Annotated in this window: 58 protein-coding genes and 1 tRNA gene (2 of these 59 running past the window's edge); 39 read left to right on the forward strand and 20 right to left on the reverse strand. The window is 67.3% G+C overall.

All coding sequences use genetic code 11. The features are described 5' to 3' along the window. Together AAHS21_RS08820 and AAHS21_RS08825 are read right to left on the reverse strand one after the other, a co-directional pair. Positions 1-335, reverse strand: the 5' end (the start) of a protein-coding gene (locus AAHS21_RS08820) for a PAS domain-containing protein (protein WP_342927299.1). It extends 703 nt beyond the left edge of the window; the window shows 335 of its 1,038 coding nt (coding positions 1-335); it begins with the start codon at positions 333-335; its stop codon lies beyond the left edge, outside the window. Between the two features lie 312 nt (positions 336-647). Then, positions 648-2,975, reverse strand: coding sequence for a DEAD/DEAH box helicase (locus AAHS21_RS08825; RefSeq protein ID WP_342927300.1), 2,328 nt, complete (start codon positions 2,973-2,975; stop codon positions 648-650). A 248-nt stretch (positions 2,976-3,223) separates the two neighbouring features. Here AAHS21_RS08825 and cspA point away from each other — a divergent pair, with 248 nt between their 5' ends. The 3 genes from cspA to topA all read left to right on the forward strand — a co-directional run bounded on the left by cspA (position 3,224) and on the right by topA (position 7,234). Beyond that, positions 3,224-3,427, forward strand: coding sequence for a cold shock protein CspA (gene cspA / locus AAHS21_RS08830; RefSeq protein WP_007166602.1), 204 nt, complete (start codon positions 3,224-3,226; stop codon positions 3,425-3,427). A gap of 178 nt (positions 3,428-3,605) precedes the next feature. Next, positions 3,606-4,205: a hypothetical protein gene (locus AAHS21_RS08835; RefSeq protein WP_342927301.1), complete on the forward strand. Its 600-nt coding sequence runs from the start codon at positions 3,606-3,608 to the stop codon at positions 4,203-4,205. A gap of 215 nt (positions 4,206-4,420) precedes the next feature. Beyond that, on the forward strand, positions 4,421-7,234 hold the full coding sequence (gene topA / locus AAHS21_RS08840) for a type I DNA topoisomerase (RefSeq protein WP_342927302.1): 2,814 nt from the start codon (positions 4,421-4,423) through the stop codon (positions 7,232-7,234). A gap of 7 nt (positions 7,235-7,241) precedes the next feature. Here the strand turns inward: topA and AAHS21_RS08845 are convergent, their stop codons facing one another. Then, positions 7,242-8,924: an adenylate/guanylate cyclase domain-containing protein gene (locus AAHS21_RS08845; RefSeq protein ID WP_342927506.1), complete on the reverse strand. Its 1,683-nt coding sequence runs from the start codon at positions 8,922-8,924 to the stop codon at positions 7,242-7,244. An 89-nt stretch (positions 8,925-9,013) separates the two neighbouring features. On the opposite strand from AAHS21_RS08845, the gene AAHS21_RS08850 reads away from it, so the two are divergent. The 4 genes from AAHS21_RS08850 (at position 9,014) to AAHS21_RS08865 (ending at position 11,188) form a co-directional block, all read left to right on the forward strand. After that, a complete protein-coding gene (locus AAHS21_RS08850) occupies positions 9,014-10,231 on the forward strand; it encodes a DNA polymerase III subunit delta' (RefSeq protein WP_342927303.1) in 1,218 nt (405 codons plus the stop codon). A gap of 55 nt (positions 10,232-10,286) precedes the next feature. Then, positions 10,287-10,362, forward strand: a tRNA-Thr gene (locus AAHS21_RS08855). 117 nt (positions 10,363-10,479) lie between these two features. After that, on the forward strand, positions 10,480-10,743 hold the full coding sequence (locus AAHS21_RS08860; protein ID WP_342927304.1) for a hypothetical protein: 264 nt from the start codon (positions 10,480-10,482) through the stop codon (positions 10,741-10,743). Between the two features lie 79 nt (positions 10,744-10,822). Next, positions 10,823-11,188, forward strand: coding sequence for a DUF3060 domain-containing protein (locus tag AAHS21_RS08865; protein WP_342927305.1), 366 nt, complete (start codon positions 10,823-10,825; stop codon positions 11,186-11,188). Between the two features lies 1 nt (position 11,189). Here the strand turns inward: AAHS21_RS08865 and AAHS21_RS08870 are convergent, their stop codons facing one another. Then, complete coding sequence (locus AAHS21_RS08870; RefSeq protein ID WP_342927306.1) at positions 11,190-12,980, reverse strand: hypothetical protein; 1,791 nt, start codon at positions 12,978-12,980, stop codon at positions 11,190-11,192. A gap of 32 nt (positions 12,981-13,012) precedes the next feature. Here AAHS21_RS08870 and AAHS21_RS08875 point away from each other — a divergent pair, with 32 nt between their 5' ends. Then, positions 13,013-13,957, forward strand: coding sequence for a GDP-mannose 4,6-dehydratase (locus AAHS21_RS08875; protein WP_342927307.1), 945 nt, complete (start codon positions 13,013-13,015; stop codon positions 13,955-13,957). On the opposite strand, the gene AAHS21_RS08880 is transcribed toward AAHS21_RS08875, so the two are convergent. From AAHS21_RS08880 to AAHS21_RS08890, 3 genes are read right to left on the reverse strand one after another with little or no spacing between them, the layout of a single operon-like run. Next, positions 13,954-14,295 (reverse strand): DUF2304 domain-containing protein, encoded by a 342-nt coding sequence (locus AAHS21_RS08880; protein ID WP_096290368.1) that lies wholly within the window; start codon positions 14,293-14,295, stop codon positions 13,954-13,956. The genes AAHS21_RS08875 and AAHS21_RS08880 overlap by 4 nt on opposite strands. Continuing rightward, on the reverse strand, positions 14,292-14,993 hold the full coding sequence (locus AAHS21_RS08885; protein WP_342927308.1) for a glycosyltransferase family 2 protein: 702 nt from the start codon (positions 14,991-14,993) through the stop codon (positions 14,292-14,294). Before AAHS21_RS08885 ends, AAHS21_RS08880 begins: the two co-directional genes overlap by 4 nt. A gap of 13 nt (positions 14,994-15,006) precedes the next feature. Further along, positions 15,007-16,302, reverse strand: coding sequence for a hypothetical protein (locus tag AAHS21_RS08890; RefSeq protein WP_342927309.1), 1,296 nt, complete (start codon positions 16,300-16,302; stop codon positions 15,007-15,009). A 137-nt stretch (positions 16,303-16,439) separates the two neighbouring features. Here AAHS21_RS08890 and AAHS21_RS08895 point away from each other — a divergent pair, with 137 nt between their 5' ends. Further along, on the forward strand, positions 16,440-17,510 hold the full coding sequence (locus tag AAHS21_RS08895; protein ID WP_342927310.1) for a DUF475 domain-containing protein: 1,071 nt from the start codon (positions 16,440-16,442) through the stop codon (positions 17,508-17,510). Positions 17,511-17,515: 5 nt separating this feature from the next. Here AAHS21_RS08895 and AAHS21_RS08900 read toward each other — a convergent pair whose 3' ends face one another. Together AAHS21_RS08900 and AAHS21_RS08905 are read right to left on the reverse strand one after the other, a co-directional pair. Continuing rightward, positions 17,516-18,208 carry a hypothetical protein gene (locus AAHS21_RS08900; RefSeq protein ID WP_342927311.1) on the reverse strand — a complete coding sequence of 231 codons (693 nt, stop codon included), beginning with the start codon at positions 18,206-18,208 and terminating at the stop codon, positions 17,516-17,518. Between the two features lie 58 nt (positions 18,209-18,266). Further along, the gene (locus tag AAHS21_RS08905; protein ID WP_342927312.1) at positions 18,267-18,755 is read right to left on the reverse strand and encodes an inorganic diphosphatase; all 489 of its coding nucleotides are present in this window, start codon (positions 18,753-18,755) and stop codon (positions 18,267-18,269) included. A 126-nt stretch (positions 18,756-18,881) separates the two neighbouring features. On the opposite strand from AAHS21_RS08905, the gene dacB reads away from it, so the two are divergent. From dacB to hpt, 4 genes are read left to right on the forward strand one after another with little or no spacing between them, the layout of a single operon-like run. After that, positions 18,882-20,267 (forward strand): D-alanyl-D-alanine carboxypeptidase/D-alanyl-D-alanine-endopeptidase, encoded by a 1,386-nt coding sequence (dacB, locus tag AAHS21_RS08910; protein ID WP_342927313.1) that lies wholly within the window; start codon positions 18,882-18,884, stop codon positions 20,265-20,267. Further along, positions 20,264-21,310, forward strand: a complete 1,047-nt coding sequence (locus AAHS21_RS08915) for a zinc-dependent metalloprotease (protein WP_342927314.1) — start codon at positions 20,264-20,266, stop codon at positions 21,308-21,310. The genes dacB and AAHS21_RS08915 overlap by 4 nt, the downstream gene beginning before the upstream one ends. Then, positions 21,289-22,248 (forward strand): tRNA lysidine(34) synthetase TilS, encoded by a 960-nt coding sequence (gene tilS, locus AAHS21_RS08920; protein ID WP_342927315.1) that lies wholly within the window; start codon positions 21,289-21,291, stop codon positions 22,246-22,248. The genes AAHS21_RS08915 and tilS overlap by 22 nt, the downstream gene beginning before the upstream one ends. An 11-nt stretch (positions 22,249-22,259) precedes the next feature. After that, the gene (hpt, locus tag AAHS21_RS08925; protein WP_342927316.1) at positions 22,260-22,913 is read left to right on the forward strand and encodes a hypoxanthine phosphoribosyltransferase; all 654 of its coding nucleotides are present in this window, start codon (positions 22,260-22,262) and stop codon (positions 22,911-22,913) included. On the opposite strand, the gene AAHS21_RS08930 is transcribed toward hpt, so the two are convergent. After that, positions 22,914-23,654 carry an SIMPL domain-containing protein gene (locus AAHS21_RS08930; RefSeq protein ID WP_342927317.1) on the reverse strand — a complete coding sequence of 247 codons (741 nt, stop codon included), beginning with the start codon at positions 23,652-23,654 and terminating at the stop codon, positions 22,914-22,916. A gap of 363 nt (positions 23,655-24,017) precedes the next feature. Between AAHS21_RS08930 and AAHS21_RS08935 the strand changes: the two genes are divergently transcribed. Both AAHS21_RS08935 and AAHS21_RS08940 read left to right on the forward strand, forming a co-directional pair. Next, positions 24,018-24,317, forward strand: a complete 300-nt coding sequence (locus AAHS21_RS08935) for a PE family protein (RefSeq protein WP_342927318.1) — start codon at positions 24,018-24,020, stop codon at positions 24,315-24,317. Between the two features lie 8 nt (positions 24,318-24,325). After that, positions 24,326-25,573, forward strand: coding sequence for a PPE family protein (locus AAHS21_RS08940; protein ID WP_342927319.1), 1,248 nt, complete (start codon positions 24,326-24,328; stop codon positions 25,571-25,573). Between the two features lie 13 nt (positions 25,574-25,586). Here AAHS21_RS08940 and AAHS21_RS08945 read toward each other — a convergent pair whose 3' ends face one another. From AAHS21_RS08945 to AAHS21_RS08960, 4 genes are read right to left on the reverse strand one after another with little or no spacing between them, the layout of a single operon-like run. After that, complete coding sequence (locus AAHS21_RS08945) at positions 25,587-27,176, reverse strand: DUF222 domain-containing protein (protein ID WP_342927320.1); 1,590 nt, start codon at positions 27,174-27,176, stop codon at positions 25,587-25,589. A 60-nt stretch (positions 27,177-27,236) separates the two neighbouring features. After that, a complete protein-coding gene (locus AAHS21_RS08950) occupies positions 27,237-28,250 on the reverse strand; it encodes a zinc-binding dehydrogenase (RefSeq protein WP_342927321.1) in 1,014 nt (337 codons plus the stop codon). Then, entirely contained in the window at positions 28,250-29,437 is a 1,188-nt protein-coding gene (locus AAHS21_RS08955; RefSeq protein WP_342927322.1) for an LLM class flavin-dependent oxidoreductase, read from the reverse strand. Before AAHS21_RS08955 ends, AAHS21_RS08950 begins: the two co-directional genes overlap by 1 nt. Beyond that, a complete protein-coding gene (locus AAHS21_RS08960) occupies positions 29,434-30,402 on the reverse strand; it encodes an alpha/beta hydrolase (RefSeq protein WP_342927323.1) in 969 nt (322 codons plus the stop codon). Before AAHS21_RS08960 ends, AAHS21_RS08955 begins: the two co-directional genes overlap by 4 nt. 54 nt (positions 30,403-30,456) lie before the next feature. Here AAHS21_RS08960 and AAHS21_RS08965 point away from each other — a divergent pair, with 54 nt between their 5' ends. From AAHS21_RS08965 to AAHS21_RS09055, 19 genes are all read left to right on the forward strand, one after another. Further along, a complete protein-coding gene (locus AAHS21_RS08965) occupies positions 30,457-30,915 on the forward strand; it encodes a VOC family protein (RefSeq protein ID WP_342927507.1) in 459 nt (152 codons plus the stop codon). Positions 30,916-31,099: 184 nt separating this feature from the next. Further along, positions 31,100-33,460, forward strand: a complete 2,361-nt coding sequence (gene ftsH, locus AAHS21_RS08970) for an ATP-dependent zinc metalloprotease FtsH (protein ID WP_342927324.1) — start codon at positions 31,100-31,102, stop codon at positions 33,458-33,460. Between the two features lie 15 nt (positions 33,461-33,475). Continuing rightward, positions 33,476-34,084, forward strand: coding sequence for a GTP cyclohydrolase I FolE (gene folE / locus AAHS21_RS08975; RefSeq protein WP_342927325.1), 609 nt, complete (start codon positions 33,476-33,478; stop codon positions 34,082-34,084). Continuing rightward, a complete protein-coding gene (gene folP, locus AAHS21_RS08980) occupies positions 34,081-34,923 on the forward strand; it encodes a dihydropteroate synthase (protein ID WP_342927326.1) in 843 nt (280 codons plus the stop codon). The genes folE and folP overlap by 4 nt, the downstream gene beginning before the upstream one ends. Next, positions 34,916-35,314: a dihydroneopterin aldolase gene (folB, locus tag AAHS21_RS08985; protein ID WP_342927327.1), complete on the forward strand. Its 399-nt coding sequence runs from the start codon at positions 34,916-34,918 to the stop codon at positions 35,312-35,314. Before folP ends, folB begins: the two co-directional genes overlap by 8 nt. Further along, positions 35,314-35,859 carry a 2-amino-4-hydroxy-6-hydroxymethyldihydropteridine diphosphokinase gene (folK, locus tag AAHS21_RS08990; protein ID WP_342927328.1) on the forward strand — a complete coding sequence of 182 codons (546 nt, stop codon included), beginning with the start codon at positions 35,314-35,316 and terminating at the stop codon, positions 35,857-35,859. The genes folB and folK overlap by 1 nt, the downstream gene beginning before the upstream one ends. Beyond that, positions 35,859-36,338 carry a DUF3180 domain-containing protein gene (locus AAHS21_RS08995; protein WP_342927329.1) on the forward strand — a complete coding sequence of 160 codons (480 nt, stop codon included), beginning with the start codon at positions 35,859-35,861 and terminating at the stop codon, positions 36,336-36,338. Before folK ends, AAHS21_RS08995 begins: the two co-directional genes overlap by 1 nt. 141 nt (positions 36,339-36,479) lie before the next feature. Beyond that, positions 36,480-37,877 (forward strand): DUF6779 domain-containing protein, encoded by a 1,398-nt coding sequence (locus tag AAHS21_RS09000; protein ID WP_342927330.1) that lies wholly within the window; start codon positions 36,480-36,482, stop codon positions 37,875-37,877. 116 nt (positions 37,878-37,993) lie between these two features. Beyond that, positions 37,994-38,905, forward strand: a complete 912-nt coding sequence (locus AAHS21_RS09005; protein ID WP_342927331.1) for a DUF2520 domain-containing protein — start codon at positions 37,994-37,996, stop codon at positions 38,903-38,905. Positions 38,906-38,910: 5 nt separating this feature from the next. Beyond that, complete coding sequence (panC, locus tag AAHS21_RS09010) at positions 38,911-39,840, forward strand: pantoate--beta-alanine ligase (RefSeq protein ID WP_342927508.1); 930 nt, start codon at positions 38,911-38,913, stop codon at positions 39,838-39,840. Next, complete coding sequence (gene panD / locus AAHS21_RS09015) at positions 39,840-40,259, forward strand: aspartate 1-decarboxylase (RefSeq protein WP_342927332.1); 420 nt, start codon at positions 39,840-39,842, stop codon at positions 40,257-40,259. Before panC ends, panD begins: the two co-directional genes overlap by 1 nt. Before the next feature lie 2 nt (positions 40,260-40,261). Then, positions 40,262-41,077, forward strand: coding sequence for a type III pantothenate kinase (locus AAHS21_RS09020; protein WP_342927333.1), 816 nt, complete (start codon positions 40,262-40,264; stop codon positions 41,075-41,077). Positions 41,078-41,206: 129 nt separating this feature from the next. Continuing rightward, the gene (lysS, locus tag AAHS21_RS09025; RefSeq protein WP_342927334.1) at positions 41,207-42,706 is read left to right on the forward strand and encodes a lysine--tRNA ligase; all 1,500 of its coding nucleotides are present in this window, start codon (positions 41,207-41,209) and stop codon (positions 42,704-42,706) included. Positions 42,707-42,824: 118 nt separating this feature from the next. After that, positions 42,825-43,163: a histone-like nucleoid-structuring protein Lsr2 gene (gene lsr2, locus AAHS21_RS09030; protein WP_085223269.1), complete on the forward strand. Its 339-nt coding sequence runs from the start codon at positions 42,825-42,827 to the stop codon at positions 43,161-43,163. Between the two features lie 296 nt (positions 43,164-43,459). Beyond that, a complete protein-coding gene (clpC1, locus tag AAHS21_RS09035) occupies positions 43,460-45,994 on the forward strand; it encodes an ATP-dependent protease ATP-binding subunit ClpC (RefSeq protein ID WP_096290341.1) in 2,535 nt (844 codons plus the stop codon). Between the two features lie 153 nt (positions 45,995-46,147). Beyond that, the gene (locus AAHS21_RS09040) at positions 46,148-46,528 is read left to right on the forward strand and encodes a YbjQ family protein (protein WP_342927335.1); all 381 of its coding nucleotides are present in this window, start codon (positions 46,148-46,150) and stop codon (positions 46,526-46,528) included. A 163-nt stretch (positions 46,529-46,691) separates the two neighbouring features. Then, complete coding sequence (locus tag AAHS21_RS09045) at positions 46,692-46,901, forward strand: CbtB-domain containing protein (protein ID WP_096290340.1); 210 nt, start codon at positions 46,692-46,694, stop codon at positions 46,899-46,901. Positions 46,902-46,906: 5 nt separating this feature from the next. Next, positions 46,907-47,710 (forward strand): CbtA family protein, encoded by an 804-nt coding sequence (locus tag AAHS21_RS09050; RefSeq protein WP_342927336.1) that lies wholly within the window; start codon positions 46,907-46,909, stop codon positions 47,708-47,710. Next, positions 47,707-48,258, forward strand: a complete 552-nt coding sequence (locus tag AAHS21_RS09055; RefSeq protein WP_342927337.1) for a histidine phosphatase family protein — start codon at positions 47,707-47,709, stop codon at positions 48,256-48,258. The genes AAHS21_RS09050 and AAHS21_RS09055 overlap by 4 nt, the downstream gene beginning before the upstream one ends. On the opposite strand, the gene AAHS21_RS09060 is transcribed toward AAHS21_RS09055, so the two are convergent. Together AAHS21_RS09060 and mhuD are read right to left on the reverse strand one after the other, a co-directional pair. Beyond that, positions 48,259-49,635: a serine hydrolase gene (locus AAHS21_RS09060; protein ID WP_342927338.1), complete on the reverse strand. Its 1,377-nt coding sequence runs from the start codon at positions 49,633-49,635 to the stop codon at positions 48,259-48,261. Continuing rightward, entirely contained in the window at positions 49,598-49,918 is a 321-nt protein-coding gene (gene mhuD, locus AAHS21_RS09065; RefSeq protein WP_342927339.1) for a mycobilin-forming heme oxygenase MhuD, read from the reverse strand. Before mhuD ends, AAHS21_RS09060 begins: the two co-directional genes overlap by 38 nt. A 64-nt stretch (positions 49,919-49,982) precedes the next feature. On the opposite strand from mhuD, the gene AAHS21_RS09070 reads away from it, so the two are divergent. Next, positions 49,983-50,738, forward strand: a complete 756-nt coding sequence (locus AAHS21_RS09070) for an alpha/beta hydrolase (RefSeq protein ID WP_342927340.1) — start codon at positions 49,983-49,985, stop codon at positions 50,736-50,738. Here the strand turns inward: AAHS21_RS09070 and AAHS21_RS09075 are convergent. Then, positions 50,721-51,605 carry an A/G-specific adenine glycosylase gene (locus AAHS21_RS09075; RefSeq protein ID WP_342927341.1) on the reverse strand — a complete coding sequence of 295 codons (885 nt, stop codon included), beginning with the start codon at positions 51,603-51,605 and terminating at the stop codon, positions 50,721-50,723. The genes AAHS21_RS09070 and AAHS21_RS09075 overlap by 18 nt on opposite strands. 30 nt (positions 51,606-51,635) lie before the next feature. Here AAHS21_RS09075 and AAHS21_RS09080 point away from each other — a divergent pair, with 30 nt between their 5' ends. Both AAHS21_RS09080 and AAHS21_RS09085 read left to right on the forward strand, forming a co-directional pair. Continuing rightward, the gene (locus AAHS21_RS09080; protein WP_342927342.1) at positions 51,636-52,253 is read left to right on the forward strand and encodes a carbonic anhydrase; all 618 of its coding nucleotides are present in this window, start codon (positions 51,636-51,638) and stop codon (positions 52,251-52,253) included. A 105-nt stretch (positions 52,254-52,358) separates the two neighbouring features. Next, positions 52,359-53,165 (forward strand): hypothetical protein, encoded by an 807-nt coding sequence (locus tag AAHS21_RS09085; RefSeq protein ID WP_342927343.1) that lies wholly within the window; start codon positions 52,359-52,361, stop codon positions 53,163-53,165. Here AAHS21_RS09085 and disA read toward each other — a convergent pair whose 3' ends face one another. From disA to AAHS21_RS09100, 3 genes are read right to left on the reverse strand one after another with little or no spacing between them, the layout of a single operon-like run. Next, on the reverse strand, positions 53,166-54,239 hold the full coding sequence (gene disA, locus AAHS21_RS09090; RefSeq protein ID WP_342927344.1) for a DNA integrity scanning diadenylate cyclase DisA: 1,074 nt from the start codon (positions 54,237-54,239) through the stop codon (positions 53,166-53,168). Between the two features lie 26 nt (positions 54,240-54,265). Next, the gene (radA, locus tag AAHS21_RS09095; protein ID WP_342927345.1) at positions 54,266-55,675 is read right to left on the reverse strand and encodes a DNA repair protein RadA; all 1,410 of its coding nucleotides are present in this window, start codon (positions 55,673-55,675) and stop codon (positions 54,266-54,268) included. Positions 55,676-55,725: 50 nt separating this feature from the next. Beyond that, entirely contained in the window at positions 55,726-56,220 is a 495-nt protein-coding gene (locus AAHS21_RS09100) for a hypothetical protein (RefSeq protein ID WP_342927509.1), read from the reverse strand. Between the two features lie 362 nt (positions 56,221-56,582). Between AAHS21_RS09100 and carD the strand changes: the two genes are divergently transcribed. Continuing rightward, entirely contained in the window at positions 56,583-57,071 is a 489-nt protein-coding gene (gene carD, locus AAHS21_RS09105; protein WP_007166539.1) for an RNA polymerase-binding transcription factor CarD, read from the forward strand. 15 nt (positions 57,072-57,086) lie between these two features. Then, positions 57,087-57,105: the 5' portion of a 2-C-methyl-D-erythritol 4-phosphate cytidylyltransferase gene (gene ispD / locus AAHS21_RS09110; RefSeq protein WP_342927346.1), read on the forward strand. The gene runs 653 nt beyond the window's last position; 19 of the gene's 672 nt are visible here — the first part of the coding sequence; the start codon lies at positions 57,087-57,089; its stop codon lies beyond the right edge, outside the window.

Here is a 57,105-nt window from a genome sequence, read left to right on the forward strand (position 1 = left end):
GCCACGCCGAGGGTCAGGTCCCACTTCAGCGGGCCCGCGGTGGGCCGCTCGGGTGGTTCGATGTCAGCAGGGCCGGTCCACACATGCACGCCGTGGATGCAGCCGTCGGACATCACCACCGGTTCGGTGCGAATCACGCGGTCATGCTTGGGCGTGATGCTGGTCAGGTTCTGGCCGGTGCGCATCGACTCGGCGATCGCGGTCCGGACGGCGGCGAGATGGGGACTGCGGCGGAGGAAGGTCGTGATAGGGACAAGGTTCTTGAGCTGCCGCCCCTGTGCAACCACGGCAGGCTCTTCCCCCAGTGTCTCCACGAGCAACCAGTCGTGGGCCATGCGCTCGATTTTAGGGCGCGCGGGCGCATCTGAGGATCCCCGGGCGCGCCGTCATCGCCTCAGCAAATCCCTCGCGGCACCAGTCCGGCGATCCTTCGAATCGACTTCGCCGTCGCTAAGTTACTGGTAAGTTTGCAAACGCCATCACAGCCTTGGTAGGTTTTCTGCTCCGGCCGTTGGTCGCGCTTTGAGACAACATGTCGGCGTTTCTTTAGCAAAGAGGAAACGCATTCGGCGGTTGTTATATGCAGATTCCGTGGAGGTCGACCGTCGAGGGGTCGGTCGCCGTCCGTGGATTGCTCAGCGCGATCGCTACGGCAGCTGCGCAAGTACCAGTCTGAGCACTTGCACAGCTCCCGCCTTATCGAGCGGATCATTCCCATTTCCGCACTTGGGCGACTGGACGCACGACGGGCAACCCAGCGGGCATTCACACGCTTCGATGGCCGCGACGGTGGCACCCAACCAGGTTCGCGCCTGCCGAAATCCACGTTCGGCGAAGCCCGCCCCGCCCGGATACCCGTCGTAGACGAACACGCTGGGCTCGCCCAGCGGACCAAGGGCGGTGGACATTCCGCCGATATCCCCGCGATCGCAGCTGGCGACCAGTGGCAGCAACCCAATTGCGGCGTGTTCGGCGGCGTGCAGCGAGCCGGGGATCCGCGCTGCGTCAATTCCCTTGCTTGCCAATGCTTCCGGCGTAACGGTGTACATGACCGCGGTGGTGGCCAGGACGTGTTCGGGCATGTCCAGCTCGATGAAATCGATGACCTCACCGGACAGGCGCCGACGTAGGTACCCCACGACCTGGTGGGTGACCCGAACCGGCACCACGCCCAGGGTCACTGGGCCGAACGTCGACTGCTCGCCGCTGCCGGTGACCTTGATGTCGGTGATTTCGCGTGCGAACGTCGCATACCCGGGATCCTCGGCGTGCACGAACGCGATTGCCTCCTCGAGATCCAGCGAATCGACGACGTACGTGTCGCCCTGGTGGAGGTACACCGCGCCCGGGTGCACCGACGCGGGAGCCTGACCGAGTCCGGTGCTGCCCAGCAGTCGCCCGGTGTCGGCCTCCACGATGACGATCTGGCCACCCGCCGAGCCCCGGATGTCCACCGCGCCATGCGGTTCTAGGCCGGGCGCTGGAAAGTACTTGCCGCCGCGCCGGCGCAACAACCCGTCGTCGACCAGCCCCTCGGCAACCTGCACGGCACCGAATTCTCGAACTTCGGCGTCCTCGAGCGGCAATTCTGTTGCGGCGCAGAGCAGTTGGGGCCCAAGCAGATAGGGGTTGGCCGGGTCGATCACCACCCGTTCGACCGGTTTGTCCAGCAGCGCTGCGGGATTGTGCACCAGATAGGTGTCCAGCGGATCGTCGCGGGCGATCAACACCACCAGGGCACCCTGTCCGCGGCGCCCCGAACGGCCGGCCTGCTGCCAGAACGAGGCAACCGTCCCGGGAAAACCGGCCAGCACCACTGCGTCCAGCCCGGCGATGTCTACCCCCAATTCCAGCGCGTTGGTGGTGGCTAAACCCCGCAATCGGCCCTCCGCCAGCGCGCGCTCCAGCGCGTTGCGGTCCTCGGCGAGATAGCCGGCCCGGTACGACGCCACCTGCTGCGACAGGTCCGCGGCAATGTCGTCCAGCCGCGCCCGGGCGCCCAGGGCGGTCAGTTCGGCGGCCCGCCGGGAACGCACGAACGTCAGGGTCTGCGCGCCCTCGGCGATCAGGTCGGCCATCACCCGTGCCGCCTCGACACCGGCCGACCGTCGCACCGGGGCGCCGTGCTCGCCGGTGACGTCGGTGCGCAGTGCGGGCTCCCACAGCGCGACAGTGCGCTCGCCCTGCGGTGAGCCATCTTCGGTGACCTCCTCGACGGGCAGACCGATGAGTTCGGCGGCCGTCGCGCCGGGCGAATCCGTCGTCGCGCTGGCGAAAATGAAGGTCGGCTGAAAACCGGGTCGCGCCGAGTAGCGCGCACACAGCCGCAGCAGGCGGCGCAACACCATCGCCACGTTCGAGCCGAAAACACCGCGATAGTAATGACATTCGTCGACGATTACGAAGCGCAGCCCGCGTAGCAAGACGGCCCAGCGCGGATGGTTTCGCAAGATGGACAAATGGATCATGTCCGGGTTGGAGAACAGCCAGCGGGAACGCTCGCGGGCGAACCGGCGAACCTCGGCGGGGCTGTCGCCGTCGTACGCGGTGGGTGCGACTGCGAAATCTGGGGAGGTTAAACGCGGCACCGCGGCGGTCAGTGCGTGCGCGGCGCGCAACTGGTCGTGACCGAGCGCTTTCGTCGGCGACAGGTACAGCACCCGGGCCAACGGATCGGTCGCCAGCGCATTGAGTACCGGCAGTTGATAGGCCAGCGACTTGCCCGATGCGGTACCGGTGCTGACCACGACATGGCGACCGTCGTGGGCCAATTCGGCGGCCTGCGCCTGGTGTGACCACGGGGCTGTGATGCCGCGGTCGGTAAAGGCCGCGACGACGTCGGATTCGGCCCATTGCGGCCAAAGATGGGGCCGGCCGCTGCGGGCGGGCAGCTCCGCGACGTGGCGCAGCGGGTGCTCGTCCGGCGCGGTTCCGGCCAGCGCGACGGCCAGCAGGTCGCTGCCGAAACTCGCCACGTCACACCCTCCAAGGATCAGTCAGGGACACAAGTCTGTCGCCGAGACCATGAACATGGTTGACTGTTTGCGGTCGTAGCTTCTGTGTTCGTGTCAAAACTTCGCAGGATCGACGTTGCGACCCGCGGTTCCTGCGAGGTTAGCGGTCGGGTGAAGTTCCGACGACTCCGCGAGGTATGGCGGTGACAACGGGCCCGGGGCACCGAAAAGCGGTGCTCCGAACCTTGAAGAAAAGGAAAGATCGAGAAATGCCACAGGGAACTGTGAAGTGGTTCAACGCGGAGAAGGGGTTCGGTTTCATCGCCCCCGAGGATGGTTCCGCGGATGTTTTTGTCCACTACACGGAGATCCAGGGTTCGGGCTTCCGCACCCTCGAAGAAAATCAGAAGGTCGAGTTTGAGATCGGCCACAGCCCTAAGGGCCCCCAGGCCACCGGAGTCCGCTCCGTCTAAATCGAGCAGATTCTGACGAAAACCCCCCGTGCAACCCGCTTTGCGGGTGTCGCCGGGGGGTTTTCACTATCTATTCACTCCTGCGCAACCTTGGGCTGGAAGCGGGCGACACGCCGGGTGTCCCGCCGCGCCGAATGCCTCAAAGCGGGGACGGGCGGCCTGGCTTACTGTCGGTGTGGTGAGCCAGCTGTCCTTCTTCACAGCGGAGGCGGTACCGCCCGCCGTCGCCGATCTGTGCGGGGTGCTGGCCGCCTCTGGCCAAATCGTGACGGTGGGCGCCCCAGACGGCTCCGAGGGCCGTGGCGCCCGGTTGTCGGTCGTCGTGGATCAGCTCTGGCGCGCGACGGCGCTGGCCGAGATGATCTCCGAGGCCGGCCTGGTCCCCGAGATCGGCCGCACGGACGAAGACACCCCTCTGGTGCGGACCGCGATCGACCCGTCGCTGAGTGCGATCGCGGCGGAATGGACCCGCGGCGCGGTCAAGACGGTGCCGCCCCGGTGGCTGCCCGGTCCGCGCGAATTGCGGGCGTGGACCATCGCCGCGGGCACGCCCGAGGGCGAGCACTACCAGCTCGGTCTGGATCCCCACGCCCCCGACACCCATTCGCCGCTCGCATCGGCGCTGATGCGGGTCGGGATCGCGCCCACCCTGATCGGTACCCGCGGCGGGCGCCCGGCATTGCGGATCAGCGGCCGACGCAGGCTATCGCGGCTGGTAGAGAACGTAGGGGAACATCCTGACGGCGCCGAGGCGTTGGCGCTGTGGCCGCGGGTCTAGCCGCGCGGCCCGGGATATCCGGCGGTCGCTGAAACCTGCGGTTTCGGGGAGTCGGTTTGCGTCGGCCTACCTCAGGGTGCGAAATTGTCAGGTGCCCGAAGGGAAGGAACGTCGGCGTATCTGAATTTCAGCGGAATTTCAGACGTCTGCCTGTCATTCTTCCTGCAGGGCGGCCTCGAATGGAGGCCGGGAGAAGAGATGGAGCGTAAGCGCAGGTGGCTGACCCCAAAACAGGCCGCGACAGCAGCGGCAATGGCAGCCGGAGGCGACTTGTCATCGTCGAGTCGCCGACTAAAGCGCGCAAACTCGCGGGGTACCTGGGCTCCACTTACATCGTCGAGTCGTCCCGAGGACACATCCGCGACCTGCCACGAGCCGCCGCCGACGTGCCCGCCAAATTCAAGTCGGAACCCTGGGCCCGGCTCGGGGTCAACGTCGACGCCGACTTCGAACCGCTCTACATCATCAGCCCGGAAAAGAAAAGCACGGTCACCGAGCTCAAGGGCCTTTTGAAAGATGTCGACGAGCTCTACCTGGCCACTGATGGTGACCGCGAGGGTGAGGCCATCGCCTGGCACCTGATGGAAACGCTGAAGCCGCGCATCCCGGTCAAGCGGATGGTGTTCCACGAGATCACCGAACCGGCCATCCTCGAGGCCGCGCAAAACCCACGCGACCTCGACATCGACCTGGTCGACGCGCAGGAAACCCGTCGCATCCTGGACCGGTTGTACGGCTACGAAGTCAGTCCGGTGCTGTGGAAGAAGGTCGCGCCCAGGCTGTCGGCCGGCCGGGTGCAGTCCGTGGCCACCCGCATCATCGTGCAGCGCGAACGCGACCGCATGGCGTTTCGCAGCGCGGCGTATTGGGACATCGTCGCCCAGCTGGATGCCAGCGTGTCCGACGCCAACGCGCAGCCGCCCACCTTCACCGCCCGGCTGACCTCTGTAAACGGACTGCGAGTCGCCACCGGACGTGACTTCGACTCGCTGGGAACGCTACGCAAGGCCGACGAGGTCGTCGTGCTCAACGAGGCGCGGGCCACGGAGCTGGCCACGGGTTTGCGGGGAGCGCAACTGTCGGTCGCCTCGGTCGAGGAGAAGCCCTACACCCGCCGCCCCTACGCGCCGTTCATGACGTCGACACTGCAGCAGGAGGCCGGCCGCAAGCTGCGGTTCTCGTCCGAGCGGACGATGAGCATCGCCCAGCGGCTCTACGAAAACGGCTACATCACCTATATGCGTACCGACTCGACGACGCTGTCGCAGTCGGCGATCAACGCGGCGCGCACCCAGGCCAGCCAGCTCTACGGCGACGAATACGTGTCCGCGTCGCCGCGGCAGTACACCCGCAAGGTCAAGAACGCCCAGGAAGCCCACGAGGCGATCCGTCCGGCGGGCGAGACGTTCGCCACCCCGGATGCGGTGCGCCGTGAGCTCGACGGCGACGAGTTCCGTCTCTACGAGCTGATCTGGCAGCGCACGGTGGCCTCGCAGATGGCCGACGCACGCGGGACCACGCTGAGTTTGCGGATCGCCGGCACTTCGCGAAACCAGGGGGCGGGCCCGGAAGGCGACCAGTCCGTCGTGTTCTCGGCCAGCGGTCGCACCATCACGTTCGCCGGCTTCCTGAAGGCCTACGTGGAAACCGTGGACGAATTGGCCGGCGGCGAGGCCGACGACGCCGAGCGCCGGCTGCCCCAGCTCACCGAGGGTCAGCGGCTGGCGGCGCTCGAACTCACCCCCGACGGCCACGCCACCAGCCCGCCGGCGCGCTACACGGAGGCGTCGCTGATCAAAACCCTCGAGGAGCTGGGCATCGGTCGGCCGTCGACGTACACGTCGATCATCAAGACCATCCAGGACCGCGGCTATGTGCACAAGAAGGGCAGCGCGCTGGTGCCCTCGTGGGTCGCGTTCGCCGTCACCGGTTTGCTGGAACAGCATTTCGGCCGTCTCGTCGACTACGACTTCACCGCGGCGATGGAAGACGAGCTGGACGCGATCGCCTCGGGCAGCGAGCAACGCACCAACTGGCTCAACAACTTCTACTTCGGCGGCGACCACGGCGTGCAGGATTCGGTGGCACGCGCCGGTGGGCTCAAGAAGCTCGTCGGCGTCAACCTGGAGGGCATCGACGCCCGAGAAGTCAACTCCATCAAGCTGTTTGACGATTCTGAAGGCCGTCCGGTCTACGTCCGGGTCGGCAAGAACGGGCCGTACCTGGAGCGCACGGTCACCGGTGACGACGGCGAGACGAAGCCGCAGCGCGCCAACCTCAACGACTCGCTGACTCCCGACGAGCTGACGCTGGAGGTGGCCGAAGAGCTGTTCGCCACCCCGCAAGAGGGTCGTTCGCTGGGTGTGGACCCGGAGACCGGACACGAAATTCTGGCCAAGGACGGCCGTTACGGGCCTTACGTCACCGAGGTCCTGCCCGAGCCGCCGCCGGAGGACGGTGACGCGGCCCCGGCGAAGAAGGGCAAGAAGCCCACGGGCCCCAAGCCCCGCACCGGCTCGCTGCTGCGCACCATGGATCTGCAGACCGTCACGCTCGAGGACGCGCTGAAACTGCTGTCGCTGCCCCGAGTGGTCGGTGTCGACCCCGCGTCGGGCGAGGAGATCACCGCGCAGAACGGGCGTTATGGCCCATACCTGAAGCGCGGTACGGATTCTCGTTCGCTGGCGACCGAAGAGCAACTGTTCACGATCACCCTGGACGAGGCGCTGAAGATCTACGCCGAGCCGAAACGCCGTGGCCGGCAGGCCGCCTCGGCGCCGCCGCTGCGTGAGTTGGGCAACGACCCGGCATCGGGAAAGCCAATGGTGGTGAAGGACGGGCGATTTGGGCCGTATGTCACCGATGGCGAGACCAACGCCAGCCTGCGCAAGGGCGACGACGTGTTGTCGATCACCGACGAGCGCGCCGCCGAGTTGCTGGCCGACCGGCGGGCCAGGGGCCCCGCGAAACGTCCCGCGAAGAAGAGCACGCGCAAGGCCCCGGCGAAAAAGGCCGCCAAGCGCAGTTAGCGCGCAGTCACATAATTTCGGTGGTGACTTCTTCGATAGTAGGCCGCGGGGCCGAAACATTCCGCGGGACAGCAAGATTCAGTGGCCGGGCTAGCTGAGTGGGCGCCGCGCGCCCGCGTAATTCGACCACCTCGCCGACATCCCAACACAATGCTTCGGCGTCCAGCGCGCCGCTGACGGCGATCGCCGACGCCAGCACATGCCCGGGTTCGAGCTTGGCCAGCTCGGTCAGCCGGGCCGCCTCGTTCACCGGGTCGCCGATCACGGTGTACTCGAAGCGGGCCTGCGCGCCGATATGGCCCGCGATGGCCCGCCCGGAGGACACCCCGACCCCGAACTCGGCCACGCCGATCACCGGCAGGAGTTCGTCGTGCAGCTCCCGGGCGGCCGCCAGCGCGCCACCGGAGGCGTCCGGGTGCTCGATGGGTGCGCCGAAGATGGCCAGCGCGGCGTCACCCTGGAACTTGTTGACGAAGCCGCCGTGGCGCCCGACGGTGTCGACCACCACCCGGAAGAACTCGTTGAGCAGGTGGACCACCTCGGCCGGCGGCCGGGTCGCGGCGAGCTGCGTCGAGCCGACCAGGTCGACGAACAGCACCGCGACGTCGCGTTCCTGGCCGCCCAACTCGGTGCCGCGTTCCAGCGCCCGGCGGGCCACGTCCTCACCGACGTAACGGCCGAACAGGTCCCGCAGCCGCTGCCGCTCGGACAGGTCGCGGACCATGTCGTTGAAGCCGGCCTGCAGCAGGCCCAGCTCACTGGCGTCGTAAATCTGCATGTGCGCGTTGTAGTTTCCGCGCTGCACCTCCGAGAGCGCCCAGCGCAGCTGGCGCAGCGGGTCGGCGATCGACATGGCCACCAGCATGGTGCTGACGAAGCCCACGCCCAACGCGGTCAGGGCCAGCAACAAGATGGGATTGAACAGGCTCTCCGGCGCCGCGCGCAGCAGCGAAACCTTGTCGGCCACCACGGCCAGCACGATCGCCAGCAGCGGCACCGCGGTGGACAGCATCCAGGTCAGGATCTGGCGCAGGATGACACCCGGTGCCTTGACGTTCTCCGGCACGCCGCTGCGCAGGGCGGCCACGGCCACCGGACGTAATACTCGTTCGGATTGCAGGTAGCCGATGATCGCGGTGGCCGCCGCCCCCAGGGCGGTCGCGACGGTGACGACGGGCGCGGCGAACCGGGCCACCGACCAGCTGGCGACGACGAACACCACACCGCCGATGCACCACGACGCCATGCTGGTCAGCGTGCGGTAGTAGGGCATTCGCAGGGCGCGGCTGCGGGCCAGCTCGGTGGCGGCCGGATCGACTTCGGCGAGCATGTTGTCGCGGCGCTGCCAGCGGAAGACCGGCATCAGCAGCCGCAGGTCCACCACCAACCTGACGAGGAACACGACGACCAACGAGCTGGCGAAGATCGCCAGGTTGAGCGTCGGCAGATCCTGTAGTTGAATGCGGTCCTGGGGCGGCAGGCCGTAGCGCAGGAAGCCCAGCACGAACAGCGCGCCGATGATGTCGGCCTGCAGCATGCTCAGCGAGAACAGTGGCCATGGAGTGCGCACCACCCACCGGGCGAACGCGCTGATTCGCCCGGGCAGTGCACCCGGTGTTGCCACCAACCCACCGTATCGGTCAGCAGGGACTAGCCGGTAACCCTTAATCGCTTCGGCAAGTCGCCGGATCCTGGCGAAACGTCGGAAAAGATCACGGAATTGTCGCGACACGGTAGCCGGCGGGTGGACGTCGGTCTGTCTCACTAGTGTTGCCGGTGATGTCCGGAGTGTTTACGCGGCTGGTAGGCCAAGATGCCGTGGAAGCGGCGCTGCTGGCCGCCGCGCGGGCCGCCCGACGTGATCCCGATCACAGCAATGGGGACCACGGGACTATGACACATGCCTGGCTGATCACCGGCCCGCCGGGTTCGGGGCGTTCGGTAGCCGCGTTGTGCTTCGCGGCGGCGCTGCAATGCACGACCCCTTCGGACGACGGGGGCCCAGGCTGCGGGCGGTGCCGGGCTTGCACGACGACGCTGGCCGGCACCCACGCCGACGTTCGCCGGGTGATCCCCGAGGGCCTGTCCATCGGCGTCGACGAGATGCGCGCGATCGTGCAGACCGCGTCGCGACGGCCGACGACCGGGCACTGGCAGATCGTGGTCGTCGAGGACGCCGATCGGCTGACCGAGGGCGCTGCCAACGCGCTGCTGAAGGTGGTCGAGGAACCGCCACCGTCGACGGTGTTCCTGCTGTGCGCGCCGTCGGTCGATCCCGAAGACATCGCGGTCACGCTGCGGTCGCGATGCCGGCACGTCGCGCTGGTGACGCCCTCGACCGAGTCGATCGCGCAGGTGCTGATGGACAGCGACGGCCTGAGCGCAGACACCGCGAACTGGGCGGCGTCGGTCAGCGGCGGCCACGTGGGCCGGGCGCGCCGGCTGGCGACCGACTCGCAGGCTCGGGAGCGGCGGGAGCGGGCATTGGGACTGGTGCGCGATGCGGCGACCCCGGCGCGCGCCTACGCCGCCGCCGAAGAGCTGGTGGCCGCGGCCGAAACCGAGGCCGTCGTATTGACCGCTGACCGCGCCGAGGCCGAGACCGAGGAGCTGCGCACAGCGCTGGGGGCCGGGGGCACCGGTAAGGGCACCGCCGGGGCGATGCGAGGCGCCGCGGGTGCGATCAAGGATCTCGAGCGGCGGCAGAAGTCCCGTCAGACCCGGGCCTCCCGCGATGCGCTGGACCGGGCGCTGATCGACCTGGCCACCTACTTCCGTGACGCGCTGGTGGTCTCGGCCCGCGCGGGCGGGGTGCGGGCCAACCATCCGGACATGGCCGAGCGGGTGGCGGCGCTGGCCGCGCACGCCGCGCCCGAGCGGCTGTTGCGTTGCATCGAGGCCGTGCTCGCGTGCCGCGAAGCGCTGGCGGTCAACGTCAAGCCCAAGTTCGCCGTCGACGCGATGGTCGCCACCATCGGGCAGGAACTGCGGGATTGATTTTGGGCGTGGGTACCCGGCTGCCGTAGACTCGTGCCGCCCAGCTTGAGGGTGCGCCGCCTTAGCTCAGTCGGTAGAGCGATTCACTCGTAATGAATAGGTCGGGGGTTCGATTCCCCCAGGCGGCTCCATCAGCCCACCGTGAATTCGGTCACCTTCAGCTCTCATTGGGCAGCCTCCTGGTCGCTGCGGCGTTGCGTAATGCAGTCGCTCGATCAGAGAGCGGCATTATTTCGAGCGAGGCCGCGATGCACAACGGATTCCATCACCCCTTCGGTGAGGCGGTGTGGGGCGTGGCGGGAATCATCCTGCTGCTGGCCTTCGGCGATGTTCTGGTTGTACTCGCTCTCGCTTTGGTGATCGCGGGCATGATCGCCGCGGTCTGGAGCTATCGCCAAGTGCGTCGCGAGCAGCACGACGGCGACTTGGCTCCGGTGACTCAGCTACGCCCGGCGCCCGCACTTCACGGTCGCCCGGTAGCCACGTCGATCCAGGGGCCCAGCGCCGCGTAGTCGCCGCGGTCGTTAAAACCCAGGCGCTTTAAACCCTCGTCCGCGCCGATGGCCGGTGCCAGTGTTGACCATGCTTCGTGTGCTGATCGTGGGTGTGGTGTTATCCGCAATTGCTTCGGCGCCAACCGATATCGCCCTGACGAGTGGGTCACCGGCCAAGATCGACATCAGCTTTTCGGCCGCGACCTACGACTGCGGGAATCAATCGCCGATCAGGATCGTGGGCGAAGATTCGACGGTCACATTGACCGGGTCGTGCGGCGAGGTCGACGTCAGCGGCGCCGCCAACACCGTGAATCTGCAAACCGTGGCCGCCATCGTGGCCACCGGCACCGGAAACCACATCACCTGGGAGAAAGGGCCGGGAGGTGGCGTCCCGCGAATCAGCAACCCGGGCCGCAGCAACGACATTCGGGGACCCGGCGGCTTTGTGGCCGGCGCGTGACTCAGGCCGGCGCGAGAAAACCCACCGGTCCCGACGCAATGCACAGCGCCAGCGCGGTGGTATTGGCGCGAACCATGATCGCGTCGCCGGCGCCCGGTACCCGGGCGTAGACCCGGTTGAGGCCGGGGTGCACCGGAACCTTGACGCCGGGCCCCTCCGGCAGCGACACGGTCATCGAGCCGTCGCTGTTGGCCAGGTAGTTGAATTCGACGGTCCAGTCGGCGGGCAGCAACGGCCCGTCGAGCATCATGCGCGCCGGGGTGTCCGGCTGGGCGAAATAGCCGCACTGCGGCATCGGCCCGGGTTTGATGGTCCGAATCCAGCTGACCCGTGCCGGGACCAGCCGGCCCGAACTATCGAACATTCTCAATTGCGTTGTCGCCGTGGCGAATTCCGGTCTATTCCGAAGTAGGGCGAACATGTGGCTGGCCAGGTTCTCCGGATAGGCGACCCGTTGCAGGATCAACGGATCAACCTCTTGATCCAGCAGTGGAGCGGTCGAATCCGCATGGGCCGCAGCTAAACTGGCTTGTGCGTTGCGCAGATAGCTCTGGGTTGGGTTGTCGCGCCAACTGGCCAGGAACGTCGCCGTCGAGTACAGGCTGCTGGCCACGAACAGCGCGGCCAGGCCCGTCGTCACCACCGCCCGTCGCGCCGACGCGTCCAGCCACCGCGCACCCAGCGACCGGTTCGGCGCGCACAGCCCGACGGCTGCCAGTAGTGCCAGCACGACGACGAGATCCGGCAGATAGCGCAGGGTTTGGGCGAGTTCCAGCGCGGTCAGCCTCGACGAGCGCATCAAATAGATCGGCACCTGGCAGGCCACCGCGTAACCGACCGCGGTCAGCCACACCGGGCCGAGGCGTTGCTTGCGGACCAGCGACAGCGCCAGCACCGCGATCAGCACCAGCCAGCCCAGCGCCATCGCCAGCGCCGGGGGAGTCGCCCACGGAGAGGCCGGCGCCCAACGGTCCCAGTGCCAGGGCCCGCCGGCCAGCCCCGGCACGATGCCGTGGGTGATGGATCGCATCAGCAGGTCTCCGGTCATCGCGAGGTCGGAACTCCAGCGCTGCTGATTGACCACCGCGAGGTAGAGCGCCACCCAGGCGACCGTCAGGATCAGCGACGCGATCCACAGCCTTGCGGCCTCACGCCAGGCCGTCAGCAGCGCCGACCGGTCGCCGCGCACATGGCACAACAGCGCCGTCACAGCGAAGGCGACGAACGGAATCACCGCGGCCTTCTCGAAGAACAGCAACCCGCCCAGATAGACGAGCACACCGCTCAGCGCGTAGCGCTGGTTGCCGGTGCGCACCAGCAGCACCGCGTCGGCGCACACCCAGGCCAGCGCCGCCAGCATCGGCAGCGAATTCAGCGCCGCCGCCCACCATGCGAAGCCCGGCACTCCCAGCGGGGTGAACAGCGCGAACGTCAGCGGAATCAGCAGCACCCGGCGCCAGCCGAGGATCACCTGCAGCGCGCGCAACAATGCCAGCGAAGCCAGCAGCTGCAGCACCACCAGGCTGATCGCCGGCCCGGTCCAATCCAGCGGGGCCAGCCGGATCAGCGTGCCCGCGGCCAGAAACGCCGCGGGCATCACGTGGCCGTCGTGGTCGTCGAACAGGTACGACGGCGACAGCAGGCCCTCGGTTCCGGCCTTCCCGATCAGGATCAGATCGTCCCAGTAGAAGTAGCCGCCGAACGCCAGCACCGCGCGTATCGCCAGGGCGACCACGATCAGCGCGGCCGCCGCGAGGGCGACGCGCGGCATCCGGGTGATGGCGGCGGGCATGGTTATTTCTTACCGGTCGGTATGGTGGGCCGGTGCGCGCACTGGTTACCGGGGCAGCCGGATTCATCGGGTCCACGCTGGTCGACCGCTTGCTGACGGACGGCCATTCGGTCGTGAGCCTGGACAATTTCGCGTCGGGCAAGGCGCGCAACCTCGAGCATCTGGCCGACAATCCCGATCACTTCTTCATCGAGGCGGACATCGTGACCGCCGACCTCGAGGCGATTCTCGACGAGCACCGGCCTGAGGTGGTGTTCCACCTGGCCGCCCAGATCGACGTGCGCCACTCGGTGGCCGAGCCGCAGTTCGACGCCTCGGTCAATGTGATCGGCACCGTGCGGCTGGCCGAGGCCGCGCGTCGCACCGGCGTCCGCAAAGTCGTGCACACCTCGTCGGGGGGATCCATCTACGGCACCCCGTCGCAGTACCCGACGCCCGAGACCACGCCCACCGACCCGGCGTCGCCGTACGCGGCGGGCAAGGTGGCCGGCGAGATCTACCTGAACACCTTCCGGCACCTGTACGGTCTGGACTGCTCGCACATCGCACCGGCCAACGTCTACGGCCCGCGCCAGGACCCGCACGGGGAGGCGGGCGTGGTGGCGATCTTCGCACAGGCGCTGCTGTCCGGTAAGCCCACCAAGGTGTTCGGGGACGGCAGCAAGACCCGCGACTACGTGTTCGTCGACGACGTGGTGGACGCCTTCGTCAAGGCTTCCGGTGCGGCCGGCAGCGGGCAGCGGTTCAACATCGGCACCGGAATCGAGACCTCCGACCGCCGGCTGCACACGGCGGTCGCCAAAGCCGTTGGCGGACCGGATGATCCGGATTTCCATCCGGATCGCCTCGGCGATCTGCGGCGATCCTGTCTTGATATCAGTTCAGCGGCAAAGGTTTTGGGCTGGCGTCCGCAGGTCGAACTCGAAGAAGGCGTGCGTCGCACGGTTGAGTTCTTTCGGCAGGCTCACGTCGGCTAGCGCGGCTCCGGCGCCTGGGCGCCCTCCAGCGCGACGGCCCGGGCCAGGCGCGCATACCGCAGCTCCAGGTCCTTGAACCGCATATACGTGCTCAGCGTGGTGAAACTGAACGCCATGATCAGCGCGTAGAGCATCAGGTCGGTGCCGCGGCGCACCCCGAACCAGTGCGCGACCACGGTGGTGTCGTCGGGCCGCAACACGGCGTAGATGCCGCCCAGCACAAACAAGATGTAGCCGACCTTGACCCAGGCCTTCGACCGCGAGCTGCGCCGCGACCACAGCAGGTAGATCAACAGCGCGATGATCGACCCGATCAGCAGCACCTGGATCCAGTTCATCTCGGAATCCTTCCTCGCAGGAACCCATCGAAAATGATGTTGACGCCGTTGAGCAGCGGCTGGCCCTTCGACTTCGAGTAGTCGGTGTAGAGCACCTCAACCGGCTGTTCGACCACCCTCCAATGGTTTTCGGCGATCAGCATGATGAATTCGTTGGCGTGGCTCATCCCGCTCATCGTGATGTCCAGCCCGTCGGCCACCGTCTTGTTGAACACCCGCAGCCCGTTGTTGGTGTCGGTCAGGCCGAGCCGGCGACCGCGCGGGCTCAGCCGGGCGGCCGTCTGCAGCACGATCCGTTTCAGTAACGGCGGCCGGCTGCTCTCCAGCCCGCCGAACCGCGTCCCGATGACGATGTCGACGTCTTCGGCGACGAGCCGGTCGACCATCGCGCACACATCTTTGACGCGATGCTGCCCGTCGGCGTCGAACGTCGCGAAGATCCGCGCACCGGGCTGGCGGCGCGCGTACTCGACGCCGGTCTGGATGGCCGCGCCCTGCCCCAGGTTCACCGGATGGCGCACCAGATGAGCCCCGGCCTTGCGGGCGATTTCGCCGGTGCCGTCGGCGCTGCCGTCGTCGACGCAGACGACGTGTTCGAAAACGGAGCGGACATCGGCGACCACCTCGCCGATGACCGTGGCTTCGTTGAAGGCGGGAATCACGATCCAGACGCCCTGGTAATCCTTTTCGATGTTCACAGGGTAGCCAGGATCAGCCGGTTAGGCGCCCGGCGCGCGCCAGGGCCACCAGGTGGACGCCGATTCCCACCAGCGGGCCGCACAACAGCGCGACCACGGTCCGGGTCTCCAGCGGCAGCGGCAACAGCAACAAAAGGCCCGACGCCGCGGTGGCTCCGACCCACCCCAGCGCGTAGGCCCGGTGCAGCGCGGCGGCCACGGCCGCGGCGCCGGTCAGCGTCAGCACCGCGATCGACAACGCCGCACCCGTCAGCCACGCCAACAACGCGCTGCCGGCGTCGTAGGAGGCACCGAACGCGGCGCGCAGCAACCACGGACCCACCAGGCCGGCCGCTAGCACCCCGATGACGCCGATCCCGCCGATGATCGCCGCCGGTGCGAGCAGCGCCCGCAAGCGGTCGCTGCGCGCGTCCACGAAGTGCGCGATCAGGTTGCCCTGCATGGCCGTCAACGGCACCAGCAGCGGCGCGCGGGTCAACGTGACAGCCAGGATGATCACACCGCCTTGTGCCCCAAGGTGATTCGAGGTCAGCTTGAGCAGCACCGGGAATCCCATCACCAGGATCGCGCTGGCGCCGGCGGCGGTGATCGAGTGCGCGGTGCCCCGCAGGAACGTCGCGGTGTTGCCGGGTGTCAGGAGCCGGGCCGCCGCGCGGGCCGTGGGTGAGGCCACCAGGATGACCAGCCAGGCCACCGCGCCGGCCACCGTGGCCCACAGAAAGCCGGTCAACCCCCACCCCAGCACCACCGTGGCCACCGCGATCGCCACCCGCATGACCGCGTCGGTCACCATCAGTGCCCCGTACTGGGTCCACTGATCGATGCCGGCCAGCATGCCGAGCAGGGTGGCGTGCAGGCAGAACCCGGCCAGGCCGACGGACAACAGTGCCACCGACAACCCGCGCTCTTCGACGAACACCCGGCCGCCCCACAGCGGCGAGCTGCCCGCGATCAGGACGGCCGCCGCGACGCCGACCATCGCGGCGACGCGCAGCGGGTGGTTGCGGAATTCGGGCCCCGGCAATGCCTCGACGTAGCGGGTGGCGCGGACTTCGCGGGTGGTTTCTTGCAGCAGCCCGAAGGCGGCGCCGGTGACCAGGCCGAACGCCCCCCAGAAGACGCCGAAGACCGAGAAGCCGCTGGGCGCCAGGTCACGAGCCGCCAGATAGATCACCGCGTAGCCGCACACCGCGGTCAGGGCCGTCGCGGCGCCGACCCGGGCCATGCTGCTGCGCGTCACCGGTCCCGCGGATGCGCCCCCGGGTCCGGCGGCGCCCAGTGGGGACGCCGCGCCCCCGACTTCGGTCATCGGGGCGGCGCTTTCGGCCGGCCGCCCCCAGCTACCGCCAGTTTCGCCACAATTTGAAAATAGTAAGTGCGCCGTTGCCATGGCTGGCGGTGGCGACCACCTTCGCCCTAATGTGAGCGGCTGTCTAGGAAGGACCCATGGCCGCCGCTCGCATCTTCGGGATTTCGCTGTTAGTCACGTTGGCGGCCCTGGCGCTCGGATATGCCCACGGCGGCCTCAATGCGTTGTTTCTTCTGGTAGCCCTGGGCGTCCTCGAGGTCTCGCTGTCCTTCGACAACGCGATCATCAACGCCGCGGTGCTCAAGCGAATGAGCCCGTTCTGGCGGCAGATGTTCCTGACGATCGGGATCTTGATCGCCGTGTTCGGTATGCGGCTGGTGTTCCCGTTGCTCATCGTGTGGGCGACCGCGGGCCTCGACCCGGTTCGCGCGCTGCACCTGGCGCTCAACCCGCCGCCGCACGGCGCACTGGAATTCCCGGACGGCTCGCCCGGCTACGAGAAGCTGGTGCTGTCGGCTCACCCGCAGATCGCGGCTTTCGGTGGAATATTTCTGCTGATGCTGTTCCTGGATTTCGTCGTTTACGACCGAGATATCAAGTGGCTCAAGTGGATTGAAGTCCCCTTCGCCCGGATTGGTCGGCTTGGCCAGGTCTCGGTGATCGCCACCGCCGCTGCGCTGGTGTTGGTCGGCACGCAGCTGACACACTCTGCCCACGAGTGCGCGACGGTGCTGACGGCCGGGCTGCTGGGGCTGGTGACGTATCTGATCGTCAACGGTTTGAGCACGGCGTTCCGGCCGCCCGACGTCGAGGGCGCCGAGGCCACCGCGCCGGCGGCGGTGGGCAAGGCCGGCCTGGCGCTGTTCGTGTACCTCGAGGTGCTCGACGCCGCCTTTTCGTTCGACGGCGTCACCGGCGCCTTTGCCATCACATCGAACCCCATCGTCATCGCCCTGGGTCTGGGGTTGATCGGCTCGATGTTCGTCCGGTCGATCACGGTCTACCTGGTCCAGCAGCAGACGCTGGACCGCTACGTGTACCTGGAACACGGCGCGCACTGGGCGATCGGCGCACTGTCGGTGATCATGCTGGTGTCGATCGAGCCGCGCTACGAAATCCCCGAGGTCGCCACCGCCTCGGTCGGCGTGGTCTTCATCGGGGCGGCGTTCGGATGGAGCGTGCTGCGCAACAGGCGCGACGCCGCCTAGGTCGGTTACGCCTCGATCTGTCCGGCGATGCGGCGTTCGATGCTGGCCCGCGCGGGCGCCGGCAGCACGATCAGCCCGTCGAGTTCCTTGCCGGCTCGCGCGTAGGCGATCTGGCGCTCCTCACGCGTGGCACCCTCGTCCTGCGCCAGGTGCAGCAGGTTCGCCGCGCGGGCCAGTCGCTGTTGTTCGTCTTCGGAGAAATCGCTGCGGCGGCGTCGAATCGCCTCGGTTTCGGCGATCTCGAATGCGCTGATGTACTCGTGGACCCCATCGCGGTAGTCCAGGTACGCCGACCGGTCGCCGGCGAAGTCCTCCGGCCGCTCCGGCCGCAGCAGGTCAGCATGCCGCTTGGCCTTGTGGAACGCGATGGTCAGCGGATCGCGCATGTTCGTCATCAGCGGGAAATCCAGCAGCTTGGCGACGTCGACCTCGTACTCCAGCCACCGTGCATCCGTACGGTCATGTGCGGCAAGCAGTTTCGTGAGGTCCCGGCGAAAGTTCTCCTCGTCGCCGCGCACCCGGCCGGAAGCCTGGGCGACGGCGATCTTGGCCTGCTGCTTGAGCCGGTACCGTTCCTGCCTTCGCTCCGCCCGGCGCTCGTTGGCGGCCACCACCGCCCGTACGCCAGTCCCGATCGCACCCGCGAACGGGAAGATCAGCCACCAGAAGTTCGCGGCGAAATGCAGCACCGGAGTCACCTCGCCAGGATGCCACCGAGAATCGGCGCGCGGGGTGGGCGCGATTACGCCGGCAGCGTTAGTGCCCGCCTTCTTTGAACCGGGCGATGGAGCGCTCGACCTCTGCCTCGGCTTCGGCGCGACCGACCCAGTCCGCCGCCTTGACGTACTTGCCCGGCTCCAGGGCCTTGTACTGCGAGAAGAAGTGCTTGATGACGTCCAGCTCGTAGGACGGCACATCGCCGATGTCCTGGATGTGATCCCAGCGGTGGTCGCCGGCCGGAACACACAGCACCTTGTCGTCACCGCCGGCCTCGTCGACCATCTTGAACATCCCCACCGGCCGCGCCTCGACCAGCACGCCGGGGAACACCGACTCGGGAAGCAACAGCAGGACGTCCAGCGGGTCGCCGTCCTCGCCGAGGGTGTTCTCGATGAAGCCGTAGTCGGTCGGGTAGGCCATCGACGTGTAGAGGTAGCGGTCCAGCTTCACCCGCCCCGTCTCGTGATCGACTTCGTACTTGTTCCGCTGGCCTTTCGGGATCTCGATGACCACGTCGAATTGCACTGTCGGACGCTCCTTTGAAGAGAAGTAAATCTGGGTGGACCCGAGTAGATCGGTTCGTCGCGGATCACCCTAGTCGAGCGAGTTTTCCCAGATTCGGCAGAATAGGACCAAACAGTCAGGAGAGTGATGGGTCGTACTCGCTGGCGGAAATCCACCCAGGTGTTCATCGGATTGGCCGTGCTGGCGTTCGTCGCCGCCGTGGTGGCCGCGGCAACCTTCTTCACCTCGGGTGGACACGGCAGCAGCGGCGCACATGTTGCGGTACCGCCGCCGCGGGCACCGATCGTGAAGCCGGGAATGGTCCCGGTCGCCGACACCGCCGAGACGCCCTCGGCCGGTGCGCTGGCCGCCGTGCTGGCCCCGGTGGCCGCCGATCCCAACCTCGGCCGGCTCGGCGGCCGGATCACCGATGCCCTCACCGGCAAGGAGCTGTGGCAGGTCGCCGACGACGTGCCCCTGGTGCCGGCGTCGACCAACAAGGTCCTGACGGCGGCCGCGGCGTTGCTGACGCTGGATCGTCAGGCCCGCATCAGCACCCGGGTGGTGGCCGGCAGTCAGAACGCCCAGGGGCCGATCGTGCTGGTGGGTGCCGGGGATCCGACGCTGTCGGCGGCACCGCCCGACGTGCCGACCTGGTACCGCGGTGCGCCACGCCTCAGCGACCTGGTGGAGCAGATTCATCGCAGCGGCATGACGCCGACGACCGTGCAGGTGGACACCTCGGCGTTCACCGGCCCGACGATGGCGCAGGGCTGGGATCCCGCCGATATCGACAACGGCGACATCGCGCCGATCGAGTCGGTGATGATCGACGCCGGACGCATCCAGCCCAGCACCGTCAACTCCCGGCGATCCAAGACCCCGGCGCTGGACGCCGGGCGTGAACTGGCCAAGGCCCTGGGCCTGGATCCCGCCGCGGTGACGATCGCGTCGGCCCCCTCCGGGGCGCGGCAGCTGGCGGTGGTGCAATCGGCGCCGCTGGTCCAGCGGCTCGGCGAGATGATGGATCACTCCGACAACGTGCTGGCCGAATGCATCGCCCGTGAGGTGGCCGCGGCGATCAACCGGCCGCGCAGCTTCGCCGGCGCGGTCGACGCGGTGACCAACCGATTGAGCACCGCGCACGTCGACACCACCGGCGCCATGCTGGTGGACTCGAGCGGGTTGTCGGTCGACGACCGGCTGACCGCCAAGACCCTCGACGGCACGGTGCAGGCCGCGGCGGGGCCGGACCAGCCGTCGCTGCGCGCGCTGCTGGATCTGCTGCCGATCGCCGGCGGCAGCGGGACCCTGGCCGATCGCTTTCTCGACCAGGCCACGAATCAGGGACCGGCCGGCTGGTTGCGCGCCAAGACCGGCTCGCTGACAGCGATCAACTCGCTGGTCGGAGTCGTCACAGACCGCACCGGGCGCGTGCTGACATTCGCGTTCATCTCCAACGCCGCCGGCCCCAACGGACGCAATGCGATGGACGCCCTGGCCACCCGGCTGTGGACCTGCGGGTGCACATGACCGCCCAACCCGACCTGACTCTCGGTACCGCCGTGGACTGGCGGTTCGCGGCGACGGTCGGCGCCCGGCTGGCCCGGCCCGGTCCGCCCGCCAGCGAGTACACCCGTCGTCAGGCGATCGACGAGCTGGCGAGTTCGGCGACGAAAGCCGAACCACTGGTGCGCGACGTGACCGGCCTGGCGACCGACGGCGCGGTGCCGGCGGCCCGCATCGTCGACCGCGGCGAGTGGGTCCGCGCCGCGGCGGACTCGATGCGGGTGATGACGAACGGAACCGACAAGCCGCGTGGGCTCCTCACCGGCCGGCTCACCGGCGCGCAGACCGGTGCCGTGCTGGCGTTTGTGGCGTCCGGGATTCTCGGCCAGTACGACCCGTTCTTTGCCGACAAAGAGGGCTGCCTGCTGCTGGTGTATCCCAACGTGATCGCCGTCGAGCGCCAGCTGCGGGTCGATCCGGCCGATTTCCGGCTGTGGGTGTGCCTGCACGAAGTGACGCACCGGGTGCAGTTCACCGCCAACCGCTGGCTGCCCCATTACATGTCGGACGCGCTGGCGTTGTTGACCCGCGACGCCGGTGACGACTTCGGCCAGGTGGCGGGCCGCCTGGCCGACTACGTGCGCAACCGCGGTCTGGGCGGGCCCGACGCTTCCGCGTCGGGGATCGTCGGCCTGGTGCGCGCCGTCCAGTCCGAGCCCCAGCGCCAGGCGCTGGATCAGCTGCTGGTGCTGGGCACCTTGCTGGAGGGCCACGCCGACCATGTGATGGACGCGGTCGGCCCCAAGGCGGTGCCGTCGGTGGCGACCATCCGCGGCCGATTCGACGATCGCCGTCATCGCAAGCCGCCGCCGCTGCAGCGCCTGATGCGCGCCCTGCTGGGCTTGGACGCCAAGCTCAGCCAGTACACCCGCGGCAAGGCGTTCGTCGACCACGTGGTGGACCGGGTCGGGATGGAGCGGTTCAACACCGTGTGGTCCGGACCCGAAACGTTGCCGCTGCCCGCCGAGATCGAAAACCCTCAGCGATGGATCGACAGGGTCCTGTAGGGCAGCTGCGCGCGGCTGTCGAGGCGTTCGCGAAAACCTATCTGGCCACCGATGACCAATGGGGTGTGGCGCTATCGGGCGGGCCGGATTCGCTGGCCCTCACCGCGGTCGCGGCCCAGCTGCGGCCCACCACGGCACTGATCGTCGATCACGGTCTGCAGCCCGAGTCGGCCGCCGTCGCCGCAACCGCGCGCGAGCAGGCGATCGCGTTGGGATGTGTTGAGGCACAAGTCATCCGGGTACGGGTAGGCAATGACGGAGGTCCCGAGGCCGCGGCCCGCGCGGCCCGCTACGCCGCGCTGAGCGCTTACCAGCTGGGGCCGGTGCTGCTGGCGCACACCCTCGACGATCAGGCCGAGACGGTGTTGCTCGGGCTGGGCCGCGGCTCCGGAGCGCGCTCGATCGCCGGGATGCGACCGTATGACCCGCCGTGGTGCCGGCCGCTGCTGGGCGTCCGGCGTGCCACCACGCATGCCGCATGCGTCGAGCTGGGCCTGACCGCGTGGCAGGACCCGCACAACCGCGACCGCCGCTTCACTCGGTCCCGGCTGCGGCATGAGGTGATGCCGCTGCTCGAGGACGTGCTGGGCGGCGGGGTGGCCGAGGCGCTGGCCCGTACCGCGACCGCGCTGCGGGAGGACACCGAATTCATCGACACGCTGGCGGCCCAGGCGCTGCCCGGCGTGCAGGCGGATCCCGGCCTGCGGGCCGAGGCGCTGGCCACGCTGGCCGACCCGGTACGGCGCCGGGTGATCCGGGGCTGGTTGCTGGCCGGCGGGGCGTCCGGGCTGACCGACAAGCAGATCCGCGGGGTGGACGCGCTGGTTACCGCGTGGCGTGGGCAGGGTGGGGTGGCGGTCGGCTCGGATCTGCGCGGCGAGCGGTTGATCGCTGGACGCCGCAACGGCGTGCTCACGTTGCGGCGTGAGCCTGTGTAAATGACCGCAAATTGTCGTCGCCGTTGGTTGTTCGGCCGCTGGCATGGCACGCTGTGGGCGTGGCCCAGACCTCCTCGGCGATAACGCCCGAGCAGCCCGTGGACCTGTACCCGGGGGATATCAAGTCTGTGCTGCTCACGACCGAGCAGATCCAGGCCCGCATCGGCGAACTCGGCGGGCAGATCGGCACCGACTATCGCCAGTCCGTCGCCGAGACCGGGGAGGACCTGCTGTTGATCACGGTCCTCAAGGGCGCCGTGATCTTTGTCACCGACCTGGCTCGCGCGATCCCGGTGCCTACGCAATTCGAGTTCATGGCCGTCAGCTCCTACGGGTCCTCGACGTCGTCGTCGGGCGTGGTGCGCATCCTCAAGGACCTGGACCGCGATATCAACGATCGCGACGTGCTGATCGTCGAGGACGTCGTCGACTCCGGCCTGACCCTGTCCTGGTTGCTGCGCAACCTCAAGACCCGCCACCCCCGCTCGCTGCGGGTATGCACGCTGCTGCGCAAGCCCGACGCGGTCCGGGCCAACGCCGAGATCGCCTACGTGGGCTTCGACATTCCCAACGACTTCGTCGTCGGCTACGGCCTGGACTACGACGAGCGCTACCGCGACCTGTCGTATATCGGCACCCTGGACCCCAGGGTCTACGAGCAGTAGCTAATCCAGCTCCCACGCCGCGGTCACCGAGAAGCTCACCGTCTGCTGACCCGGCTCCAGCGGCACCGCGGTGGCCATGGCTTTGGGCGGCGCCGGTGGTGATCCGGCCACCGGCGAACCCCCCGTCGACTCCGAGATGGACAGCACCTTGCCCAGCCGCAGCCCGGACAACTGGGCGTACTGGTCGGCCCGGTTCTTGGCGTCGTTGAAGGCCCGCGCCCGGGCGTCCTTGACCAGCTGTGAGTCGTCGGCGATCGAGTAACTGACCGAACTGATCCGGGTGGCGTCACCGCCGGTGCTGACGACCAGCGCCAGCATTCGTGACGCGGCATCGGTGGGGTGGATCTTGACCTGGATGGCGTTGGTGGCGCGGTAGCCGGTGATCGTGGATTCGGGACTGCCGTATTGCGGCTGCAGCGTCACCTGGGTGGTGCTGATGTCCTTACGGTCGAGGCCGGCACCGACGAGCGCGTTGATGACGGCTTGCTGGCGGTCGTTGGTCTGGTTCATCGCCGTGGTGACGTCGGGTGCACTGAATTCGATGCCGACGTCGGCGGTCAGCGTGTCCGGGACGCCCTGCACTTGCCCGGATCCCACCACCGTGACCTGACGAGGGTTCGCTCCCGGTGCGGGTGTCGCATTATGGGAATCACACGCCGACACCGTGACAACGGCCAACGCGGCGGTGGCCACGGCAATCGCGTAGCGGACGAAACTTTCAGCGCGGTGTTCGGTCGCCATGCCTGGCACCCTAGCTGCTTGTCGGCTTGCCGCGGGTGATTATCCGGCTCGCGATATTTCGGCCGGCTGGCGATTGCGGGCCTCGAATCGTTTTCGCGCAAGGATAACCCCGGCCCGGGCGGGCATGGAAAAATTCATACAGCTCTCCAATCATATTGTTTTGCAAACTCTTTCATGTGCAAAACAAAGAGTTGCAGCGTATGAGACTGGCCCTGTGAACAATCTTCGACTCGGTAATGAATTAGCCGGTCCAGGGCTGTCATTGGCGGAGGTGCCGCGTCTAGCGTTTCCAGGCGTCCGATTCAGGGGCCGGCCTCCGGCTGCTGAATGTTACTGCTAATCAACAGGTTTTGAGGGGGAGATGTGTTTTATCTGAGGGCACAGCCGGACGTGCTGAATGCGGTTGCCGGTGAGCTGCACGGCGTCAATGCGGCGGTGCGAGAAGGAAGTTCGGCGGCGGCGACAACGACGACGGGCGTGGTCCCGGCGGCCGCCGATGTGGTGTCGATATTGACTGCGGCCCAGTTTGTTTCGCATGCGCAGGCCTTCCAGGCCGTCAGCGTGCAAGCTGCGGTGGTCCGGGAGCAGTTGGCGGCGACGCTGCGCGTCAGTGCCGGTTCGTATGCCGCCACCGAAATCGCCAACGCCACCGCGATCGGTTAGGCGAGGCGATGTTGGATTTCGCGCAGCTACCGCCGGAGATCAACTCCACGCTGATGTATGCGGGGCCCGGTTCGGGCCCCCTGCTGGCGGCGGCGGCGGCCTGGGAGGGGTTGGCCGCCGAGCTGTATGCCGCGGCGGCCGGCTACGGGTCGCTGATCACCAGCCTCACCGATGGACCTTGGGAGGGGCCGTCCGCCGCGTCGATGCTGACCGCGGCTGTGCCGCAAGTGGAGTGGCTGCAGAACACGGCCGGACAGGCCGAACTGGCCGGCAGCCAGGCCGTGGCGGCCGCCGGGGCCTTCGAGGCGGCCTTCGCCGAAACGGTGCCGCCGCCGGTGGTCGAGGCGAACCGTACGTTGCTGATGGAGTTGCTGGCGACGAACTTTCTGGGCCAGAACACCGCGGCGATTGCGGCCACCGAGACGCAGTACGGCGAGATGTGGGCGCAGGACGCGGCCGCGATGTACGGCTATGCGGGTGCGTCAGCCGCGGCGTCGACCCTGCCGCCGCCCCGCCCGGCAACGCCCGCGAACAACCCCGTCGGCCAAGCCGGCCAGTCCGCGGCGGTGGCCCAAGCGGCGGGCAACAGCGCCGGCAGTAGTACGCAGGGGCTCAACGTGGTGCCCCAAACCTTGTCGTCGCTGGCCGGGTCGCCGAGTAATGCCCAGGCGGTTCCGGGATTCAATTTCGGAGGGATCGGCATGAACTCCGAAGGGGATGGCCTTCAGTTAAGCGGTCCGCTGGGTGATCTTTTCGAGGGCCTGACCGGATCGCAGGTTCTGGATGCCAGCTCGCCGTTCGACGCGTTCATCCGGTTGATCTCGCCGACGCGGCTCTTCACCACCTCGTTCAAGGACATCCAGGGTCTCGCTCAGGGCTTTGCACCCCAGGCCGCCAAGGCTGCCAGCGAGGGGGCCGCCCACGCGGCCGAAGGCGCGGCGAGGGCTGTTGAGACTGTGCCGCAAGCGCTTTCGGGCGCCTTGGGTAATGCCGCGGGATCGGTGGGTCGGGCGGCATCGGTGGGGGGCATGTCGGTTCCAGCCTCTTGGGCGGGAGCCACGCCGGTGGCAAACCCCGCCGTCGTGACGCTGAATGGCGCTGGTGCTGCCGCGTCGGCCGTGCAACCCGGGACCAATGCAGTCGGGGGGATGCCGCTGATGGGGACCGGGGCCGGGCGGGCCGCAGCAGCCCACTTTGCGCCTCCCCGATACGGTTTCAAGCCCATGGTCATCGCTCACCCTCCGGCGGGAGGGTGATGCGATGGGGTTGCTAGAAGGGTGGGTCGTCGGGCAGAGGCGGCGGGGCCGGGATGTCTGGAGTCCAGTTCGCGGGTAATTCCTCTGGCTCACGCGGATCATTGATCCATGTGCAGAAGGGGCTGGTGCTCGCCGCGCCCTTGAAGGCAAACAGCATGTTGCGCGCATGATTTCGGAACTGTCGAGCTGCGATCTCCTGCTTTCTGGCTTGCGCGAGTTCTCGCCGTGCATCGTTTTCTTGACGTTGCTTTCGATTGTGGCTGCGCGCCTGGGTGATTCGTGACTTTCGCCTCTTGGACGCGCTCCGCCCGCGGGGCGCCGGTGCGGCACACGCGGCCTGGCGCGGTTGTGGAAAAAGGTCATCGCCGGCCGGGCTGGTTTTATATGTGCGACCGGTAGGCGATGTCCAGATGACAGTCCCGTCGGCCAGTTGAGTGTCGCGCCATGCACCGAAAGTCTTGAGTCGATGATGTTGGCGGCAAAGGCATTTCAGGTTAGCCGGTGTGGTCAGTCCGCCAGCCGCGGGATTCTCGTGATTGAACGGGATGGTGTGGTCGATGTCGCAAACACTAGCGGGTCGACCACATCCGGGAAAGCGGCAGGTCAGATCCCGGCAGCGGATCGCCCGTTCGAGCGCTGCCGATGGTTGATAACGCAGCACTTCTTGCGCGCTGGTCACCGGATCGGCGACGAGCAGTGAGGCGAACGTCGCCAACTCACGAACCTGCTCCGCGTCGATGACTCCGTACCCCTCCAGGTAGCCGGGCTGCGTGCCCTTGGCCAGGACGGTTTGCTCGCTGGCCACAACGTTGATCACCACCCGTGCGCTGCCTTGATCGCATGCGGAGGCTTCTGCGGGTGCACTGACGGGGCAACCCGATTGCCCGCAAGCGCACCGGAGCCGGTGGCCCTGGGCCAGCGCGGCGAGCGCATCAGCACGGCGTTGATCGAATGTCCGAGGGTCCCCCGGGCACACTTGCTTGGCAAGTTCGGAGAGTCGGCGATCAAAGGTGGCCGCAGCTGCGGCTGCGACCGTGCCGTAGACCTCGGCCATCCCATTGTCGAGGGCATTGATGCCGATGTGTCGCTCGCCTTCGGCGCTCTCGCGTCGCTCACGGGCGGCATCCGGGTCGATGCCGCGCACCGCGGCGTCGACCGCGTTGACGATGCGCTGCCTCGACCAGCTGTGCCAGTTGCGGATACGGGTGGCCAGCGACTGGTCAAGTCGGGCGGCCAGCTCAGCGTCGGTGACCAGATCGGTGCGTCTGATGATCAATTGCACAGTGCGCCAATCGGTTTGCCCTTCGGCCAGAAGAGCTGCGATCTGGGGCAGTCTGGTGTGCAGGGCGTCGGCATCCGACACCAAGTAACTGGCCGCCATGGGCGACAGATTCATGGCGGCCGCCACCTCGGCCGCGGTGTGCTCGAACCCGTCGATCACGGCGTAACCCGGGCGCGGCTCGCTTTGTTCGGTGGCGGCCACCCGATGCCGCAGCAAGGCCGCGACGGCGGCCAGCCGGCGGGCCACCAACATCGACTCCTGTCGGTGTGTGGATTCGACGACTTCGATCAAAGCGACCGGATCGATCATCGTATCGAACATAGGTTCGATTATAGCCGCGGCGTCCGACGAGTCAGCCGGGTCGGCGCGTCACCCGGGCGCCTAAGGCGTGACGAGAATCTTGCAGTGCCGCTCGGGGTCGGCGAGGTCGTCGAAGGCGGCGCCGACCCCGTCCAGGCCCACCTCGCCGGTGATCAATGGGCTCACATCGATCTCGCCCTCGGCCAGCGAGCGCAGCGACTCGGCGAACTCGTCGGGGCCATAGGCCAAACAGAACTGCACGTTGATTTCTTTGGCGATTGCGAAGAAAGGATGGAAGGTGTCGGCCTCCATGCACACTCCGGCCACGACCAGCCGGGTGCCCGGGCGCGACCGCAACACGACGTCGTCGATGATCCCGGGCACACCGATCGCCTCGAACACCACCGCGGCTTTGACCGTGTCGAACGGCGAACCCTGCGCGGCGTCCAGGGTCTGATGTGCACCCATTGCGGTGGCAAGCTCTCGTCGCTTCACCGAAAAATCAGATGCCACAATGTTTTCCACGCCGCGCGCCCGCAGGGACGCGATGATCGCGATGCCGATCGGGCCGCAGCCCAGCACCAGCGCGGTCTCACCCGGCTCGATATTCGACTTGTTGACGGCGTGTAGCCCCACCGCCATCGGCTCGGTCAGGGCGGCATGTTTGAGGTCCAGGCCGTTGGGCACGGGCAGCAACAGCGGAGCGGAGAGCAGCATCCGTTCGGCGTAAGCGCCGATGGTGTGGTTGCTGTAGACGATGGGTTCTACACCTTTGGCGGACAACAACACCGGAATCGACGTGACGAGGGTGCCGGGTGGATGCGTGTCGGTGTCGGGTCCGGCCTCGAGCACCTCGGCGCTGAATTCGTGGCCCATGAAGACGTCGTGCTTGAGGTCGACGTTCATGCCGCCGGCACCGCCTGCGACGCGCTCGGTCATTTCCATGACCCGCTCGCCGTGCTTGGCGAAATGCAAGTCTGAGCCGCAGATTCCGCAGGCCTTGACCGCCACCAGCACCTGACCGGCTTCGGGTATCGGGTCGGCGACGTCGTCTCGATAGACCATCCGGCCGTCGCGCAGCACCGAGGCGCGCATCAGTTCGCCGCGCCTTCGTGCTCGCCGACGTGCTCGGTGATGGCTTTCACGACGGCCTCACCGGCACGGCCGATCAATTGGTCGCGATGGTCTTTGGCCCAGTCGTGCGAGGCCCGCGCTGCCGCCAGCTGCCCCTTGAAGTGCGGAATCACCTTGCGGGCCATCAAGTCATAGCAGTGGTAGGTCGCCTCGGGCGAGGCCCAGTCATGACCGAGCATCAGCAGCGTCCCGAAGCCGCCCGATCGATCCAGCAGGTCCTCGATATGTGCGATCGCGTCATCGGGCGTGCCGATACAGCAATTCCCTTTGGCCGCATAGTCTTCGACGAACTCGTAAGGAGTCTGCGTACCCTCCACGGTGTTGGCCAGCGGGACGAATCCCGCGGCGCCAAAGTAGTTCGCGAAATCCTGCAGCCCATAAGTGCAGTCGTTGATCGCCTGTTCGCGGGTATCGGCGATGTGCATGATGGACAGCACCCGCCAATCGGTCCGATTCGGTTCGTCCCGACCGACTTTGGCGGCCTGCTCGCGCACTACGTCCCAGGTGGTCTCCAGCGCGGCGAAACCGCCGGGCACCGACATCGACAGCGACAACAGTGATGTGCCGAGCGCGCCGGCCAGGCGCGGACCGGACGGCGAAATCATTGCCGCCGTGGATATTTCGGGATAAGGCCAGGTGTACGGGCGGATGTGCAGCTGGGCGTCGCGCAATGTGAACCAGTCGGTGTGACGGTCAATGCGCTCGGTGGGCCCGGCCCGGAACAGCGCCAGGATCGCCTCGAGCGACTCCTGCATCATGTGCCGCTGATCGACCGGATCGATGCCCATCATGTGGGCATCAGACGGCAGCGCCCCGGGGCCGGTGCCGAACATCACCCGGCCGCGGGTCAGGTGATCCAGCAGCACCCAGCGGTCGGCCACCATCAGCGGATGGTGGTAGGGCAGCGAGACCACACCGGTGCCCAGCCGGATGTGCTTGGTCCGCTCCGCGGCGGCCGCGATGAACACCTCTGGGCAGGCAATCAACTCGTAGCCACCCGAGTGGTGTTCGCCGAACCAGGCCTCGTCGAATCCCAGGCGGTCCAGGGCAACGACACGTTCCAAGTCGTATTCCAGTGCGACCGTGGGTGATTGGCCGATCGGGTGAAACGGCGTGATGAAGACGCCGAAACGAAGCGGTGCGTTCACCGCAGCTCCAATCCGTTGAGAAATTCCAGCAATGCGGTGTTGACCTCGTCGGGCCGCTCCTGCTGCAGCCAGTGGCCGGCGCCCTCGATCATCAGCTGTTGGTAGGGGCCGGAGACGAGCTCGGCCGCGCGATCGGCACGGGTGAACGCGAGCACGGGATCGGCTGTGCCGCCGATGAACAGGCACGGCACCGAGATCTTCGCGTCGGCGAGGTCGGCCGTGAGCTCCCAGTTGCGGTCGAAATTGCGATACCAGTTCAGGCCGCCGGTGAATCCCGTGCGGGAAAACTCGGCGATGTAGTGATCGAGTTCGTCCTGGCTGATCCAATCGGGCAGCACATCGGGCTCGGGTAGGCGATCGATGAAGCCCTCCGGGCCCGGTGCCACCATCCGCATCCCCGCGGCCTTGTCACCGTCTGTCCGCAGACCGCCCATCAACCGACGAATCGCGCGGGCGGGATCGCTATTGAGTTCTTCGTCGGCGACGCCGGGCTCTTGGAAATACAGGATGTAGAAGAAGTTCTCGCCGAATGTCTTGCGCCAGGCCTGCGTCGGCGCCATCTGCGACCGCGGCGTGGCCGGTACGCTCAGCGCGGCGACGGCCGCGACCCGGTCGGGGTGCAGCAGCGGCGCATGCCACACCACGGGGGCGCCCCAGTCGTGGCCGATCCAGACGGCCCGCTCGGCACCGACATCGTCGAGCAGGCCGACGATGTCGGTCGTCAGCTCGCGGATGTTGTAGGCCTCGATCGCATCGGGGCGAGAAGAGCCGCCGTACCCGCGCTGGTCGGGTGCCAGCACGTGATAGCCGGCTTCGGCGAGCACCGGAATCTGATGTCGCCAGGAGTAGGCCAATTCAGGGAAGCCGTGAGCCAAGACCACTACCGGCGCACCGCGGTCGCCGGCTTCGACGACTCGCAGCCGCACCCCGTTGGTCTCTACTAACCGTTCGGTTGATGTGGGCACCAACACACCAAATCACAACCCCTCTGGCCTGAGAAGTATCCAGCGGGGATGAAAATGGCCGTCCATTTCGCGGCCGGTTCTGGTTGCCTGATAGGCGTGAGACGGCTGGACCACATTGTGTTGTGGACGAAGAATGTTCAGGCATCGATGGACTTCTATACGAACGTGATCGGGCTGACGCCGGTGCGGTTTGACGAGTTCACCGCCGGCGAAGCGCCGTTTCCGAGCGTGCGGGTGTGCGAGGACTCGATCATCGACCTGATGCCAATGGCCGGCATCGACGCCACCGACGTCCTGACCAAGGTCGCCGGCAGCGCCGGCCATCCGGTCAACCACGTCTGCCTGGCGATGTCGCTGCCGGAATACGAGGCACTGGATCGGCGGCTGCGGGCCGCCGGAGTGGACACCAGCGCCCGCCTCGACCGCAGCTACGGAGCCCGGGGATGGGCACCGCACGTTTACTACTTCTCCGATCCGGACGGCAACGTGATCGAGGCCCGCTACTACGACTAGTCGCCGCACCGGGCGCACGAGCGGTGTCAGGCCAGGGGGGCTTCTCCCAATGCGAGGCGTCGCCGAACTCAATTTGCGGTGCTCTGGTTGCTATCGGGAACCGCCGCGCGTTGGTATAGCGGTAGCCTGAACTTTTCCAGCTGCGTGTATCGGGGAAGGACCTGGCCGAAACGGCCGATGATTGATGAACCGGAAAAACGTGATTCGCATAGTCACGGCGATCGCTGTAGTAGTGCTGCTCGGCTGGTCGTTCTTCTATTTCAGCGATGACACCCGCGGATACAAGCCCGTCGACACCTCGGTGGCGATGTCCCAGATCAGTGGCGACAACGTCAAGAGCGGGCAGATCGACGACCGTGAGCAGCAACTGCGGTTGACCCTGAAGAAGGGCAACAACGACACCGACAACTCCGACAAGGTCATCACCAAGTACCCCAACGGCTACGCAGTCGACCTGCTCAACGCGCTGAACGCGAAGAACGCCAAGGTCAGCACCGTCGTCAACGAAGGCAGCATCCTGGGTGAGCTGCTGGTTTACGTGCTGCCGCTGCTGCTGCTGGTCGGGCTGTTCGTGATGTTCTCGCGCATGCAGGGCGGCGCCCGGATGGGCTTCGGCTTCGGCAAGTCGCGAGCCAAACAGCTCTCCAAGGACATGCCCAAGACCACGTTCGCCGACGTCGCCGGCGTCGACGAGGCGGTCGAGGAGCTCTACGAGATCAAGGACTTCCTGCAGAACCCGTCGCGGTATCAGGCGCTGGGCGCTAAGATCCCCAAGGGCGTGCTGCTCTACGGGCCGCCCGGAACCGGTAAGACGTTGCTGGCCCGCGCCGTGGCCGGTGAGGCCGGCGTGCCGTTCTTCACGATCTCGGGTTCCGATTTCGTCGAGATGTTCGTCGGCGTCGGCGCCTCCCGGGTGCGCGACCTGTTCGAACAGGCCAAGCAGAACAGCCCGTGCATCATCTTCGTCGACGAGATCGACGCGGTGGGCCGCCAGCGCGGCGCCGGGCTCGGCGGTGGCCACGACGAGCGTGAGCAGACGCTGAACCAGTTGCTGGTCGAGATGGACGGCTTCGGCGATCGCGCCGGGGTGATCCTGATCGCGGCGACCAACCGGCCCGACATCCTCGACCCGGCGCTGTTGCGCCCGGGCCGCTTCGACCGGCAGATCCCGGTGTCCAACCCCGACCTGGCGGGCCGGCGCGCGGTACTTGCCGTGCACTCGAAGGGCAAGCCGATCGCTCCGGACGCCGACCTCGACGGGCTGGCCAAGCGGACCGTCGGCATGACCGGCGCCGACCTGGCCAACGTCATCAACGAGGCCGCGCTGCTGACCGCGCGGGAAAACGGCACCGTCATCACCGGGCCCGCCCTCGAGGAGGCCGTCGACCGCGTCATCGGGGGACCTCGCCGCAAGGGCCGGATCATCAGCGAGCACGAGAAGAAGATCACCGCCTACCACGAAGGTGGGCACACCCTGGCCGCCTGGGCGATGCCCGACATCGACCCGGTCTACAAGGTGACGATTCTGGCGCGGGGGCGCACCGGCGGGCACGCCGTCGCGGTGCCCGAGGAGGACAAGGGCCTGCGCACCCGCTCGGAGATGGTCGCGCAGCTGGTGTTCGCGATGGGTGGGCGCGCTGCCGAGGAATTGGTCTTCCGCGAGCCCACCACGGGCGCGGTGTCCGACATCGAGCAGGCGACCAAAACCGCGCGCGCGATGGTCACCGAATTCGGTATGAGCTCCAAACTCGGCGCCGTCAAGTACGGTTCCGAGCACGGTGACCCGTTCCTGGGCCGGACCATGGGCAACCAAGCGGATTATTCACACGAGGTCGCGCGCGACATCGACGACGAGATCCGCAAGCTCATCGAGGCCGCGCACACCGAGGCCTGGGAAATCCTCACCGAATACCGCGACGTCCTCGACACGCTGGCGGGCGAGCTGCTGGAGAAGGAAACCCTGCACCGGCCCGAGCTGGAACAGATCTTCTCCGGCGTCGAAAAGCGGCCCCGACTCACGATGTTCGACGATTTCGGCGGCCGCATCCCGTCGGACAAGCCGCCCATCAAGACGCCCGGTGAGCTGGCGATCGAGCGCGGGGAGCCGTGGCCGCAACCCGTTCCCGAGCCGGCCTTCAAAGCGGCGATCGCCGCGGCCAGTCAGGCCGCCGAGGCCGCACGTGCCGAAGCGGACCGAAAAGCCCATGGCCCCAACGGTTCTCACGGCGGTCAAGGCACCGCCGACCGCGAGCGCCGTCCCACCCAGCCGGACTACGGCGCACCGGCCGGCTGGTATGCGCCCGGATGGCCGCCGCCACCGCAGCAGCAGCAACCCCAAGGCCACTGGTATCCGCCTCCGCCGCAGCCGTATTGGCCCCAGCCGGCGCCGAGTTATCCGGGCCAGCAGAGTCGTGGCCAGGGCCAGCCGTCCTACCCGCCCTATCCCCCCTACCCCCCGCCGGCGCAGCCCAGCCCGGATCCGGCAAGATCGCCTGACCAACCGGATGAGGACGTGAGCCGGCCTAATCCGCCGGCCCGAGGCTGACGAACGGAGATTTCGATGGTGCTGCCGGATACCCGCGCCGCGTTGGATCGCGTCCGGGCGTTCGACCAGGCACGCGCGGAGGCGGCGGTCCGCGAGCTGTTGTACGCGATCGGCGAAGATCCCGATCGAGATGGGTTGCGGGAAACTCCGGCACGCGTGGCTCGCGCATACCGGGAGATCTTCTCCGGTCTGTATACCGACCCCTCCGATGTGCTCAACACCATGTTCGACGAAGAGCACGACGAGTTGGTGATCGTGAAGGAAATCCCGCTGTACTCCACGTGCGAGCATCACCTGGTCTCGTTCCACGGGGTGGCCCACGTCGGCTACATCCCGGGCCAGGACGGCAGGGTGACCGGGTTGTCCAAAATCGCGCGACTGGTTGACCTTTACGCCAAGCGGCCGCAAGTGCAAGAGCGGCTCACCAGCCAGATCGCCGACGCCCTGGTGAACCGGCTCGACCCGCGCGGGGTGATCGTCGTGGTGGAGGCCGAGCATCTGTGTATGGCAATGCGGGGTGTGCGCAAGCCCGGCGCCATCACCACCACTTCGGCGGTGCGCGGGCAATTCAAAACCGATGCCGCCTCACGGGCCGAAGCGCTCGACCTCATCCTGCGTAAGTGAGTTCGCCGCCTGTGCAGGTCGTCGGGGTGGTGAACGTCACTGACGACTCCTTCTCCGACGGCGGGCGCTACCTCTGCGTTGACAACGCCGTCGCGCACGGCCTGGCGTTGGCCGCCGAAGGCGCGGAGATCGTCGACGTCGGCGGGGAGTCGACCCGGCCCGGTGCCACCCGGATCGATCCCCGCATCGAGAGCTCTCGCGTCGTACCAGTCGTCAAAGAGCTTGCGGCACAAGGTATTACCGTCAGTATCGACACTATGCACGCCGATGTTGCGCGCGCGGCGTTGCAGAACGGCGCGCGGATCGTCAACGACGTCTCCGGTGGACGCGCCGATCCCGCGATGGCCCCGCTGGTGGCCGAAGCCGGGGTGCGATGGGTGTTGATGCACTGGCGATCGGTCTCGTCGGGCCGTCCGCACGAGGCCCCGCAGTATCGCGACGTGGTGGCCGAGGTGCGTTCGGAATTGCTGGCCAGCGTCGAGGACGCGGTGGCCGCCGGCGTCGACCCGGGCAAGCTGGTCATCGACCCGGGACTCGGATTCGCCAAGACGGGACAACACAATTGGGCCTTGCTGCGGGCTTTGCCCGAGTTGGTCGGCACCGGGGTGCCGGTACTCCTGGGTGCCTCGCGCAAACGCTTCCTCGGTACGCTGTTGGCCGGATCGGATGGGGCGCCGCGACCGCCCGACGGGCGCGAAACGGCGACCGCGGTGATTTCCGCGTTGGCCGCCCTCTACGGGGCCTGGGGTGTGCGAGTGCATGACGTACGAGCCTCGGTCGACGCCCTCAGGGTCGTGGACGCGTGGACTCGGACGGAGCGGACCCAGAGCGATGGCTGACCGAATCGAGTTGCGCGGCTTGACCGTTCGTGGCCGGCACGGAGTCTACGAATTCGAGCGGGTAAGTGGGCAGGAGTTCGTCGTCGACATCGTGGCATGGATCGACCTGGCCGACGCCGCTGCCAGCGACGACTTGGCCGACACGTACGACTACGCCGCCCTGGCCGAGCGGGCCGCCGCGATCGTCGGGGGCCCGGCGCGCAACCTGATCGAAACGGTGGGCGCCGAGATCGCCGATTTCGTGATGGACGACGAACGCGTGCACGCCGTCGAGGTCACCGTGCACAAGCCGCATGCCCCGATCGAGCTGCAGTTCGCCGACGTGGCGGTGGTGATTCGGCGGTCGCGGCGCGGCGGGCGCGGTTCGGTGGTTCCAGCGGGCGGCGTGTGATGGCGCGCGTCGTATTGTCCATCGGCTCCAACCTCGGGGATCGGCTGGCGCGGCTGCAGTCGGTTGTTGACGGCCTCGGCGACGCGCTGCTGGCTGTCTCCCCGGTGTACGAGACCGCCCCGTGGGGCCGGCTGGAGCAGGGCCCGTTCCTCAACGCGGTGCTCATCGCCGATGACCCGGCCCTCGACGGGCAGGGCTGGCTGCGCCGGGCGCAGGAGTTCGAACAGGCCGCGGGCCGGATTCGCGGTGAGCGCTGGGGCCCACGCACCCTGGACGTGGACCTGATCGCCTGTCACACGGCCGACGGCGAAGTGCTCAGCCGCGAAAATAACCTGACGCTGCCGCATCCGCTGGCCCATCTACGGGCCTTCGTGCTGGTCCCCTGGCTGGCCGTCGACCCGGACGCCGTGCTCACCGTCGCCGGCGGAATCCGTCCCGTCGCCGAGCTGCTGGCCGAACTCGACCCCGCCGATCAGGAGGCGGTCCGGTTGTCGGGGCACACGCTGCAGCACTCGTTGCCGTCCGATCGGGAATCGAAGAGCTGATGGGCCCGACCAGAAAACGTGACCTGACGGCCGCGGTCCTCGGGGCTGCCTTTCTGGGATATCTGCTGATCAAGGTGCTGTTTCGGTGGTTTCCGCCGATCACCGTGTGGACTGGTCTGTCGCTGCTCGTCGTCGCCATCGCCGAGGGGCTGTGGGCGCGCTACGTGCGGGCCAAGGTCAACGACGGGGAAATCGGTGACGGACCCGGTTGGCTGCACCCGCTTTCGGTGGCCCGCAGCGTGATGGTCGCCAAGGCGTCGGCCTGGGTGGGTGCCCTGGTACTGGGGTGGTGGATCGGGATCCTGGTGTTTTTCCTGCCACGGCGATCGTGGTTGCGGGTCGCTGCGGAGGACACCACCGGAACGGTGGTGGCGGCCGTCAGCGCGCTGGCCCTGTTGGTCGCCGCGCTGTGGCTGCAGCATTGCTGCAAGTCCCCGCCACCGGATCCGGCCGACCACGCCGAGGGGGCCGAAAGCTAGGGCGCGCGAGGTTGCGGACCGCGACCGGGGCCGGCCAGAACCACGGGCCCGTTAACGGCGATAAATCAACGAATTAACCCAGGTGAGAATCGCCGGAGTAGCGCGACACGCTCAATGACGTCGCACAGGTACAGTCAGGCCATGACCGTTCTGTCCCGCGGCGCCCGGGTACGGCGCGGCGGCCGCAGGCCGGGGTGGGTGCTCTTGACGACGTTGCTGGTCCTCGCGATAGGCGCCAGTTCCGCACTGGTTTTCACCAATCGCGTGGAACTTCTCAAGCTCGCTGTGATCCTGGCGCTGTGGGCCGCGGTGGCCGGTGCCTTCGTGTCGGTGCTATACCGCCGGCAAAGCGACGCCGATCAGTCACGGGTGCGTGATCTGAAGCTGGTCTACGACCTGCAGCTGGATCGAGAGATCTCGGCCCGCCGGGAGTACGAGTTGACCGTCGAGTCCCAGCTGCGGCGCGAGCTGGCCTCCGAGATACGTGCCCAGGCCGCCGACGATCTGGCCGCGCTGCGTGCCGAAGTGGCCGCGCTGCGGACCAGCCTGGAAATCCTGTTCGACACCGATCTCGAGCAGCGGCCCGCGCTGGAAACCCTGGAAACCGATACGCCGCCCGCCCGCGCCTACAGCGACTGGGACCGCAATGGTGAAGGTCCGGGTGTCGATTGGGTGACCAGCGATCGTGTCACCTCGGTCCGGGAGGGCGACTCGGTCAGCTCGGCCGAACCCCGCACCGACGAATCCGCGATCATCGACGTGCCCGAAGAACCGCTGCTCCCGCCCCGCTCACGGGAGCGGGCCCGGTTCGCCTACGAGGGCCAGCAAGAGGCGTCCTACCCGCCGCCGCAGCAGGTCCAATATCCCGAGGCCCCGCGGTATGTGCCGCCGCAGGAGGTCCCGTTTGCGCCGCCGCCGATGCCCGCCGCGGCGGCGGCCGAGCAGCAGCGCTTCGAGCCCCAGCAGTGGCAGCCGGTACCGCCGCCGGAACCGTCGCCCGGGTTGGTGCCGGATTGGCAGCCGGTCAACGCCGACGGGCTCTGGCTGCCCCCGGGCGCTGCGGGCACCAACTGGGCCGGCTCCGATGCGCCCGACGCTGCGGCGCCGGGCCGGCGCCGGCGCCGGTATGCCGACCCCGACGAGCAGGCCGACGGCCCGCCGTCCTCGAACGAACCGCCGGCGCCGGCCGGCGAGTCCGGTCGTAGGGCCCGCTCGCGCCACTCCGCGGAGTACCGCGACTACAGCGTGCGGAACTTCATCTCGACAAACGAGCCCGCCGCAGCGCCGCCCCCGGCCGCCGCTACCGCACCGCCCCCGCCGCCGCACCCCCGGCAGGGCGCTAACGATGGCGCGCCACCGCCGCCGCGACTGGCTCCCGCGCCACACCTGGAGCCGGCCCCCCGCCACCTGGGCGCGGACGAGGCGCCGGAAGGCGGCGGCGAAGGGCCGCAAACCGGCGGTCAGTCGGTTGCCGACCTGCTGGCACGGCTACAGGTGCAGCCATCCGGCGGTGGCCGGCGCCGGCGTCGGGAAGGCTGAGCTGGGACATTCCTCACATTGGGGCCGTGTCCCGAATCGACTACAGTTTTGATGACCGTCCGGTACCCAGTAGCTGGGACTGGAACGTACGAATCAACATTGTGAGGTCGTCTGCGATGGAGCAGTTCGACGGTTTACGCCCGGCCAGGCTCAAGGTGGGGATCATTTCCGCTGGCCGGGTGGGCACCGCCCTGGGTGTCGCGCTGGAGCGCGCTGAGCACGTCGTGGTGGCGTGCAGTGCGATCTCCCACGCGTCGCGCCAGCGGGCGGCACACCGACTGCCCGACACCACGGTGGCCACCCCACCCGACGTGGCCGGGGCGGCCGAACTGCTGCTGTTGGCCGTTCCCGACAGCGAACTCGCCGGCCTGGTGTCCGGGCTGGCCGCCACCTCCGCGGTGCGGCCCGGCACCATCGTCGTGCACACGTCGGGAGCCAACGGGGTCGGGATTCTGGCGCCGCTGACGCAGCACGGCTGCATACCGCTGGCGATTCACCCGGCGATGACGTTCACCGGCTCCGACGAGGACCTCAGCCGGCTGCCCGACACCTGCTTCGGCATCACCGCGGCCGACGAGGTCGGCCAGGCGATCGGGCAATCGCTGGTGCTGGAGATGGGCGGCGAGCCGTTCTGCGTCCCCGAGGAGGCGCGCGTCCTCTACCACGCCGCCCTGGCTCACGCGGGCAATCACATCGTCGCGGTGCTCGCCGACGCGCTCGACGCATTGCGGGCCGCGCTGCGGGGTAGCGAGCTGCTCGGGCAACAAAGCATCGACGAGCAGCCCGGGGGCCTCGCCGAACGCATCGTTGGTCCACTGGCCCGGGCGGCGTTGGAGAACACGCTGCAGCGCGGGCAGGCCGCGCTCACCGGTCCGGTCGCCCGCGGTGACGCCGCCGCGGTCGCCGACCATCTGCGCGCGCTCACGCAGGTGGATCCGGAACTGGCCCAGGCCTACCGGGTCAACGCCCTGCGCACCGCGCAGCGCGCCCACGCTCCCGAGGCAGTCCTCGAGGTGCTGGCGCGGTGAACGCGATGACGGTCCGGCCACCGGCCTTCACCCCCGGCGAACTCAACGTCTACTCGGCGCCGCGCGAGGTATCGGACGTCAGCCGCGCGCTGCGCCACACCGGCCGCCGGGTGATGCTGGTGCCGACGATGGGCGCACTGCACGACGGGCATCTAGCCCTGGTGCGCGCCGCCAAGCGGGTGCCCGGTTCGGTGGTGGTGGTTTCGATCTTCGTGAATCCGTTGCAGTTCGGTGCCGGGGAAGACCTCGACGCCTACCCGCGCACGCTCGACGCCGATCTGGAGCTGCTGCGCGGTGAAGGCGTCGAGATCGTGTTCGCCCCCACCGCCGCGGCGATGTATCCCGACGGCATGCGCACCACCGTGGCGCCCGGTCCGTTGGCCGGCGAACTCGAAGGTGCTTCGCGGCCAACGCATTTCGCGGGAATGCTGACAGTGGTGTGCAAGCTGCTGCAGATCGTGCGCCCGGACCGCGCTTTCTTCGGCGAGAAGGACTACCAGCAACTGGTGCTGATCCGGCAAATGGTTGCCGACCTGAACGTCGACGTGCAGATCGTCGGTGTGCCGATCGTCCGGGAACCCGACGGCTTGGCGATGTCGTCGCGCAATCGCTACCTCGACAGTGAGCAGCGCGAACTGGCCGTGGTCCTTTCGGCGGCGCTGACAGCCGGGGCGCACGCGGCGACGCATGGCGTCCAGGCCGCACTGGACGCGGCCCGCGCGGTGCTCGACGCCGCGCCCGCAGTCGCGCTCGACTACCTGGTGCTGCGCGGGACCGAGCTGGGGCCGGATCCCGTCGGTGGTGCCGGCCGGCTGCTGGTCGCCGCCCGGCTGGGCACCACAAGACTGCTGGACAACGTTGCAATCCAAATCGGTAATCTCGCCGGCACCCCTGCGGGGCCGGACGGGCATGTTGAATCACCTTGGAGGAATTGATGTTTCGCACGATGCTGAAATCGAAGATCCACCGCGCCACTGTCACGCAGGCTGATCTGCACTACGTCGGCTCGGTGACGATCGACGCCGACCTGATGGACGCGGCCGACCTGCTCGAGGGTGAACAGGTGACCATCGTGGACATCGACAACGGCGCCCGCCTCGTCACCTACGCGATCACCGGCGAGCGCGGCACCGGCGTCATCGGAATCAATGGTGCGGCAGCACATCTCGTGCACCCCGGCGACCTGGTGATCCTGATCGCCTACGGCACGATGGAAGATGCCGAGGCGCGTGCCTACCAGCCGCGCATCGTCTTCGTCGACGCCGACAACAAGCAGATCGATCTGGGCAGCGACCCGGCATTCGTGCCCGACGACGCGGCCGAGCTTCTCAATCCCCGGATGGGCGCGCGATAGCCGTGCTGCTGGCGATCGACGTCCGCAACACGCACACCGTCGTCGGGCTGCTGTCCGGCGCCAAGGAGCACGCAAAAGTCGTGCAGCAGTGGCGGATCCGCACCGAGTCCGAGGTCACCGCGGACGAAATGGCCCTGACCATCGACGGCCTGATCGGCGACGACTCCGAGCAGTTGACCGGGGCCGCGGCGCTGTCCACCGTCCCGTCGGTGCTGCACGAGGTGCGGGTCATGCTCGACCAGTACTGGCCGTCGGTGCCGCACGTGCTGATCGAGCCCGGCGTGCGAACCGGGATCCCGCTGCTGGTCGACAATCCGAAAGAAGTGGGCGCCGACCGGATCGTCAACTGCCTGGCGGCCTTTCAGAAATTCGGTAAACCCTGCATCGTCGTCGACTTCGGATCGTCGATTTGTGTGGACGTGGTGTCGGCCAAGGGCGAGTTCCTCGGCGGCGCCATCGCGCCCGGAATACAGGTTTCCTCGGATGCCGCCGCGGCCCGCTCGGCCGCGCTGCGCCGGGTCGAGCTGTCCCGGCCCCGATCGGTGGTCGGCAAGAACACGGTCGAGTGCATGCAGGCCGGCGCGGTGTTCGGTTTCGCCGGACTGGTCGACGGCCTGGTGGGTCGCATTCGCGAAGACGTCGACGGCTTTTCCGGCGACGACGTGGTGATCGTGGCGACCGGCCACACCGCGCCGCTGCTGCTGTCCGAGCTGCAGACTGTCGCCCATTACGACCAGCATCTGACGTTGCAGGGGCTGCGGCTGGTCTTCGAGCGCAACCGCGACGCCCAGCGCGGCCGGCTGAAAACCGCACGCTGACAATCGCTCGGTGTGCGTCCACGGCGGCGACACGCCGCGATAGCCCGCCCTGGCAGCACACCCGAAGCCACCAACGCACTCTTGACGCCTGCGGCGGGGCCGCCGCGATGTCATTTAAGCTGGCACGTCGTGAGTGCCGCCGATCAAGACCTCCCCGAGCAGTTCCGGATTCGCCGGGATAAGCGTGCTCGGCTGTTGGCCGAGGGGCTTGACCCCTACCCGGTGGCCATCGAACGCACCCACACGCTGGCTCAGGTCCGCGCCGCATACCCCGACCTGGCGGTTGACACCGCGACCGACGAGATCGTCGGTGTGGCGGGACGGGTCATATTCGCCCGCAATTCCGGCAAATTGTGTTTTGCGACGCTGCAAGACGGTGACGGCGCCACGCTGCAGGTAATGATCAGCCTGGACAAGGTCGGCCAGGATTCGCTGGACGCGTGGAAAGCCGATGTCGACCTCGGCGACATCGTGTATGTGCATGGCAACGTGATCAGCTCACGACGTGGCGAATTGTCCGTGCTGGCCGATTCCTGGCGGATCGCATCCAAGTCACTGCGGCCGCTGCCGGTCGCGCATAAGGACATGAGCGAGGAATCGCGGGTGCGGCAGCGTTATGTCGACCTGATCGTGCGCCCCCAGGCGCGCGAGGTGGCAAGGCAGCGAATCGCCGTTGTCCGCGCCATACGCAACGCGCTGGAACGGCGTGGGTTTCTCGAAGTCGAAACGCCAATCTTGCAGACGTTGGCGGGTGGCGCCGCTGCTCGGCCGTTCATCACACATTCCAATGCGCTTGACATCGATCTCTACCTGAGGATCGCACCGGAACTGTTCCTCAAGCGATGCATCGTCGGCGGATTCGACAAGGTCTTCGAGCTAAATCGCGTCTTCAGAAACGAAGGTTCTGATTCGACGCATTCTCCGGAATTCTCGATGTTGGAGACGTACCAGACGTACGGAACCTATGACGATTCGGCACTCGTTACGCGAGAGCTTATTCAAGAGGTGGCCGACGAGGCGATCGGTACCCGACAACTCTCGTTGCCAGATGGCAGTGTCTACGACATAGACGGAGAATGGGCGTCGATACAAATGTATCCGTCGCTGTCTGCGGCACTCGGTGAAGAGATCACACCGCAGACGACGGTCGAGCGGCTATGGGCCATCGCGGAGCGGCTGGGCGTCGAGATACCCAAGGACCGCGGCTACGGACACGGCAAGCTCGTCGAGGAATTATGGGAGCACGCGGTGGGTAATACGCTGACCGCGCCGACGTTCGTCAAGGATTTCCCTGTCGAGACAACACCTTTGACTCGACAGCACCGCAGCATCCCGGGTGTGACCGAGAAGTGGGATCTCTATGTGCGCGGAGTGGAACTGGCCACCGGGTACTCGGAATTAAACGATCCGGTCGTGCAACGCGAACGATTCGCCGAACAAGCGCGCGCCGCCGCGGCCGGCGACGACGAGGCTATGGTGCTTGATGAAGATTTTCTCGCGGCGCTCGAGTATGGGATGCCGCCAACCACCGGAACGGGAATGGGTATCGACCGGTTGTTGATGACTTTGACCGGCCTGTCAATTAGAGAGACAGTTTTGTTCCCGATTGTTCGGCCACACTCCAGCTGAAAGCCGAACACTGCGTTGCGCTCAGATTGAGTATGCTGCGTACATATGGCAGATTAGTGACCGGGGAGTGGGTCCAAACTGCCCAGCAACTGCTCAGGAAGAACGCGAGGGTAAGCTAATGGCGAAAAAAGTCACCGTCACCTTGGTTGATGATTTCGACGGTGCAGGTGCCGCCGACGAAACCGTCGAATTCGGGCTTGACGGGGTGACCTATGAGATTGATCTTTCAACGAAGAATGCGGCGAAACTCCGCGGTGATCTGAAGCAGTGGGTGGCAGCCGGCCGCCGCGTCGGGGGTCGTCGTCGGGGGCGTTCCGGAACGGGGCGGGGGCGCGGGGCCATCGACCGCGAGCAGAGCGCCGCGATCCGCGAATGGGCCCGCCGAAATGGACACAACGTGTCGACGCGCGGCCGCATCCCGGCGGACGTGATCGACGCATTCCACGCGGCCACCTAACAAAGCGTTAACCGGCGCCCGGTCGCAAGGCCTGGGCGCCGGTTTGGGTTTTCGCTGGCGGCGAAACGATCATCGGCGCTCGGGGGAAACGATTTTTTGATTGATCTCGTTTCTCTAACTATGGCTCCGTCGTGACGGGCAATCCCCGCCACGGAGCGGACCAGGCCCGAACGGCAAGGCACCGCAAGGTTAGATCCGCGACGGGCCGACCATTACAGTGGACACCAGGTACGCGTGGCGGCCCCTGTGCCGACAACGATGAAGTACCGATGGTGAGGGAGAGCAGGTAACCACCGATGTTCGAAAGATTTACCGACCGTGCCCGCAGGGTGGTCGTCCTGGCCCAAGAAGAGGCCCGGATGCTCAACCACAACTACATCGGCACCGAGCACATCCTGCTGGGTCTGATTCACGAAGGTGAAGGCGTCGCCGCGAAGTCGCTGGAGTCGCTTGGGATCTCGCTCGAGGGCGTCCGCAGCCAGGTCGAGGAGATCATCGGCCAGGGCCAGCAGGCCCCGTCCGGGCACATCCCCTTCACCCCGCGTGCCAAGAAGGTTCTCGAGCTCAGCCTGCGCGAGGCGCTGCAGCTGGGCCACAACTACATCGGCACCGAGCACATTCTGCTGGGCCTGATCCGTGAGGGCGAGGGCGTGGCCGCGCAGGTGCTGGTCAAGCTGGGTGCCGAGCTGACCCGGGTGCGCCAGCAGGTGATTCAGCTGCTCAGTGGCTACCAGGGCAAGGAGGCCGCCGAGGCCGGGACCGGTGGTCGCGGTGGCGAGTCGGGCAGCCCGTCCACCTCGTTGGTGCTCGACCAGTTCGGGCGCAACCTGACGGCTGCCGCGATGGAAGGCAAGCTGGACCCCGTCATCGGCCGTGAGAAGGAAATCGAGCGGGTGATGCAGGTGCTGAGCCGGCGCACCAAGAACAACCCGGTGCTGATCGGCGAGCCCGGCGTCGGCAAGACCGCCGTGGTGGAGGGCCTGGCGCAGGCCATCGTGCACGGCGAGGTGCCCGAGACGCTGAAGGACAAGCAGCTCTACACCTTGGACCTGGGGTCGCTGGTCGCCGGCAGCCGCTACCGCGGTGATTTCGAGGAACGCCTGAAGAAGGTGCTCAAGGAGATCAACACCCGCGGCGACATCATCCTGTTCATCGACGAGCTGCACACTCTGGTGGGTGCCGGTGCCGCCGAGGGCGCGATCGACGCCGCGTCGATCCTGAAGCCGAAGCTGGCCCGCGGCGAACTGCAGACCATTGGCGCCACCACGCTCGACGAGTACCGCAAGTACATCGAGAAGGACGCCGCCCTGGAGCGCCGCTTCCAGCCCGTGCAGGTGGGCGAGCCGACGGTGGAGCACACCATCGAGATCCTCAAGGGGCTGCGCGACCGATACGAGGCGCACCACCGGGTGTCGATCACCGATTCCGCTATGGTCGCGGCCGCCACACTGGCCGACCGCTACATCAACGACCGGTTCCTGCCGGACAAGGCGATCGACCTGATCGACGAGGCAGGCGCCCGGATGCGCATCCGCCGGATGACCGCTCCGCCAGACCTGCGCGAGTTCGACGAGAAGATCGCCGAGGCGCGCCGGGAGAAGGAATCGGCGATCGACGCTCAGGACTTCGAGAAGGCCGCCAGCCTGCGCGACCGGGAGAAGCAACTGGTCGCCCAGCGGACCGAGCGCGAAAAGCAGTGGCGTTCAGGTGATCTCGACGTGGTCGCCGAGGTCGACGACGAGCAGATCGCCGAGGTGCTGGGTAACTGGACCGGCATCCCGGTGTTCAAGCTCACCGAGGCCGAGACCACGCGCCTGCTGCGCATGGAGGAAGAGCTGCACAAGCGGATCATTGGCCAGGTGGATGCGGTCAAGGCCGTCTCCAAGGCGATCCGCCGCACCCGCGCCGGGTTGAAGGACCCCAAGCGCCCGTCCGGTTCGTTCATCTTCGCCGGCCCCTCCGGTGTCGGTAAGACCGAGTTGTCCAAGGCCCTGGCCAACTTCCTGTTCGGCGACGACGACGCGCTCATCCAGATCGACATGGGCGAGTTCCACGACCGGTTCACCGCGTCGCGGTTGTTCGGTGCCCCGCCGGGATACGTCGGCTACGAAGAGGGCGGTCAGCTCACCGAGAAGGTGCGCCGCAAGCCGTTCTCCGTGGTGCTGTTCGACGAGATCGAAAAGGCACACCAGGAGATCTACAACAGCCTGTTGCAGGTCCTCGAGGATGGCCGGCTCACCGACGGGCAGGGCCGCACGGTCGACTTCAAGAACACCGTGCTGATCTTCACGTCCAACCTCGGTACGTCGGACATCTCCAAGCCGGTGGGCCTGGGCTTCACCCAGGGCGGCGGCGAGAACGACTACGAGCGGATGAAGCAGAAGGTCAATGACGAGCTGAAGAAGCACTTCCGCCCGGAGTTCCTCAACCGCATCGACGACATCATCGTCTTCCACCAGCTGACTCGCGACGAGATCATCCAGATGGTGGACCTGATGATCGGCCGGGTCGCCACCCAGCTCAAGGCCAAGGACATGGCGCTGGAGCTGACCGACAAGGCCAAGTCGTTGCTCGCCAAACGCGGCTTCGACCCGGTGCTGGGTGCTCGCCCGCTGCGGCGCACCATTCAGCGCGAGATCGAGGACCAGCTGTCGGAGAAGATCCTCTTCGACGAGGTGGGCCCCGGCCAGGTGGTCACCGTCGACGTGGACAACTGGGACGGCGAAGGTACGGGCGAGGACGCGAAGTTCACGTTCACCGGAACGCGCAAGCCGCCGGCCGAGCCGGAGCTGCAGAAAGCCGGAGCGCACGCCGCTCCCGAGAACCAGTAGCACTACCGCAAACTGGTGGCGTGGCGATCGCGAGCGCGGCAGAGCCGGGCGAATGGGGCACCTCCCGCTTGCGGGGGAGGGTCGCCACCATGGGTCTAGTCTCTGACCGGACTAACCACCCGTTTGCTGTGCTGAGGGCTAAGGGGCTTACCTGTGCTGATCGTCACCACCAATGACCTTCCGGGCTGGGAGATTCGACGCGTCTGCGGCGAAGTGTTCGGGCTGACCGTTCGATCGCGAAATGCGTTCTCCCAGATGGGCGCGGGCTTCAAGGCCATGTTCGGCGGGGAGCTGCAAGGGATGACCAAGAATCTGGCCGAAAGCCGCAACGAGGCGATGGGCCGGCTGATTTCCGAGGCGCGCAACCGCGGCGGCAACGCCATCGTCGCGATGCGCTTCGACACCACCGAAATCGGTGATGTCTGGACCGAGATCTGCGCCTACGGCACGGCTGTCGAGGCGGTGCCGGTCACCGACGGGGCCAAGTACACGGCCAGCCAACTCGGCTACGGTGGCGGCCCCGCGCAGCAGTGATTGCTTGCTCCATCGGGTCGTCCGTTTAGACTGACGGCTGTTAACTGTTTTTCCGACGGGCTATGGAATCTGGTGAAATTCCAGAACGGTCGCGCCACTGTAGAAAGTCAGACCCGGAACCCGTCACCAACGTGGGACGCGTCATTCCCAGAAGGAGTCAACAGTGTCCAGTTCCGAGACGACCGGCACCCGTTCGATTGATTTGTCGGCGGCACATGCCGCGCTCTGGTTGGCGGCAACCGCCTTCCTGGCGTTATTGGCTCTCTACTTCGTCGGTGTCGATCAGGGCGCGGTGTCGCTGTTCGGCAGCGACACGCATGTGCACGAATTCGTGCACGATGCGCGCCATCTCCTCGGCTTCCCCTGCCACTGACCCGCGTGGAGAAGCGTCTGATCGGACGCGGGCTGCTGGCGGGCGCAATCGGCGCCGTGCTGGCCTTTGTCTTCGCCCGTGTGTGTGCCGAACCCGTCATTGCCCGCGCGATCGAATTCGAGGACGGTCGAACCGACGCCGAGAACGCCCACGGCGTGCATGAACATGGTGCCGAGCTGTTCACCCGTGGCGTGCAGGCCAACCCCGGACTCGGTTTCGGGGTGCTCATCTTCGGTCTCGCGATGGGCGCATTGTTCGCGGTGCTGTTCTGCGTCGGGTATGCCCGCGCGACAGGTCGTGCGGAAAGCCCTGCGCCACGACAGTTTTCGCTGCTAATGTCGGCCGGCGCGTTCGTGGCGGTGTATCTGGTCCCGTTCGTGAAATATCCACCGAACCCGCCGGCCGTCGGCCAGTCCGACACGATCGGGTTCCGCACCGGTTGGTACCTGACGATGGTGGTGATGTCGGTGGTGCTGGCGGTCGCGGCGGTATGGCTGGCCGGGCGGTTGACCGACCGGTTCGGCGCCTGGAACGGACGGCTGCTCGCCGCCGGGGCGTACCTGGTGGCCGTCGCGGTGGTGATGGTGCTGCTGCCCACGGTCGACGAGACGCCCGAGCCGCTGCGCGATGTCTCGGGCGCGATCATCTACCCCGGCTTTCCCGCTGATGTCCTCTACGAATTCAGGTTGTTGTCGCTGGGCACGCAGCTGTTGCTCTGGGTGACCATCGGCTTGGTCTTCGCGACGCTGGCAGGGCGGTTGCTTCCAGAGCGCGCCGAAAGCGGACGGGTATCGAGCACCGCGGTGTGACGCAGGTCGTGCGGTTGGTAATGGTGTCGCACGCTATGACCGATGCGATGGCGGCCGTGCGTTTTCCGGACGACGAGCCGCTCAACGACGCCGGCCGTCGACAGGCCGAAGCCGCTGCGGGCCTTGACATTCGCGGCGCACGGCAAGTTGCCGGCCCCGAGCGGCGGGCGCGTCAGACCGCGCAGCTGCTGGGCTTGGACGCCCAGACCGAGCCGCGGCTGGCCGACCTGGATTGTGGGCACTGGCGTGGACAGACCCTCGAGGCCGTCCCCGCAGGCGACCTGGAGGCGTGGCTGACCGATCCGGCCGCTGCGCCGCACGGCGGCGAGTCCATCGTCGACCTCACCGAGCGGGTCGCCGGGTGGCTGGCGTCGTTGACCGAAGGCCCGTCGCCGACCGTTGCGGTCACCCATCCGGGGGTGATCCGCGCGGCGGTCCTGACGGCTCTCGACATAACACCGAAGTCGTTCTGGCGCATCGACATTGCCCCGCTTAGTCGCACGACCATGCATCATCGAAGCGGCCGGTGGACGCTGCGGCTGCAGTGACTACTGCGGCGCGACCAGAGCGAAAGTCTTCTTGGCCACTCCCAGCATCCAGCCGGTCACCTTCGGGCCGTGGTCGCGGGGCCAGTTCAGCTGGAAACTGACCACCCACGGCTGCTGCGTCTTGTCGACGGCGTACCAGCTGAACGTCAGATCGCCCGGCAGCCCACCGGCTTTCGCGCCGATGTACGGCCACACGTTTCGGTCCAGCTGGATACCCGACACGGCCGACAGGATCTGCTTGACGGGTGCGGCCGCGCCGACGGCGTCGGCCTGCAGCGCGGCGTGCACCCGGCAGATGTCCTCGGCGCTGCCGTACCATTCCGCGCCGGAGGCCGAGGCCGGGGTGTGGGCTCGAGCCGGATCAGGCTGGTAGGGAGCGGAATTCGCCTGTGCCAGCAGCTGGGCGCGGACCTGTGGGGTCGCGTTCTGCCACTGGCTGCGCAGATCCGGTTCGCCCCAGCCAATGGAGAACAGCTCATACATTGTGGGGAAGGGGGTCATGCTGGCCGGATCGTGATGGCCGGCCGTGGCGAGTGCGGATTCGATGGCGTGCTTACCCAATCGTTCGATCAGCAAGTCGGTGGCCATGTTGTCGCTGTTGGCGATCATCTTCTCGGCCGCGGTGCGCACCGAAACATGGTCGCCGGGAGCAAGTCCCAGTCCCGAAGAGCCCACCGCCTTGCTCTTGTCGGTAACGGTGAGCTGATCGTCCCAGGACACCGTATGGTTGCGCACCGCGCCGGCCAGTGCGTGCAGCACGTATAACTTGAAAATCGATGCCAGCGGCAGAGATTCGACGGTGTTGGTTCCCATCACGGGATCGCAGTGGCCGTCGTCGACCTTGGCGACCTGATAGGAGTACCGCGCGCCGGTCTTGCTCAGCGTCGCGTCGATGTCATGCCATGAGGTAATCGTCGGCGACAACGTGTCGAGCTCGAATCGATCAACCCGGCCGATGTCGTCGGTGTGGATCCGGATGTCTTGCCGCGCGCCGTAAGACGAGGTGAGGTGCAGCGTGGCGACGCTGGCGCTGATGTCTACCCCGTCCAGCGTGAAGGGGCGATCCCACCAGAGTTCTTCCATGGTCTTTTCGACCGAGTCCACCTCGTCGGGCGCGGCAAGCGTGCGCACACCGATCGGGCCGATCGGCCAGTCGGAGTTGAGCATGTCGACGGTCTGCTGGGCCCGCAGTCCTGGGGGTGTCCGGGTGTCGATCGCCCGTCCCGGATTAGCCGCGTTCGCCTGCGGCGACGGCGACGGCGAGCAACCCGGAGCCAAGGCGGCGACCAGCGCGGCGGCCGCCGTCACGGCCAGCACGCGTCGGTGCGCGGGGTGTCGCCTATTCAGTCGTCTTGCTCCCCGTAACGTCCATGACAACCTCGAATTCCAGCAGCGACGCACCGGTCGCCACCGGGTTGGCGCGCTGACCAGCATGGGCTTCGACGGCGGGCCCACTCGCCCACGCCTGGAATGCTTCATCGGACTCCCAGTGTGTCACGACGAAGTAGCGGTTCTCGCCCTTTACCGGGCGCAGTAGCTGAAAGCCGAGGAAGCCGGGCTGGTTGTCCACCGCGTGGGCGCGGTGGGCGAAGCGCTTTTCCAGCTCAGGGCCAGCGTCGGCGGGTACTTCAATTGCGTTGATCTTCACCACTGGCGGCATGTTCGCTAGGCTACCCCGCCCCCTGCCCTGTCCTGCTCCTGGGCGGGCCACGCAAGATGGTGCTATGCCCACCGATCTGTTGACCTGCCAGGGCGGGCGGGGTGAGCCGTTGATACTGGTGCACGGCCTGATGGGCCGCGGCACCACGTGGTCGCGCCAGCTGCCGTGGCTGACTCGGCTGGGCACCGTCTACACCTACGATGCGCCGTGGCATCGCGGCCGCGATGTGGCCGACCCGCACCCGATCAGCACCGAACGCTTCGTGGCCGACCTCGCCGACGCGATAACCGCGTTGGCGACGCCGGTGCGGCTGGTGGGGCATTCGATGGGGGCACTGCACTCCTGGTGTCTGGCCGCGCAACGCCCCGAACTGGTTTCGGCGCTGGTGCTCGAGGACATGGCGCCCGACTTTCGCGGCCGCACCACGGGTCCGTGGGAGCCGTGGCTGCATGCGCTTCCGGTCGAATTCGACACCGCCGAACAGGTTTACAACGAATTCGGTCCGGTCGCCGGCCGGTATTTTCTAGAGGCGTTCGACCGCACCGACACCGGTTGGCGGCTGCACGGTCACACCTCGCGATGGATCGAGATCGCCGCCGAATGGGGCACTCGGGACTACTGGGAGCACTGGCTGGCGGTCCGGGTGCCGGCGTTGCTGCTCGAGGCCGGCAACTCCGTCACCCCGCCCGGCCAAATGCGCGATATGTACGAAAAGAATTCGGCGGCAACATATTTGGCTGTTCCCGAAGCAGGCCATCTGATTCACGACGAAGCGCCCGAGGTATACCGTCGAGCGGTCGAGCTATTCCTCGCCGGCTAACCCGAACCGGCCGTCGCGCGTCTGTGTCACCAGGCCGTCGGCAAGCAGCGAATACAACGCCCGGTCGCGTTGGGCGGTGTCGGTGAGCCACGCCACATCCAGCTCGGCTCGGGTGACTGGAGAGTCGTTGGCGCGCAAGACATCCAACAACCGACCGCGAACTTGGCGATCCGTTCCCGCATACGTCTGAATGCGGCGGGCCGGCCCCTGTGCTGGCGGAAAGCCGGCTTGCCGCCATGCGCAGTGCTCGAGCGGGCACAACCCGCAGCGCGGCGTGCGCGCAATGCACACCGTGGCGCCCAGTTCCATCAGTGCTACCGAAAACTGCGGGGCCGTAGCATCTTCCGGCAACAGCGCCAAGACGTCGGCAAGGTCGCGGGTGGTCGACGCCGGACCGGCGTCGGCCAGGCCGTGCACGGCTCGGGCGACCACCCGTCGCACATTGGTGTCCACCACCGGCACCCGCTTGCGGTAGGCGAAGCACGCCACGGCTCGCGCCGTGTAGGTGCCGATACCCGGTAATTCCAACAAGGTTTCGACGTCATCGGGGACGGCGTCGCCGTGATCACGCGCGATGACGATCGCGCACTCGTGCAGCCGCTTGGCGCGCCGCGGGTAGCCCAGCTTGCCCCAGGCCCGCAGCACGTCGGCCGCGCTGGCCGCGGCGGTCGCCGACGGGGTGGGCCACCGCCGCACCCAGTCCGTCCAGATCGGCAACACCCGGGCCACCGGGGTCTGTTGCAGCATGAACTCGCTGACCAGAATCTGCCACGCGTCCACACCCGGTTCCCGCCAGGGCAGATCGCGACGCGAGCGCTCGTACCAACCCAGAAGTTCATCCGCCGGGATTTGCCCTGGACTAGTCATCTGGGCCCGCGACACGCCAGAATGTGTGCCATGCCCAACACCAGTCCGGTAACCGCATGGAAAGCACTCAAAGAGGGTAACGAGCGATTCGTCGCCGGCCAGCCTGAGCACCCCAGCCAGAGCGTCGATCATCGCGCCAGCCTGGCCGCGGGTCAAAAACCCACGGCGGTTGTGTTCGGTTGTTCCGACAGTCGGGTGGCCGCCGAGCTCATCTTCGACCAAGGCCTGGGCGACATGTTCGTGGTGCGCACCGCCGGACAGGCCATCGACTCGGCGGTGCTCGGGTCCATCGAGTTCGCGGTGTCGGTGCTCGACGTCCCGCTGATCGTCGTCCTCGGCCACGACAGCTGCGGCGCCGTCAAGGCCGCGATCGGCGCGGTCGACGACGGTGCGATCCCGGCCGGCTTCGTGCGCGACGTGGTGGAGCGCGTCGCTCCGTCGATCCTGATCGGCCGGCGCGACGGCCTGAGCCGCGTCGACGAGTTCGAGGCACGGCACGTCAGCGAGACGTTGGCCCAGCTCACCTCGCGTTCCGCGGCCATCGCGGAGCGGGTGGCGGCGGGCACCGTGGCGCTCGCCGGGGTCACCTACCACCTTGCCGACGGGCGCGCGGCGTTGGTCGACCACATCGGCGACATCGGCGAGTAGGACCGTTCCTCCCGCGCGCCACTAACACGGTTATTGGCCAGCTAACATCGCGACACGCCGGGCCGGATCGGGCAAATCGGTGTGACCTGGACTTATGGTGTGATCGTGCTGGATCTGGAACCGCGTGGCCCGCTACCCACGGAGATCTATTGGCGGCGCAGGGGGCTGGCCCTGGGGATCGCGGTCGTCGTGATCGGCATCGCCGTCGCCATTGTCATCGCTTTTATGGGCAACAGCGCGGGTGCCAAGCCCGCCAGCGTGAACAAGGCCGGTCCGGGTCAGAGCACCCCGGCAGCACCGCCGCCGCAGGCGCCACCCCTGCCGGGCCAGGAGGGCGTCACCCCGGTGCCGGCCCCGCAGGGGCAAAACCCCGAGGCCCCGACGCCGACCGCTGCGGTGCAGCCGCCGCCGGTGCTCAAGGAGGGTGACGACTGCCCGGACTCGACGCTTGCCGTCAAGGGGCTGACGAACGCCCCCCAGTACTTCATCGGTGACCAGCCGAAGTTCACGATGGTCGTCACCAACATCGGCCTGGTGGCATGCAAGCGCGACGTCGGCGCCGCTGTCCTGGCCGCCTACGTCTACTCGCTGGACAACAAGCGGCTGTGGTCCAACCTGGACTGCGCGCCGTCCAACGAGACCTTGGTCAAGACCTTCACGCCGGGCGAACAGGTCACGACGGCGGTGACGTGGACGGGCATGGGATCCTCGCCGCACTGCCCGTTGCCGCGGCCGGCGATCGGCCCGGGCACCTACAACCTCGTCGTGCAGCTGGGCAACCTGCGCTCGATCGCGGTGCCGTTCATTCTGAACCAGCCACCGCCCCCGCCGGGGCCGGTGCCCGGTCAGCCGGCGGTGCCGCAGCCCGAGGCTCCGCCCGGAGCTGCTCCCGGTCCGTCGCCCGCCGGCTAGTCAGTTGAGCGGGTCGGCGATCGTCGACTCCGCCAATTGCGACAGCCCTTCCCGCACATGGCGGGCCCACATCGAGCCGATGCCGTCGACCGATTGCAGGTCGTTGGCGCTGGCCGCCAGCAGACCCTGCAGCGTCCCGAAGTTGCGGACCAACAGGTCGACGTGGGCGAACTGCAGCCGGGGGATACCGGCCATCGCGCGGTAGCCACGGGGACTCAGCGCCGAATCCTGCGCCTCCGTCGTCGTCGGATAACCAAAAACCTTTGCCAGCGAAGTGATTTCGAGCAGCTCGGTATCCGACAACGCGTCCAGCTCGTCCAGCGTCGCGATTATCTGCGCATCGGACAGCGGCTCGGGGCTGGCGTGGTAGTCACGCACGATCAGTTCTCGGTCGGTGTCATTGCCGCCCAGCAGCTCTTCGAGCTGTAGCCGCAGCTGCCGTCCGTCGGTGCCCAGTTCGACGACGTCGTAGTCGATCACCAGCCCGATGCGGCGGACCAGCTCGAGCCGCTGCACCACCGTCATGACGTCGCGCAGCGTGACGAAGTCTTCGATCTCGGCTCGTGACAGCAACCGGCTGACCTCGTCGAGGCGGGTCTTGTAGCGCTCCAGGGTGGCGATGGCCTGGTTGGCCCGCGACAGGATGGTCGCCGAATCGGCCAGCACGTGACGCTCCCCGCCGACATAGACGGTGACGATGTTCATCGAATGGCTGACCGAGATCACCGGGTGGCCGGTCTGGATCGCGGCGCGTTCGGCCGAACGGTGCCGGGTGCCCGACTCGTCGGTGGGTATCGACGGATCGGGAACCAGCTGCACGTTGGCCCGCACGATGCGGCTGCCGTCGGTGGACAGCACGACGGCGCCGTCCATCTTGGCCAGCTCACGCAGTCGTGTCGGGGCGTATCGGACATCCAGGGCAAAGCCGCCGTCACAGATGGCCTCGACGTTCTCGTCGTTGCCGAGCACGATCAGCGCACCGGTGCGGCCGCGCAGAATGCGCTCCAGGCCGTCCCGGAGCCCGGTGCCCGGTGCCAGGCGGGCGACTGTTTCACGCAGCGTCGGACGCGTCACAGCCTGTCATTCTGCTACGCCAGGGCTTATGGCGTCGCAATGTATAGCCGATTGGGTCCCGCGGGCTCGGCAGCGCGGTCGTGGGCGACGTCGATCATGTGCTGCAGCGCCGCCCCGATGTTGGGTGCGGTCAGTGCTCGCATGCCCCGTGGAACGGCGTCACATCCCGGCGGAATCAGCGCGATGCTGAACCCCTGCCGGGCGGCCTCGGCCAGGCGCCGGTCCATGCCGCTGACCCGGCGCAGATCGCCCGCCAGGCCTACCTCCCCGATCATCACCGCGGTGGTGGGCAGCGGCAGGTCGGCCAGGGCTGACGCCAGCGCGATCGCGACGGCCAGGTCTGAGGACGGATCGGTCAGCCGCATGCCCCCCACCGTGGACAGGTAGATGTCGTTGGCGGCCAACGGAAGCTTGGCATGCTTTTCCAGCACGGCGGTGATCATCGCGGCGCGGGAGTGGTCGATCCCGCTGACCGCGCGGCGCGGTGAGCCGGCGTTCGGCGTGGCAAGCAGCGCCTGGACTTCGCCGATCAGCGGCCGTTTGCCGTCCAGCGCGACCGTGATTGCGGTGCCGGGCACCGGGGCGGGCCGTTGATCCAAGAACAGGTTGGACGGGTCGGCCACGCCCTCGATTCCGTTGTCGTGCAACAGGAAACACCCGACTTCGTCGGCACCGCCGAATCGGTTCTTGATGCCGCGAACCATCCGCAGTGAGCCGTTGCGGTCGCCCTCGAAATGCAGAACGACGTCGACGAGGTGTTCCAGCGAGCGCGGGCCGGCGATCGCGCCGTCCTTGGTGACGTGGCCGACGAGGATCAGTGCCACGCCGTTGGACTTGGCCGCGGCCGTCAGCGCCGCCGTCACGGCGCGCACCTGCGTGACTCCGCCGGCGACGCCGTCGGACTCGGCGGTGGACATGGTCTGCACCGAGTCGACGATCACCAGCGCGGGCTTGACCGTCGCCATGTGCTCGAGCACCGTGTGCACGTCGGATTCGGCGGCCAGGTAGAGCTCGTCGCTGCCGCAATCGATGCGGTCCGCACGCAGCCTGATCTGGCCCGCGGACTCCTCGCCGGAGATGTACAGCGCCCGCCGCCCGGACTGCGCCCACAGGTGGGCGACCTTGAGCAGCAACGTCGATTTGCCGACGCCCGGATCGCCGGCCAGCAGCGTGACCGAGCCGGGCACCACACCGCCACCGAGGACGCGGTCGAGTTCGTCGATGCCGGTCGCACGGTGGTGGCTGGTGCCCGCTTCGACGGAACTGATCGGAACGGCCTGCGACGTCCGATTCTGTGAGCGACGCCCGCCCACCGCGCTGAGCACGGTCACCTCATCGACGGTGCCCCAGGTGCCGCACTCTGCGCAGCGGCCAAACCATTTGGCGGTGACGTGTTGGCACTCCGAGCAACGGTACTGCGAGCGCGCATTAGCCACGTCATGACGGTATCCGCAGGTGCCGACAAGTCCCGCCGTGACACGGCCGTTCAGGCCTCCGGCGAAGCCATCCCGGCCGAAATCGGCACCTGCACGCTGGCTTGGCCCGCCTTCTCGAAGGTGAAGGTGAAGTTGTAGGCCAGGCCGTTGGTGATGGGCTTGGCCAAGTTGACGGAGGCCTTGGCCGCGCTGTTGGGGTTGAGCGGGCCCGGCGCCACCCGCTGGCCCTCCGGCGTGCCGATGAACAGCATGCCGCTGGCGGGCAGGCGAGCGTCCCCGGTCACGGTGACGGTGCCGATGTCACTGGTGATGCCCAGCAGCCGGTCCTCGACATCCGGAGACTGGTTCACCGCTACCAGCACCAGGTCCACGTTCTTACCGGGGCGCAGGTAGTCGCCGGTCTGCGCGGCTTGGATGCGGATATCGCGCAGTGCCACGTTGTTGAACGTGACCTTGTTGCCGTTGACGGCGGGCTCCTGGGTGGCCATCTGCGAGATCTGTCCGGCGCCACAGCCGGCGAGCGCGGTGGCGACCAGGGCGGCCAGGCCGGCGAGGACGACTCGGCTGCGAAGGCCGACCGCGAGGCTGGTCTTGAAGCGGTTCACTCGATGCCTCCTGGGCTCGGTCTGGCTGTTCAGAGCAAGTCGCGGCACGATGACGCGTGCAACTATGCACAGTAGTAGGAACGACGTTTAAGCGGTAGCGCAGGTAGCAAGACCAGCACCGCAGCGGCCGCAGCCGGGGCACTGCCGGGGCCAGGACCAGGCATTGCTAGTGTGTTCTATTGCACGTCTTCGTCCGTCTGTCAACCCCTATTCCGCGCGCGTTGTGCCCCTGACCTGCACCGTTGCTACGCGTGTGTTGGACCGCCGTGTTAGACTGAAGTAACGAAAGGGGCTCGAATCTGATGATCTTCAAGGTCGGCGACACCGTTGTATATCCACACCACGGTGCTGCGTTAGTCGAGGCGATCGAAACCCGCACCATCAAAGGGGAGCAAAAAGAGTATCTCGTCTTGAAAGTTGCGCAGGGTGACCTGACCGTTCGAGTTCCCGCAGACAACGCCGAGTACGTCGGCGTGCGCGATGTCGTCGGACAAGAAGGCCTGGACAAGGTCTTCCAGGTGTTGCGCGCTCCCCACACGGAAGAGCCCACCAACTGGTCACGGCGTTACAAGGCCAACCTCGAAAAGCTTGCTTCGGGCGACGTCAACAAGGTTGCCGAAGTTGTCCGCGACCTGTGGCGTCGCGACCAGGAACGCGGCCTGTCCGCGGGCGAAAAGCGCATGCTGGCCAAGGCCCGCCAGATTTTGGTCGGTGAGTTGGCGCTCGCGGAGAGCACCGACGACGCCAAAGCGGAGACCATTCTCGACGAGGTTTTGGCCGCAGCTTCCTGAAGGCCCTGAGTTCAGGTGGTCGGGGGCACAGTTG

Source organism: Mycobacterium sp. 050272, from assembly GCF_039023525.1.
Classification (GTDB): domain Bacteria; phylum Actinomycetota; class Actinomycetes; order Mycobacteriales; family Mycobacteriaceae; genus Mycobacterium.

Coding starts and splice junctions, on each gene's coding strand:
- AAHS21_RS08890 (WP_342927309.1), bottom strand. CDS start 16,302: ATGACCGAAGTCGGGGGCGCGGCGTCCCCACTGGGCGCCGCCGGACCC.
- AAHS21_RS08860 (WP_342927304.1), top strand. CDS start 10,480: ATGCACAACGGATTCCATCACCCCTTCGGTGAGGCGGTGTGGGGCGTG.
- folK (WP_342927328.1), top strand. CDS start 35,314: ATGGCGCGCGTCGTATTGTCCATCGGCTCCAACCTCGGGGATCGGCTG.
- tilS (WP_342927315.1), top strand. CDS start 21,289: ATGGATCGACAGGGTCCTGTAGGGCAGCTGCGCGCGGCTGTCGAGGCG.
- AAHS21_RS08880 (WP_096290368.1), bottom strand. CDS start 14,295: ATGAACTGGATCCAGGTGCTGCTGATCGGGTCGATCATCGCGCTGTTG.
- AAHS21_RS09005 (WP_342927331.1), top strand. CDS start 37,994: ATGGAGCAGTTCGACGGTTTACGCCCGGCCAGGCTCAAGGTGGGGATC.
- AAHS21_RS08870 (WP_342927306.1), bottom strand. CDS start 12,980: ATGCCCGCCGCCATCACCCGGATGCCGCGCGTCGCCCTCGCGGCGGCC.
- AAHS21_RS09075 (WP_342927341.1), bottom strand. CDS start 51,605: ATGACTAGTCCAGGGCAAATCCCGGCGGATGAACTTCTGGGTTGGTAC.
- AAHS21_RS09000 (WP_342927330.1), top strand. CDS start 36,480: ATGACCGTTCTGTCCCGCGGCGCCCGGGTACGGCGCGGCGGCCGCAGG.
- cspA (WP_007166602.1), top strand. CDS start 3,224: ATGCCACAGGGAACTGTGAAGTGGTTCAACGCGGAGAAGGGGTTCGGT.
- mhuD (WP_342927339.1), bottom strand. CDS start 49,918: ATGCCGCCAGTGGTGAAGATCAACGCAATTGAAGTACCCGCCGACGCT.
- panC (WP_342927508.1), top strand. CDS start 38,911: ATGACGGTCCGGCCACCGGCCTTCACCCCCGGCGAACTCAACGTCTAC.
- lsr2 (WP_085223269.1), top strand. CDS start 42,825: ATGGCGAAAAAAGTCACCGTCACCTTGGTTGATGATTTCGACGGTGCA.
- clpC1 (WP_096290341.1), top strand. CDS start 43,460: ATGTTCGAAAGATTTACCGACCGTGCCCGCAGGGTGGTCGTCCTGGCC.
- AAHS21_RS08950 (WP_342927321.1), bottom strand. CDS start 28,250: ATGCGCGCCTCGGTGCTGCGCGACGGCCGGATGGTCTATCGAGACGAC.
- AAHS21_RS08940 (WP_342927319.1), top strand. CDS start 24,326: ATGTTGGATTTCGCGCAGCTACCGCCGGAGATCAACTCCACGCTGATG.
- carD (WP_007166539.1), top strand. CDS start 56,583: ATGATCTTCAAGGTCGGCGACACCGTTGTATATCCACACCACGGTGCT.
- AAHS21_RS08930 (WP_342927317.1), bottom strand. CDS start 23,654: ATGGCGACCGAACACCGCGCTGAAAGTTTCGTCCGCTACGCGATTGCC.
- folE (WP_342927325.1), top strand. CDS start 33,476: ATGGTGCTGCCGGATACCCGCGCCGCGTTGGATCGCGTCCGGGCGTTC.
- AAHS21_RS08895 (WP_342927310.1), top strand. CDS start 16,440: ATGGCCGCCGCTCGCATCTTCGGGATTTCGCTGTTAGTCACGTTGGCG.
- AAHS21_RS09080 (WP_342927342.1), top strand. CDS start 51,636: ATGCCCAACACCAGTCCGGTAACCGCATGGAAAGCACTCAAAGAGGGT.
- AAHS21_RS08915 (WP_342927314.1), top strand. CDS start 20,264: ATGACCGCCCAACCCGACCTGACTCTCGGTACCGCCGTGGACTGGCGG.
- AAHS21_RS08850 (WP_342927303.1), top strand. CDS start 9,014: ATGTCCGGAGTGTTTACGCGGCTGGTAGGCCAAGATGCCGTGGAAGCG.
- AAHS21_RS08965 (WP_342927507.1), top strand. CDS start 30,457: ATGGCCGTCCATTTCGCGGCCGGTTCTGGTTGCCTGATAGGCGTGAGA.
- AAHS21_RS09070 (WP_342927340.1), top strand. CDS start 49,983: ATGCCCACCGATCTGTTGACCTGCCAGGGCGGGCGGGGTGAGCCGTTG.
- dacB (WP_342927313.1), top strand. CDS start 18,882: ATGGGTCGTACTCGCTGGCGGAAATCCACCCAGGTGTTCATCGGATTG.
- AAHS21_RS08995 (WP_342927329.1), top strand. CDS start 35,859: ATGGGCCCGACCAGAAAACGTGACCTGACGGCCGCGGTCCTCGGGGCT.
- AAHS21_RS08945 (WP_342927320.1), bottom strand. CDS start 27,176: ATGTTCGATACGATGATCGATCCGGTCGCTTTGATCGAAGTCGTCGAA.
- ftsH (WP_342927324.1), top strand. CDS start 31,100: ATGAACCGGAAAAACGTGATTCGCATAGTCACGGCGATCGCTGTAGTA.
- panD (WP_342927332.1), top strand. CDS start 39,840: ATGTTTCGCACGATGCTGAAATCGAAGATCCACCGCGCCACTGTCACG.
- folB (WP_342927327.1), top strand. CDS start 34,916: ATGGCTGACCGAATCGAGTTGCGCGGCTTGACCGTTCGTGGCCGGCAC.